Annotated in this window: 61 protein-coding genes, 4 tRNA genes, 1 pseudogene and 1 riboswitch (2 of these 67 running past the window's edge); of the genes and pseudogenes, 26 read left to right on the top strand and 40 right to left on the bottom strand. The window is 68.9% G+C overall.

Going from position 1 to position 54323, the window contains the following annotated elements; translation table 11 throughout:
* Nucleotides 1–290, top strand: partial view of a septation protein SepH gene (gene sepH / locus G6N49_RS28345; RefSeq protein ID WP_011561842.1) — the 3' portion only. It extends 550 nt beyond the left edge of the window; only the last 290 of its 840 coding nucleotides appear in the window; its start codon lies beyond the left edge, outside the window; it ends in the stop codon at nt 288–290.
* Here the strand turns inward: sepH and G6N49_RS28340 are convergent.
* The 3 genes from G6N49_RS28340 to G6N49_RS28330 are packed head-to-tail and all read right to left on the bottom strand — an operon-like array spanning nt 287 to nt 1853.
* Entirely contained in the window at nt 287–571 is a 285-nt protein-coding gene (locus tag G6N49_RS28340; protein WP_082947941.1) for a DUF2537 domain-containing protein, read from the bottom strand. The two genes, sepH and G6N49_RS28340, sit on opposite strands and share 4 nt — an antisense overlap.
* A gap of 9 nt (nt 572–580) precedes the next feature.
* Nucleotides 581–1393, bottom strand: coding sequence for a TrmH family RNA methyltransferase (locus tag G6N49_RS28335; protein WP_083045025.1), 813 nt, complete (start codon nt 1391–1393; stop codon nt 581–583).
* A gap of 28 nt (nt 1394–1421) precedes the next feature.
* The gene (locus tag G6N49_RS28330) at nt 1422–1853 is read right to left on the bottom strand and encodes an Rv0880 family HTH-type transcriptional regulator (RefSeq protein WP_011561845.1); all 432 of its coding nucleotides are present in this window, start codon (nt 1851–1853) and stop codon (nt 1422–1424) included.
* An 89-nt stretch (nt 1854–1942) separates the two neighbouring features.
* On the opposite strand from G6N49_RS28330, the gene G6N49_RS28325 reads away from it, so the two are divergent.
* Nucleotides 1943–2209 carry a DUF2530 domain-containing protein gene (locus tag G6N49_RS28325; RefSeq protein WP_041309863.1) on the top strand — a complete coding sequence of 89 codons (267 nt, stop codon included), beginning with the start codon at nt 1943–1945 and terminating at the stop codon, nt 2207–2209.
* Nucleotides 2210–2242: 33 nt separating this feature from the next.
* Nucleotides 2243–2695 carry an SRPBCC family protein gene (locus G6N49_RS28320; RefSeq protein ID WP_011561847.1) on the top strand — a complete coding sequence of 151 codons (453 nt, stop codon included), beginning with the start codon at nt 2243–2245 and terminating at the stop codon, nt 2693–2695.
* A gap of 26 nt (nt 2696–2721) precedes the next feature.
* Here G6N49_RS28320 and G6N49_RS28315 read toward each other — a convergent pair whose 3' ends face one another.
* Complete coding sequence (locus G6N49_RS28315; protein WP_011561848.1) at nt 2722–3495, bottom strand: DUF3027 domain-containing protein; 774 nt, start codon at nt 3493–3495, stop codon at nt 2722–2724.
* Nucleotides 3496–3565: 70 nt separating this feature from the next.
* On the opposite strand from G6N49_RS28315, the gene G6N49_RS28310 reads away from it, so the two are divergent.
* Nucleotides 3566–5266 (top strand): MFS transporter, encoded by a 1701-nt coding sequence (locus tag G6N49_RS28310; protein ID WP_011857029.1) that lies wholly within the window; start codon nt 3566–3568, stop codon nt 5264–5266.
* Nucleotides 5263–5763, top strand: a complete 501-nt coding sequence (locus G6N49_RS28305) for a DUF2771 domain-containing protein (protein ID WP_011561850.1) — start codon at nt 5263–5265, stop codon at nt 5761–5763. Before G6N49_RS28310 ends, G6N49_RS28305 begins: the two co-directional genes overlap by 4 nt.
* Here the strand turns inward: G6N49_RS28305 and G6N49_RS28300 are convergent.
* Nucleotides 5760–6764: a glutathione S-transferase family protein gene (locus G6N49_RS28300; protein ID WP_011561851.1), complete on the bottom strand. Its 1005-nt coding sequence runs from the start codon at nt 6762–6764 to the stop codon at nt 5760–5762. The two genes, G6N49_RS28305 and G6N49_RS28300, sit on opposite strands and share 4 nt — an antisense overlap.
* Before the next feature lie 99 nt (nt 6765–6863).
* Nucleotides 6864–7274 carry a cold-shock protein gene (locus G6N49_RS28295; RefSeq protein WP_011768371.1) on the bottom strand — a complete coding sequence of 137 codons (411 nt, stop codon included), beginning with the start codon at nt 7272–7274 and terminating at the stop codon, nt 6864–6866.
* 154 nt (nt 7275–7428) lie between these two features.
* Here G6N49_RS28295 and G6N49_RS28290 point away from each other — a divergent pair, with 154 nt between their 5' ends.
* From G6N49_RS28290 to G6N49_RS28275, 4 genes are all read left to right on the top strand, one after another.
* A complete protein-coding gene (locus G6N49_RS28290; RefSeq protein WP_011561853.1) occupies nt 7429–7833 on the top strand; it encodes a YccF domain-containing protein in 405 nt (134 codons plus the stop codon).
* Complete coding sequence (gene moaA, locus G6N49_RS28285; RefSeq protein WP_011561854.1) at nt 7830–8882, top strand: GTP 3',8-cyclase MoaA; 1053 nt, start codon at nt 7830–7832, stop codon at nt 8880–8882. The genes G6N49_RS28290 and moaA overlap by 4 nt, the downstream gene beginning before the upstream one ends.
* A 1-nt stretch (nt 8883) precedes the next feature.
* Complete coding sequence (locus tag G6N49_RS28280; protein WP_011561855.1) at nt 8884–9150, top strand: MoaD/ThiS family protein; 267 nt, start codon at nt 8884–8886, stop codon at nt 9148–9150.
* 217 nt (nt 9151–9367) lie between these two features.
* Nucleotides 9368–9572: riboswitch (cyclic di-AMP (ydaO/yuaA leader) on the top strand.
* Nucleotides 9573–9581: 9 nt separating this feature from the next.
* Entirely contained in the window at nt 9582–10877 is a 1296-nt protein-coding gene (locus G6N49_RS28275; RefSeq protein WP_011857030.1) for a transglycosylase family protein, read from the top strand.
* A gap of 6 nt (nt 10878–10883) precedes the next feature.
* On the opposite strand, the gene G6N49_RS28270 is transcribed toward G6N49_RS28275, so the two are convergent.
* The 4 genes from G6N49_RS28270 to G6N49_RS28255 are packed head-to-tail and all read right to left on the bottom strand — an operon-like array spanning nt 10884 to nt 12465.
* On the bottom strand, nt 10884–11312 hold the full coding sequence (locus G6N49_RS28270) for a molybdenum cofactor biosynthesis protein MoaE (RefSeq protein WP_011561857.1): 429 nt from the start codon (nt 11310–11312) through the stop codon (nt 10884–10886).
* Nucleotides 11309–11791 carry a MogA/MoaB family molybdenum cofactor biosynthesis protein gene (locus G6N49_RS28265; protein WP_011561858.1) on the bottom strand — a complete coding sequence of 161 codons (483 nt, stop codon included), beginning with the start codon at nt 11789–11791 and terminating at the stop codon, nt 11309–11311. Before G6N49_RS28265 ends, G6N49_RS28270 begins: the two co-directional genes overlap by 4 nt.
* Nucleotides 11788–12273, bottom strand: a complete 486-nt coding sequence (gene moaC, locus G6N49_RS28260) for a cyclic pyranopterin monophosphate synthase MoaC (protein WP_011561859.1) — start codon at nt 12271–12273, stop codon at nt 11788–11790. Before moaC ends, G6N49_RS28265 begins: the two co-directional genes overlap by 4 nt.
* Entirely contained in the window at nt 12274–12465 is a 192-nt protein-coding gene (locus tag G6N49_RS28255) for a hypothetical protein (RefSeq protein WP_179967809.1), read from the bottom strand.
* A gap of 65 nt (nt 12466–12530) precedes the next feature.
* Between G6N49_RS28255 and G6N49_RS28250 the strand changes: the two genes are divergently transcribed.
* Together G6N49_RS28250 and G6N49_RS28245 are read left to right on the top strand one after the other, a co-directional pair.
* Nucleotides 12531–14825: a helicase-associated domain-containing protein gene (locus tag G6N49_RS28250; protein WP_064871856.1), complete on the top strand. Its 2295-nt coding sequence runs from the start codon at nt 12531–12533 to the stop codon at nt 14823–14825.
* A gap of 97 nt (nt 14826–14922) precedes the next feature.
* Nucleotides 14923–16572 carry a DNA repair helicase XPB gene (locus G6N49_RS28245; RefSeq protein WP_011561862.1) on the top strand — a complete coding sequence of 550 codons (1650 nt, stop codon included), beginning with the start codon at nt 14923–14925 and terminating at the stop codon, nt 16570–16572.
* Between the two features lie 13 nt (nt 16573–16585).
* On the opposite strand, the gene eat is transcribed toward G6N49_RS28245, so the two are convergent.
* Nucleotides 16586–17989, bottom strand: coding sequence for an ethanolamine permease (gene eat, locus G6N49_RS28240; RefSeq protein WP_011561863.1), 1404 nt, complete (start codon nt 17987–17989; stop codon nt 16586–16588).
* Between the two features lie 114 nt (nt 17990–18103).
* Between eat and G6N49_RS28235 the strand changes: the two genes are divergently transcribed.
* Nucleotides 18104–18682 (top strand): hypothetical protein, encoded by a 579-nt coding sequence (locus tag G6N49_RS28235; RefSeq protein WP_064871858.1) that lies wholly within the window; start codon nt 18104–18106, stop codon nt 18680–18682.
* Between the two features lie 9 nt (nt 18683–18691).
* On the opposite strand, the gene G6N49_RS28230 is transcribed toward G6N49_RS28235, so the two are convergent.
* The gene (locus G6N49_RS28230; RefSeq protein ID WP_011561865.1) at nt 18692–19036 is read right to left on the bottom strand and encodes a cupin domain-containing protein; all 345 of its coding nucleotides are present in this window, start codon (nt 19034–19036) and stop codon (nt 18692–18694) included.
* A gap of 32 nt (nt 19037–19068) precedes the next feature.
* Complete coding sequence (locus tag G6N49_RS28225) at nt 19069–20058, bottom strand: LLM class F420-dependent oxidoreductase (protein ID WP_064871860.1); 990 nt, start codon at nt 20056–20058, stop codon at nt 19069–19071.
* Nucleotides 20059–20138: 80 nt separating this feature from the next.
* Between G6N49_RS28225 and G6N49_RS28220 the strand changes: the two genes are divergently transcribed.
* A complete protein-coding gene (locus tag G6N49_RS28220; RefSeq protein ID WP_011857034.1) occupies nt 20139–20564 on the top strand; it encodes a pyridoxamine 5'-phosphate oxidase family protein in 426 nt (141 codons plus the stop codon).
* A gap of 6 nt (nt 20565–20570) precedes the next feature.
* Here G6N49_RS28220 and G6N49_RS28215 read toward each other — a convergent pair whose 3' ends face one another.
* From G6N49_RS28215 to G6N49_RS28195, 5 genes are all read right to left on the bottom strand, one after another.
* Complete coding sequence (locus tag G6N49_RS28215; RefSeq protein ID WP_064871862.1) at nt 20571–22085, bottom strand: class I adenylate-forming enzyme family protein; 1515 nt, start codon at nt 22083–22085, stop codon at nt 20571–20573.
* 47 nt (nt 22086–22132) lie between these two features.
* Nucleotides 22133–24280, bottom strand: coding sequence for a 3-hydroxyacyl-CoA dehydrogenase NAD-binding domain-containing protein (locus G6N49_RS28210; protein ID WP_011857036.1), 2148 nt, complete (start codon nt 24278–24280; stop codon nt 22133–22135).
* Between the two features lie 7 nt (nt 24281–24287).
* The gene (locus G6N49_RS28205) at nt 24288–25499 is read right to left on the bottom strand and encodes an acetyl-CoA C-acetyltransferase (RefSeq protein WP_011857037.1); all 1212 of its coding nucleotides are present in this window, start codon (nt 25497–25499) and stop codon (nt 24288–24290) included.
* 64 nt (nt 25500–25563) lie between these two features.
* Complete coding sequence (locus tag G6N49_RS28200; protein WP_011857038.1) at nt 25564–26670, bottom strand: alkene reductase; 1107 nt, start codon at nt 26668–26670, stop codon at nt 25564–25566.
* Between the two features lie 37 nt (nt 26671–26707).
* On the bottom strand, nt 26708–27421 hold the full coding sequence (locus G6N49_RS28195) for an SDR family NAD(P)-dependent oxidoreductase (protein WP_083044836.1): 714 nt from the start codon (nt 27419–27421) through the stop codon (nt 26708–26710).
* A 107-nt stretch (nt 27422–27528) separates the two neighbouring features.
* On the opposite strand from G6N49_RS28195, the gene G6N49_RS28190 reads away from it, so the two are divergent.
* The gene (locus tag G6N49_RS28190; RefSeq protein WP_011561873.1) at nt 27529–28128 is read left to right on the top strand and encodes a TetR/AcrR family transcriptional regulator; all 600 of its coding nucleotides are present in this window, start codon (nt 27529–27531) and stop codon (nt 28126–28128) included.
* Between the two features lie 9 nt (nt 28129–28137).
* Nucleotides 28138–29307: a pyridoxal phosphate-dependent aminotransferase gene (locus G6N49_RS28185; RefSeq protein ID WP_011857040.1), complete on the top strand. Its 1170-nt coding sequence runs from the start codon at nt 28138–28140 to the stop codon at nt 29305–29307.
* A 3-nt stretch (nt 29308–29310) separates the two neighbouring features.
* On the opposite strand, the gene G6N49_RS28180 is transcribed toward G6N49_RS28185, so the two are convergent.
* The 4 genes from G6N49_RS28180 to G6N49_RS28165 are packed head-to-tail and all read right to left on the bottom strand — an operon-like array spanning nt 29311 to nt 31189.
* Nucleotides 29311–29754 (bottom strand): SRPBCC family protein, encoded by a 444-nt coding sequence (locus G6N49_RS28180; protein WP_011857041.1) that lies wholly within the window; start codon nt 29752–29754, stop codon nt 29311–29313.
* Between the two features lie 59 nt (nt 29755–29813).
* Nucleotides 29814–30254: an SRPBCC family protein gene (locus G6N49_RS28175; protein ID WP_011561876.1), complete on the bottom strand. Its 441-nt coding sequence runs from the start codon at nt 30252–30254 to the stop codon at nt 29814–29816.
* Nucleotides 30255–30260: 6 nt separating this feature from the next.
* Nucleotides 30261–30707, bottom strand: coding sequence for an SRPBCC family protein (locus G6N49_RS28170; RefSeq protein WP_083044837.1), 447 nt, complete (start codon nt 30705–30707; stop codon nt 30261–30263).
* 35 nt (nt 30708–30742) lie between these two features.
* Entirely contained in the window at nt 30743–31189 is a 447-nt protein-coding gene (locus tag G6N49_RS28165) for an SRPBCC family protein (RefSeq protein ID WP_011857042.1), read from the bottom strand.
* 36 nt (nt 31190–31225) lie between these two features.
* On the opposite strand from G6N49_RS28165, the gene G6N49_RS28160 reads away from it, so the two are divergent.
* Both G6N49_RS28160 and G6N49_RS29255 read left to right on the top strand, forming a co-directional pair.
* On the top strand, nt 31226–31573 hold the full coding sequence (locus G6N49_RS28160) for a UBP-type zinc finger domain-containing protein (RefSeq protein WP_011561879.1): 348 nt from the start codon (nt 31226–31228) through the stop codon (nt 31571–31573).
* A 42-nt stretch (nt 31574–31615) separates the two neighbouring features.
* Complete coding sequence (locus G6N49_RS29255; RefSeq protein ID WP_165607510.1) at nt 31616–31771, top strand: hypothetical protein; 156 nt, start codon at nt 31616–31618, stop codon at nt 31769–31771.
* On the opposite strand, the gene G6N49_RS28155 is transcribed toward G6N49_RS29255, so the two are convergent.
* Complete coding sequence (locus G6N49_RS28155) at nt 31768–32754, bottom strand: NAD-dependent epimerase/dehydratase family protein (RefSeq protein WP_011857043.1); 987 nt, start codon at nt 32752–32754, stop codon at nt 31768–31770. The two genes, G6N49_RS29255 and G6N49_RS28155, sit on opposite strands and share 4 nt — an antisense overlap.
* 94 nt (nt 32755–32848) lie before the next feature.
* Between G6N49_RS28155 and G6N49_RS28150 the strand changes: the two genes are divergently transcribed.
* Entirely contained in the window at nt 32849–34213 is a 1365-nt protein-coding gene (locus G6N49_RS28150; RefSeq protein WP_083044838.1) for a WS/DGAT/MGAT family O-acyltransferase, read from the top strand.
* 4 nt (nt 34214–34217) lie between these two features.
* On the opposite strand, the gene G6N49_RS28145 is transcribed toward G6N49_RS28150, so the two are convergent.
* The 6 genes from G6N49_RS28145 to G6N49_RS28120 all read right to left on the bottom strand — a co-directional run bounded on the left by G6N49_RS28145 (nt 34218) and on the right by G6N49_RS28120 (nt 37410).
* Nucleotides 34218–35780 (bottom strand): phytoene desaturase family protein, encoded by a 1563-nt coding sequence (locus tag G6N49_RS28145; protein ID WP_083044839.1) that lies wholly within the window; start codon nt 35778–35780, stop codon nt 34218–34220.
* A 31-nt stretch (nt 35781–35811) separates the two neighbouring features.
* A complete protein-coding gene (locus G6N49_RS28140; protein WP_011561883.1) occupies nt 35812–36408 on the bottom strand; it encodes a TetR/AcrR family transcriptional regulator in 597 nt (198 codons plus the stop codon).
* A gap of 26 nt (nt 36409–36434) precedes the next feature.
* Complete coding sequence (locus G6N49_RS28135) at nt 36435–37055, bottom strand: TetR/AcrR family transcriptional regulator (protein WP_179967808.1); 621 nt, start codon at nt 37053–37055, stop codon at nt 36435–36437.
* 53 nt (nt 37056–37108) lie between these two features.
* A tRNA-Phe gene (locus G6N49_RS28130) sits at nt 37109–37185 on the bottom strand.
* A 42-nt stretch (nt 37186–37227) separates the two neighbouring features.
* Nucleotides 37228–37304, bottom strand: a tRNA-Asp gene (locus tag G6N49_RS28125).
* Between the two features lie 33 nt (nt 37305–37337).
* Nucleotides 37338–37410, bottom strand: a tRNA-Glu gene (locus G6N49_RS28120).
* A 120-nt stretch (nt 37411–37530) separates the two neighbouring features.
* On the opposite strand from G6N49_RS28120, the gene G6N49_RS28115 reads away from it, so the two are divergent.
* A tRNA-Lys gene (locus tag G6N49_RS28115) sits at nt 37531–37606 on the top strand.
* A gap of 13 nt (nt 37607–37619) precedes the next feature.
* Here G6N49_RS28115 and G6N49_RS28110 read toward each other — a convergent pair.
* Both G6N49_RS28110 and G6N49_RS28105 read right to left on the bottom strand, forming a co-directional pair.
* Nucleotides 37620–37985: a group I truncated hemoglobin gene (locus G6N49_RS28110; protein WP_083044841.1), complete on the bottom strand. Its 366-nt coding sequence runs from the start codon at nt 37983–37985 to the stop codon at nt 37620–37622.
* 84 nt (nt 37986–38069) lie between these two features.
* A complete protein-coding gene (locus G6N49_RS28105) occupies nt 38070–39074 on the bottom strand; it encodes an oxygenase MpaB family protein (protein ID WP_011768373.1) in 1005 nt (334 codons plus the stop codon).
* A gap of 72 nt (nt 39075–39146) precedes the next feature.
* Between G6N49_RS28105 and G6N49_RS28100 the strand changes: the two genes are divergently transcribed.
* From G6N49_RS28100 to phoU, 5 genes are all read left to right on the top strand, one after another.
* On the top strand, nt 39147–39731 hold the full coding sequence (locus tag G6N49_RS28100; RefSeq protein WP_011561887.1) for a TetR/AcrR family transcriptional regulator: 585 nt from the start codon (nt 39147–39149) through the stop codon (nt 39729–39731).
* Between the two features lie 213 nt (nt 39732–39944).
* Nucleotides 39945–40940, top strand: coding sequence for an acyl-ACP desaturase (locus G6N49_RS28095; protein ID WP_083044842.1), 996 nt, complete (start codon nt 39945–39947; stop codon nt 40938–40940).
* A 32-nt stretch (nt 40941–40972) separates the two neighbouring features.
* The gene (gene dusB, locus G6N49_RS28090) at nt 40973–42106 is read left to right on the top strand and encodes a tRNA dihydrouridine synthase DusB (RefSeq protein WP_041309868.1); all 1134 of its coding nucleotides are present in this window, start codon (nt 40973–40975) and stop codon (nt 42104–42106) included.
* Nucleotides 42107–42307: 201 nt separating this feature from the next.
* Complete coding sequence (locus tag G6N49_RS28085) at nt 42308–44413, top strand: LCP family protein (protein ID WP_011857049.1); 2106 nt, start codon at nt 42308–42310, stop codon at nt 44411–44413.
* Nucleotides 44414–44503: 90 nt separating this feature from the next.
* Nucleotides 44504–45172, top strand: a complete 669-nt coding sequence (gene phoU / locus G6N49_RS28080) for a phosphate signaling complex protein PhoU (protein ID WP_011561891.1) — start codon at nt 44504–44506, stop codon at nt 45170–45172.
* Between the two features lie 39 nt (nt 45173–45211).
* Here phoU and G6N49_RS28075 read toward each other — a convergent pair whose 3' ends face one another.
* From G6N49_RS28075 to pstS, 5 genes are read right to left on the bottom strand one after another with little or no spacing between them, the layout of a single operon-like run.
* Nucleotides 45212–45955: a response regulator transcription factor gene (locus tag G6N49_RS28075; protein WP_083044843.1), complete on the bottom strand. Its 744-nt coding sequence runs from the start codon at nt 45953–45955 to the stop codon at nt 45212–45214.
* A 17-nt stretch (nt 45956–45972) separates the two neighbouring features.
* Nucleotides 45973–46749 (bottom strand): phosphate ABC transporter ATP-binding protein PstB, encoded by a 777-nt coding sequence (gene pstB, locus G6N49_RS28070; RefSeq protein ID WP_011561893.1) that lies wholly within the window; start codon nt 46747–46749, stop codon nt 45973–45975.
* A 7-nt stretch (nt 46750–46756) separates the two neighbouring features.
* A complete protein-coding gene (pstA, locus tag G6N49_RS28065) occupies nt 46757–47659 on the bottom strand; it encodes a phosphate ABC transporter permease PstA (protein ID WP_011561894.1) in 903 nt (300 codons plus the stop codon).
* Nucleotides 47656–48705, bottom strand: a complete 1050-nt coding sequence (pstC, locus tag G6N49_RS28060; RefSeq protein WP_011561895.1) for a phosphate ABC transporter permease subunit PstC — start codon at nt 48703–48705, stop codon at nt 47656–47658. The genes pstA and pstC overlap by 4 nt, the downstream gene beginning before the upstream one ends.
* 14 nt (nt 48706–48719) lie before the next feature.
* Nucleotides 48720–49859 (bottom strand): phosphate ABC transporter substrate-binding protein PstS, encoded by a 1140-nt coding sequence (pstS, locus tag G6N49_RS28055; protein ID WP_011561896.1) that lies wholly within the window; start codon nt 49857–49859, stop codon nt 48720–48722.
* Nucleotides 49860–50081: 222 nt separating this feature from the next.
* Here pstS and G6N49_RS28050 point away from each other — a divergent pair, with 222 nt between their 5' ends.
* Both G6N49_RS28050 and G6N49_RS28045 read left to right on the top strand, forming a co-directional pair.
* Nucleotides 50082–50768: an arsenate reductase/protein-tyrosine-phosphatase family protein gene (locus G6N49_RS28050; RefSeq protein WP_083044844.1), complete on the top strand. Its 687-nt coding sequence runs from the start codon at nt 50082–50084 to the stop codon at nt 50766–50768.
* Nucleotides 50769–50773: 5 nt separating this feature from the next.
* Complete coding sequence (locus G6N49_RS28045; protein WP_083044845.1) at nt 50774–51427, top strand: arsenate reductase ArsC; 654 nt, start codon at nt 50774–50776, stop codon at nt 51425–51427.
* 28 nt (nt 51428–51455) lie between these two features.
* Here the strand turns inward: G6N49_RS28045 and arsB are convergent.
* The 4 genes and pseudogenes from arsB to G6N49_RS28025 all read right to left on the bottom strand — a co-directional run.
* Nucleotides 51456–52523, bottom strand: a pseudogene (gene arsB / locus G6N49_RS28040) (ACR3 family arsenite efflux transporter); the annotation flags it as partial.
* Nucleotides 52520–52897 carry an ArsR/SmtB family transcription factor gene (locus G6N49_RS28035; protein ID WP_011561900.1) on the bottom strand — a complete coding sequence of 126 codons (378 nt, stop codon included), beginning with the start codon at nt 52895–52897 and terminating at the stop codon, nt 52520–52522. The gene G6N49_RS28035 and the pseudogene arsB, both read right to left, overlap by 4 nt.
* Before the next feature lie 47 nt (nt 52898–52944).
* On the bottom strand, nt 52945–53847 hold the full coding sequence (mshD, locus tag G6N49_RS28030) for a mycothiol synthase (RefSeq protein ID WP_083044847.1): 903 nt from the start codon (nt 53845–53847) through the stop codon (nt 52945–52947).
* Nucleotides 53844–54323: the 3' portion of a winged helix-turn-helix transcriptional regulator gene (locus G6N49_RS28025; RefSeq protein ID WP_011561902.1), read on the bottom strand. 294 nt of this gene lie beyond the right edge of the window; the window shows 480 of its 774 coding nt (coding positions 295–774); its start codon lies beyond the right edge, outside the window; it ends in the stop codon at nt 53844–53846. The genes mshD and G6N49_RS28025 overlap by 4 nt, the downstream gene beginning before the upstream one ends.

Here is a 54323-nt window from a genome sequence, read left to right as displayed (position 1 = left end):
CCGCGTTCGACGAGGCGGCTCACCAGCTGATCGACCCCGATTTCAGCCGTCCGCTGCGCCCGGTGGCACCCCTCGCCCAGCTCGACTTCGACGCTCCCGTCGCCGCACCGCCGGCCCCCGCCCCGCTGCCGGAGCCCGAGCCGGAACCGGAGCCCGCTCCCGAGCCCGCGGCCGGCCCGGAACCAGAGGCCCCCAAGCCGGCGAAGCCGCGTAAGGGCAAGGCCCGGCCGACGGTTCCCGGGTGGGAGGACGTGCTGCTCGGCGTCCGCTCCAGCGGTGGGCAGCGCTAGCTCGGCGTCGTCCCACTGAGGGTCATCGCAAGCAGCGCGGTCCAGCCCGCGGCCACCCCGACGGCCGCCCCGAATGCGAACCACCGCCACACCGGCCGGTTCCGCCACCCCCACACCGTCGGCGCCAGCCCGCCGACGGCGACCATGTTCAGGCCGACCGCCAGCAGTGGATGCACCCGCAGCAGCCCGAGGCTCAGCACGATGACGGCCGTGGCGATCACCGCCGCGACTCCGGCGGCCACTGTCAAACCCGTTCCCCACGGAGTGGATTCGTCGGTCACCGGGTCAATCTAGCCGGATCGGACCCGTTCGTAGAACGCCAGCGCGGCAGCGGTCGCGACGTTGAGCGAATCGGTGCCCCGCGACATCGGGATGCGCACCCGCCGGTCGCTGGCCCGCATCACCCGCTCGGTCAGGCCCGGTCCCTCCGCGCCGACGAGGAAGGCGACCTTCTCGCCGGCCAGCGCCGTCATCGCCGTGGCCAGGGTGTCGGCGGCGGGGTCCGGTGTCATCGCCAGCAACTGAAACCCCTTGTCGCGCAACGTGTTCAGCTCATCCGGCCACGCGGCTGCGCGGGCGAACGGCACCAGCAGCGCATGGCCCATCGACACCCGCACCGCCCGCCGGTAGAGCGGGTCGGCACATCCGGCCCCGAAGATCACCGCGTCGACGCCGAGGCCCGCGGCGTTGCGGAAGATCGACCCGAGGTTCTCGTGGTCGTTGACACCTTCGAGCACCGCCACGGTGCGGGCGCCGTCGAGCGCGTCGGCCACGCTGATCTCCGGCGGCCGCGACGCCGACGCCAGTACACCCCTATTCAGGTGGAAGCCGACGACCTCGGCCATCACCTCGGCGTCGGCGCGGTAGAACGGGGCGTCGACGGCGTCGAGGTCGGTACCGAGTTCGGTGAGCCGGCGGTCGGTGCCGAGCAGCGCGCGCGGGGTGAACCGCGAGGCCACCATGCGCTGCACCACCAGCACACCCTCGGCGATCACCAAACCCTTGCCGCTGGGCAGATCGGGTCTGCGGTCGATGCTGTTGAGGTCCCGGAAGTCGTCGAGGCGCGGATCGGCGGGGTCGTCGACGTCGATGACGCTCGTCAACGCCCCACTCTCCGCACGGCGGCGAAGCTTACGCGCTCGCCTCGACCATCGCCGACATCAGGTCGGCGGCCATCAACAACGTCTTGCGCTGCTCCGGTTCCAGGCTGGCGAGCCGGCGCTGCAGCCACTCCTGGCTGGCCCGCTTCTCCGCCTCCACCAGATCGGCCCCGGCCGGTGACACCGACACCAGCACCTGCCGCCCGTCGACCGGGTGTGCGTTGCGCGAGACGAGACCCATCTCGGCCAGCGATGCGATCACACGAGTCATCGACGGAGGGCGCACCCGTTCCCGCACAGCTAACGCGCCCGGAGTCATGGCACCCTCCTTGGCCAGCGTCGACAGAGCAGACAATTGCGACAGCGAAATCGGCGATTCAGCACGCCGGAAACGCAATTGACGTGCCAGCCGCACTACGGCGAGAGACAAATCGCTGGCCAGCCGGGACTCGAGGTCGATCACGAAGCAAATCCTACATAGCGCCGCTAAAAGCCGCGAGCAAACCGATAACCCTGGTTACGCACCATTTTCGATGGACTAGGTTGGCATTGATGGCCGACGAACCCACCTCCGAGAGCGAATCGCCGCAGCCGCCGCCGCTGCCGGCGGGCCTGCTCGATCCGCGACCCGTCATCGCCGTGATCGCCGGGGTGTGGCTCGTCGCCACCGTGCTCGCGTTCACCGTCTCCACGCTGCACGAATGGCGCCCGTTCACGATCGCCGGGCTGGGCATCGGGGTTTTTGGCACTTCGATCTTCCTGTGGCAACGTCACGCCGTACGCCGCGGCGCCCGCGGCGCCCAGAGTGGGCTTCGCTGAAGGCCTGCTCACCGCCCGACCACAGGAGGACGAATGGCCGCACCGTTGCTGCACGCAGAGATCGAGATCGACGCCCCGGTGGCCACGGTCTGGTCGTTGGTCTCCGACCTCAGCCGGATGCCGCAGTGGAGCCCGCAGTGCCGGGTGATGAAGCCGCTCGGCCCGGTGCGGCCGGGCACCAAGACGATCAACCTCAACCGGCGCAACCGCTTGGTCTGGCCGACCACCTGCACCATCACCGAGGTCGTCCCGGAGAAGAAGGTGGCGTTCCGCGTCGACGCAAACAAGACGGTGTGGAGTTACGAACTCGAGCCGACCGCCACCGGCACCCGGTTGGTCGAGACCCGCAACGCCGAGAACGGCGTCACGGCGGTGTCGAACATGGCGGTCAACAAGCTGATGGGCGGGGTTCCGAGCTTCGAAGAGGAACTCGTCGCGGGGATGAACGAATCACTGGCCAAGATCAAGGCCGCCGCGGAGAGTTAGTCAGTCGCCGCCGCGGGAGCGGCGAATCAGTCCTTGTCGGCGAGGTCGATCACGCCGTCGTCGTACGGGTCGTAGAGCGGCGACCCGGTGAGCTGCGGCGCCGGGGTGTCCGAGTGCGCACCGCAGCCGTACTCGGAGTCGACCACGTGCCCGTCGGCCGACATCTCGTTGGCGCACACGCCGAACATGACCCCGAGCGAGCCGGACAGCGGCAGGTAGAACCCGCAGTCGCGGCACACCCGCTTCGTCGAGCGGGCCATGGCCGACCCCGGGCCGAAATCGCCGTCGTGCCAGCGCTGGGCGGCGTCGATGCGCCCCCACCGGCTCAGCACCTGCCTGCGGCCAAGCCCCACTTCTGCGGCGGTCTCGTCGATCTGCGGATCACCGGAGGCGACGTGGCCGGGCACCAGCCGGGGATCCTCGCGCGGTGGCGCGAGCAGGTCGCCGGGGCCGAGGTCGCCCGGACGCACCCGGTCCTGCCAGGGCACCCACTTGGGGGCCAGCAGCGCCGTCGGGCCGGGAACCAGCACCAATTCGCTGATGGTGGCCTGTTCGGCGCCGGGATACGCGGCGACGACGACGGCCCACTGCCAGCCCCGGTAGCCGGGCATGTCGGCCAGGAACCGGTGGGTGGCCGACGTCGGATCCTCGAACGAAGCGCCGAGGTACTCCCCGATCGTGTCGGGTCCGCTGAACTCGGCGAGCGCGGCGCGCGCCTGGTCCACGGCGCCCATCAGCACTGCTTCGAGATCGGCAGGGCGTTGGGCCACGTCGGCGGCGGTGTCGGTCAGGCTGTCCATCGCATCCCATAGTGCCGCAGAGCGATACCGGAAAGCCACACCGGTCGGCTGTCAACCGTCAGTCGGTGCCATGGTGGACAATCGTGGCGTGGCCGGCGGACGCGATGAGAGTGACGGGGATCCCGAGGATTTCCGACGCGACGCCCGGTACTACCCGCCCCGGCCGCCCGCGGGCCACGACCACCCCGGCATGGCGAACTACCCCAGCGACGGCGGTACCTACCGGCGTCCACGCAGGCAGCCGACGCCGAGCGCGAACCGCTGGCTGCCGCCGCTGGACGAGCCGACGCCCTCGGGGTACCAGTACGACCCACCGCCCGGTGTGGGTGCGGGCGCAGGGCGGGTCACCGTCACCCGCGCCGCGGCGCAGCGCAGCCGCGAGATGGGGTCGAAGATGTACGGCCTGGTGCACCGGGCCGCGACCGCCGACGGGGCGGACAAGTCCGGGCTGACGGCGCTCACCTGGCCGGTGGTGGCCAACTTCGCCGTCGACGCCGCCATGGCGGTGGCGTTGGCGAACACGTTGTTCTTCGCCGCCGCGAGCGGGGAGAGCAAGAGCAAGGTCGCGCTGTACCTGCTGATCACGATCGCGCCGTTCGCGGTGATCGCACCGCTCATCGGCCCGGCGCTCGACCGCCTGCAACATGGCCGCCGCGTCGCGTTGGCCGCCTCGTTCCTGGCGCGCACGGCGCTGGTGGTGCTGCTGATCGCGAACTACGACGGCGAGACGGGCAGCTACCAGTCGTGGGTGCTCTACCCGTGCGCGCTCGGGATGATGGTGCTGTCGAAATCGTTCTCGGTGCTGCGCAGCGCCGTCACCCCGCGGGTGCTGCCCCCGAGCATCGACCTGGTGCGGGTGAATTCCCGGCTCACGACGTTCGGCCTGTTGGGTGGCACCGTGGTCGGTGGCGCGTTCGCCGCCGGGGCGGAGTATCTGCTCAACCTTTTCCACCTGCCCGGTGCGCTGTACGTGATCGTCGCTGCGACCATCGCGGGCGCGGCGCTGTCGATGCACATCCCGAAATGGGTCGAGGTCACCGCGGGTGAGGTGCCGGCGACATTGAGTTATCACGGCGGCAGCGGCGGTCTGCGACGTGAGCGGCCGTCCGAGCGGTCCGGCAAGGCGCGCCAGCCGCTGGGCCGTAACACCATCACCGCGCTGTGGGGCAACTGCACGATCAAGGTGATGGTCGGGTTCCTGTTCCTCTACCCGGCGTTCGTGGCGAAGTCGCACGACGCCACCGGCTGGGAGCAGCTGCGCATCCTCGGCCTGATCGGCGCCGCGGCCGCCGTCGGCAACTTCGTCGGCAACATGACCGCCGCGCGGCTCGAACTGGGCCACCCGGCGCGGCTGGTCGTACGCGCGGCCACCGCGGTGACCGCCGTCGCGCTGCTGACCGCGGTCACCGGGAACCTGCTGGTGGCAGCGGTGGCCACGCTGATCACCTCCGGCGCCAGCGCGATCGCCAAGGCGTCGCTGGATGCGTCGCTTCAGGACGACCTGCCCGAGGAGTCCAGGGCCTCGGCGTTCGGCCGTTCGGAGTCACTGCTGCAGCTGGCGTGGGTCGCCGGCGGCGCCACCGGGGTGCTCATCTACACCGACCTGTGGATCGGCTTCACTACGATCACCGCCGTGCTGATTCTCGGTCTGGCCCAGACGGTCGTGAGCTACCGCGGCGAATCGCTGATTCCGGGCTTGGGTGGCAACCGCCCGGTGCTGGCCGAACAGGAAGGCCGTCGCTCCGACGCCGCCGGGGTGGGTTACGAGTGAAACGCGTAGTGGCCGTGCTGGCGGCCGTCGCGGTGCTGGCGACTGCGGCCACGGCGTTCATGGTGTGGCGGCTGACCCGCGACCACGACCCGGACCTGCCGGAGATCAGCGCCTTCACCCACGGCGAGTTGACCCGCGTCGGACCTTTCCAGTACTGCGACGTCATCGATCCCACCGACTGCATGCCGGCCGGGCAGCAGGGTGAACTCGCCGTCACCGAGCGCGACCCGGTTCAGCTGTCGGTCCCGTCGGCGATCGCCGAGGCGCCCTGGCGGCTGCTTCGGGTGTACGAGGATCCCGTCGACACCACCGCATCGGTGTTCCGGCCCGACACCCGGCTGGCGGTCACCATCCCGACCGTCGATCCGCAGCGCGGCCGGCTCACCGGGATCGCCGTGCAGCTGCTCACGCTGGTGCAGAACGAGGCCGGGGAGGTCTTCGAGATCCCGCACGCGGAGTGGTCGGTCCGGATGGTCTGGGATCAGGGCGGACCCTAGAGCGGAGTGTGCCCGGCGGCCACCCGCTCCCCCTCGCGGGCCGGACCCGGCGGTGTCCCGTCACCGAAGGGCCTGCCGCCCAACGCTTCCCGGCCGTGTGAGGTCAGCCAGTTGGCCAGGTCGGGACCCTTGGGCACCACCTGCGTCGGGTTGATGTCGGAATGGACGATGTAGTAGTGCTGTTTGATCTGCACGAAGTCGACGGTGTCACCGAAGCCGGGCGTCTGGAACAGATCCCGGGCGTAACCCCACAGCGCGGGCATCTCCGAGAGCTTGGCGCGATTGCACTTGAAATGCCCGTGGTAGACGGGATCGAAGCGGGCCAGCGTGGTGAACAACCGGACGTCGGCCTCGGTGATGGTGTCGCCGACCAGGTAGCGCTGTCCGGCCAACCGGTCCTCGAGCCAGTCCAGCGCGGTGAACAGCCGGTCGTAGGCCTTCTCGTACGCGCGTTGTGACCCGGCGAACCCGCAGCGGTAGACGCCGTTGTTGACCTCGGTGTAGATGCGCTGGGCCACCTCGTCGATCTCGTCGCGGTGTTTCTCCGGGTAGAGGTCGGGGGCGCCGTCGCGGTGGTGGGCGGTCCACTCCGTGGAGAAGTCGAGCGTGATCTGCGGGAAGTCGTTCGTCACGACCTGACCCGTCGACACCTCGACGACCGCGGGCACCGTGATGCCCTTCGGGTAGTCGGTGAACCGCTTGAAATAGGCGTCCTGCAGGCGCGGGATCTTCAGCACGGGGTCCACGCCGTCGGGGTCCAGGTCGAAGGTCCAGCTGCGCTCGTCGTGCGTGGGTCCGCAGAAGCCGATGGACAGCGCGTCCTCGAGGCCGAGCAGTCGGCGGACGATGATCGTGCGGTTGGCCCACGGGCAGGCCCGCGCGACGATCAGCCGGTAGCGCCCGGGTTCGACGGGATAGCCGTCGCGGCCGTCGGCGGTGATCCGATCGGTGATGTAGTCGGTGTCGCGGTTGAATTCGCCTCCGCTTGCGACGTAGCTCATGTCCCGAGCATGCCCGGTTTCGCCGAACGTGAAGCCACTGCGAAGAATCCGTCGGATTTTCGCCAGGAGTTCACGTTCGGCGCGGGCGCCGGTGAAGGATCAGGCGTCGAGTTCGCGGGCGACGGCCTTGACGACCTCCGACACCCGGCGTGCGACCTTGCGGTCGGGGTAGCGGCCCTTCTGCAGGTCGGGCTGGATCGCACTCTCGAGCAGGGTGATGAGGTCACCGATCATGCCGTGCAGTTCGTCGGGGGTGTGCTTGTGCTCGGGGCGCTCGGCCTCCCGACGGGTCTTGCTCAGGCTCGGCGGCGGATCGATCAGGGTGAGGCTCAGCGCCTGCGGCCCGCGCCGTCCGGCCGCCACGCCGAACTCGACGCGCTGGCCCGCCTTGAGTCCCTCGACACCCGCGGGCAGCGCCGAGGACCGGACGTACACGTCCTCGCCGTCCTCCTGGGACAGAAAGCCGAAGCCCTTTTCGGCGTCGTACCACTTCACCCTGCCGGTCGGCACTTTGGTCACCTGCTCGTCGTCTCGCACTGACATAAGGAAAGCGTCCCGCTTGCGCCGGGACGCGTCGAGGCCGATCCTACTCGGACTCGCCCGGCGACTTCACACCCTTATCGGTAGGCTTTGTGCCACCGCTGAAGGAAGAAGTGCGCCCGATATGCGAGTCCTACTGAACATCATCTGGTTGATTTTCGGCGGCCTGTGGCTTGCGCTGGGGTACGCGGTGGCGGGAATCCTCTGCTTCGTCCTGATCATCACCATCCCGTTCGGATTCGCCGCCTTCCGGATCGCGTCCTACGCGCTGTGGCCGTTCGGCCGCACCATCGTCGAGAAGCCGGGCCCTCGTCCCGGCGCGCTCATCGGCAATGTCATCTGGGTGCTGTTGTTCGGCATCTGGCTGGCCATCGGCCACCTAGTCAGCGCGGCGGCGATGGCCATCACGATCATCGGCATTCCGCTCGCGCTGGCCAACCTCAAGCTCATCCCGGTCTCGCTGGTGCCGCTCGGCAAAGAGATCGTGCCGGTCGACCCGCCCGTACCCGCCATGCGAGCCGCCGCATGACGGTGACCCCACTCGGTGTCCCCACCATCTCGCGTCCGGCGGCAGGCATGCCCACCACCGGACCGCTGGTCGACACCTTCGGCCGCATCGCCACCGACCTGCGGGTGTCGCTGACCGACCGCTGCAATCTGCGCTGCACCTACTGCATGCCCGCCGAAGGCCTCGACTGGCTGCCGGGTGAGCAGCTGCTGAGCGCCGACGAACTGATCCGGCTGCTGCGTATCGCGGTCACCCGCCTCGGCATCACCAACGTGCGCTTCACCGGCGGTGAACCGCTGGTGGTGCGGCACCTCGAGGACGTGGTGGCGGCCACGGGCGCGCTGCGCCCCCGCCCGGAGATGGCGATGACCACCAACGGGATCGGGCTGGCCAAGCGGGCGCGGGCCCTCAAGGCCGCCGGGCTCGACCGGGTCAACGTCTCGCTCGACAGCGTCGACGCCGCCCACTTCGCGCGCATCACCCGCCGCGACCGGCTGGGTGACGTGCTCGCCGGGCTGGCCGCCGCCAAGGAGGCCGGGCTGACGCCGGTCAAGGTCAACGCCGTCCTCGATCCCGACACCGGTCTCGACGACGCGGTCTCGCTGCTGCGGTACTGCCTCGACCACGGCTATCAGCTGCGCATCATCGAGCAGATGCCGCTCGACGCCGAACACCAGTGGCAGCGCGGCCGCTCACTCGAGGCCGCCGGCATCCTCGCCGCCCTGCGCGCGCACTTCACCCTGGTCCCCGACTCCAAACCGCGGGGTTCGGCTCCGGCACAGCTGTGGCGGGTCGACGGCGGGACGGCGACGGTCGGGGTGATCGCGTCGGTCTCCGAGGCGTTCTGCGCGGCGTGTGACCGCACCCGGCTCACCGCCGACGGTCAGGTGCGTAACTGTCTGTTCGCCCGCGAGGAGAGCGATCTGCGCCGGCTGCTGCGTGGCGGCGCCGACGACGACGCGATCGAGCAGGCCTGGCGCGCCGCGATGTGGACGAAGGCTGCAGGTCACGGCATCAACGATCCAGGCTTCGAACAGCCGTCGCGGCCGATGAGTGCGATCGGGGGCTGACGTGTCGACCACCACGACGGTGCGCGTCGCGGTCCGGTACTTCGCCGCCGCCCGGGCCGCCGCCGGCACCGAATCAGAGGATCTGACCGTCCCCGCGGGCACGACGGTGCAGGCGCTCGTCGACGAATTATCTTCGCGCAGCGCGGAACTGGGCCGAGTTTTGGCGCGGTGCTCGTACCTCTGCGACGGCGTGGCCGTACGGGATACGACGATGGCGTTGGCGAACGCGCAGACGCTTGATGTGCTTCCCCCGTTCGCCGGCGGATAAGCGTGATTTGCGTCACATAACGAATTGGTCACAAGCTGGCTATAGCCCAGATCACGGGCGGAAACACCTGCGAAAACGACGGGCCAACCTGCACCTTTAGAGCCCTTTTAAGATTTGCTGTGGCGGAAAACGCCGAGGTCGGGAAAAGGTGACGGGTGCGCGGTGAGCGGTTACCGTTCAGTCCCAGGTCAGACGACCCTGATCAACTGACCCGCCCCGCCCGATAGCGCCGAGCTCCATCCGTCGACGCGGGGGACCACGAACCACCTGGATGGAGGCGGGGGACCCACCGGTCCACCGAAGGACCTGGGGCCGCCAGCGGCCCCTTGGGGTGAAGCCGAGACCGGGCAACCGGAATCGGCCGGGTGACCTCTCCCACCCGAACCCGACAGCTGACCTCGCGGGCGCCGACGAGAGGACCTATCGCACTTATGAGTGGACGGCATCGCAAGCCCACGAATTCAACCGTCAGTGTCGCCAAGATCGCCTTCACCGGTGCTGTGATCGGTGGCGGGAGCATCGCCCTTGCCGGCCATGCCGGCGCCGCCACCGACAGCGAATGGGATCAGGTCGCCGCGTGTGAATCCAGCGGCAACTGGGCGATCAACACCGGCAACGGCTACCACGGCGGCCTTCAGTTCTCGCCCAGCACCTGGGCCGGACACGGCGGCGGCGAATTCGCCCCCGCCGCCTACATGGCCACCAAGGAAGAGCAGATCGCCGTCGCCGAGCGCGTGCTCGCCAGCCAGGGCAAGGGCGCATGGCCCTCCTGCGGCGGCCCGCTGTCCGGCGCGACGCCGCGCAACGTCGTCGACCAGCCGATCGATCCGGCCCCGCTGAACGGCATCCTGCCGCCTCCGCCGCCGATCGATCCGTTCGCACCGCCTCCGCCGCCGCCCGCACCGTTCGACGCGCTGGCCGCACCCGCACCCGCGCCGCTGCCTCCCGAGGCCATGCCGCCGGCACCGGTGCCGCCGCCACCCGCACCGATCGATGCGATGGCCGCACCCGCACCGGTTCCGCCGCCCGCCGCTCCGCTGGACGCGCCGCTGCCGCCTCCGCCCGCCCCGGTGGATCCCGCGGCGTGGGCCGCCCCGGCCCCGGCGCCGGTGGGCGCACCGCTGCCCCCGCCCGCCGACGTCCCCCTGCCGCCGGCCCCGCCGGTCGACAGTGCCGTCGCCGCGGCCGCCGCGAACTGGGACACCATCGCCGCTCCGGCACCGGATCAGCCGCAGCCGCAGAACTGGTCGCTCGGCGTGCCCGCGCCACTGCAGCCCGCTCCCGCGCCCCCGGCGCCGGCTCCCGCGCCCGCCCCGGCCCCCGCGCCCGTCGCCGCCCCGGCGCCGGATCCGCTGGCCCCGCTCAACGCGGTCGACATCCCGCAGCCGGTGTTCGACGCCGCCAACCAGGCCGCCAGCGGTCAGATCCCGGCGGTGCCCGCGGGCCTGCCCGCCGAGATGCCGCACCTGGCCAGCCCGCAGAACCTGCCTCCGGGTACGACGGTCGATCCCGCGCAGGTGCCCGGGCAGAGCCCGAACGTCACCTACCTCAAGGAGATCTGGCACGCGATCCAGACCCAGGAGATCTCGGGTGCGGATGCGCTGCTGGCGCTGACCCAGCGGCCGCTGACCACCCCCGACACCCCGGGTGGGCCGCCGCCGAACCTTCCTGTCGCCCCGGCCCCGGCCCCGGCGCCCGCGCCGGCTCCGGTCCTGCCGCCCGCCTGAGTCGGGTCAGGCCGAGTTCACCCACTCGTCGGAGCCGTCACCGAAGAACTGGTGCTTCCACACCGGTATCCGGTCCTTGACGGCGTCGACGAGCCGGGAACAGGTGTCGAACGCCGCCCTGCGATGGTCCGCTGCCACAGCGGCCACCAGGGCGGCGTCGCCTATTTCGAGGGGTCCCACGCGGTGGCTGACGGCGATCGCGCGCACACCGTCGGACTCCGCGGCGATCTCGGCGGCGACCTCCGCGAGGACCTGCGCGGCGCTGGGATGCGCGGAGTATTCGAGGCGGGCCACCCCGCGCCCGCCGTCGTGGTCGCGGACCACACCGGCGAAACTGACGACGGCCCCGGCGGATTCGTGGGACACGAGGTCTTCGTGCTCGGTCAGGTCGATCGGGTCCTCGGTCACGGCGGCACGGTGCACGACGGCGGTCATCGCGGATGGTCCTTTCCGGCGAGCTGGTCCAGGGCGTGGTCGAGCACGTCGGCGAGCACCGACAGTCCGTCCCTGACGCCGCCGGGCGAGCCGGGCAGGTTCACCACGAGCGTGCGTCCGGCCACGCCGCAGATCCCGCGCGACAGCACGGCGGTCGGCACCTTCGGCAGCCCCGCCCGCCGGATGGCCTCGGCCAGGCCGGGCAGTTCGTAGTCGACGACGGCCGCGGTGGCCTGCGGGGTGGCGTCGGTGGGCGAGATGCCGGTGCCGCCGGAGGTGATCACCACGTCGACGCCGTCGGCCACCGCCGCGCGCAGGGCCGCTTCGACGGGGTCGCCGTCGGGCACCACGACCGGATCGGGAGTGTCGACGCCACGGCCGGTCAACCACTCGACGATCGGGGGTCCGGTCCGGTCCTCGTAGACCGCTGCGGCGGCCCGGGTGGAGGCGATGACGACGCGGCCGGTGCGGCCGGTCACGGCCGCGTCCAGGTGCCGGTCTTGCCGCCCTCTTTACGAAGCACCGCGATGTCGTCGATGCGGGCGGCGGGGTCGACGGCCTTGATCATGTCGTAGACGGTCAGCGCGGCCACGCTCACCGCCGTCAGCGCTTCCATCTCCACCCCGGTGCGGTCGGTGGTCCGCACGGTCGCGGTGACGCGGACGTGGCTCTCGCCGATCTCGAAGTCGACGTCCACACCGGTCAGCGCGAGCTGATGGCACAGCGGGATCAGATCGCTGGTGCGTTTGGCGGCCATGATGCCGGCGACCCGCGCGGTCGCCAGCGCGTCGCCCTTGGGCAGCCCGCCGGACGCGATCAGCGCGACCACGTCGGGGCGGGTGTGCAGCGTGCCCGCCGCGACGGCGGTGCGTTTGGTGACGTCCTTACCGCTGACGTCGACCATGTGCGCCGCGCCGGACTCGTCGACGTGCGAAAGCCCGTGCTGCGAGCTCGCGGCCACTTACCTGTTGACGACGGTGACGGGATGCAGGTACGGCAGCTCGTCGGCTGGCAGCGGGAAGGTCAGGTCGCCGAACGGCGAGAGGGCGCCGACGCGGTCGGTGGCGAGTTCGCTCACGGCGTGCTCGTCACCGTCGAGGTGGGTGGGCCACCCCGGGTCGACGTACTGCTTCTTCGATTTCTTGTCAGCCACGCCCACATTGTGGCAAACGGCTCGGCGGATGGCGAGGTCGGGCGGCTGCTTTACGCTGGTCAGCAATGACAGCACACACTCCGCCCACGGGCAGGAGCGAAGCGACTCGGGGGACCACCGGTGTCCCTCTGGGCGCCTGGTTGGCCCAACTACCCGACGAGCGGCTGATCCGGCTGCTCGAGTTGCGCCCTGACCTCACCCAGCCGCCGCCGGGCACCATCGCCGCGCTGGCCGCACGGGCGACGTCACGACAGTCGGTCAAGGCCGCCACCGACGGCCTCGATTTCCTGCGGTTGGCCGTGCTCGATGCGCTGCTGGTGCTGCACGCCGACACCACCGCGGTGCCGTTGACCAAGTTGTTCGAGCTGATCGGGGGGCGCGCGGACGAGGGTGCGATCGTCGTCGCGGTCGACGATCTGCGCGCGCGGGCTCTGGTGTGGGGTGACGACGACCAGGTGCGCGTCGCGGCCGAGGCGGCGTCCGGGCTGCCGTGGTATCCGGGTCAGGCGGTCGTGGAGACGGCCGAGCACGGCGCCGACGACATCGCGGAGAAGCTGGCCGGACTCGACACCGCACAGCGTGAGCTGCTCGAGCGGCTCCTCGAGGGGTCCCCGGTCGGCCGCACGCGGGATGCGGCGCCCGGAACGCCGGCCGACCGTCCGGTGCAGCGCCTGCTGGCGGCGGGGCTGCTGCGCCAGGTCGACGACGACACCGTGATCCTGCCCCGTCTCGTCGGCCAGGTGCTGCGCGGCGAGGCGCCCGGACCGACGGAGCTGAACCCACCCGATCCCGTCACGACCTCGACGAAACCGTCCGACGTCGACGCCGTCGCGGCCGGCGCGGCGATCGACGTGCTGCGTGAGGTCGACGTGGTGCTCGAGGCGCTCTCGGCGGCCCCGGTGCCGGAACTGCGCAGCGGCGGCCTCGGGGTGCGCGACCTCAAACGCCTCGTGAAGGCCACGGGGATCGACGAGCGACGGCTGGGGCTGATCCTGGAGGTCGCGTTGGGGGCGGGCCTCATCGCGGCCGGGATGCCCGAACCGGATCCGGGCGACGGGACCAGCACGTTCTGGGCGCCGACGGTGGCGGCCGATCGGTTCATCGAGTCACCGACTGCGGTGCGCTGGCACCTTCTGGCCTCGACGTGGCTCGACCTGCCGGCCAGGCCGGGGCTCACCGGCAGCCGGGGACCCGACGGCAAACCGTATGCGTCGCTGTCGGATGCGCTGTACTCGACGGCGGCTCCGCTGGACCGCCGGCTGCTGCTGGCGGTGCTGGCCGACCTGCCCGCAGGTTCGGGGGTCGACGCGGCGTCGGCCTCTCGGGCGATGATCTGGCGCAGGCCGCGCTGGGCGGTCCGGCTGCAGCCCGAACCGGTCGGCGGTCTGCTCACCGAGGCGCACGCACTCGGCATGGTGGGCCGCGGCGCGATCGCGACACCCACCCGCAGGCTGCTCGCCGGTGAACCGCCCGAGGACGTCGTGGCGGCCAAGGCCAAGGTGCTGCCCGCCCCCATCGACCATTTCCTGGTTCAGGCCGACCTGACCGTCGTCGTCCCCGGCCCGCTCGAACGCGACCTCGCCGAGCAGCTGGCGGCCGTCGCGGCGGTGGAGTCCGCGGGCGCGGCGATGGTGTACCGGGTCAGTGAGGCGTCGATCCGCCGTGCGCTCGACACCGGCAAGACCGCCAGCGAATTGCACTCGTTCTTCGGGCGGCATTCGAAAACCCCTGTGCCGCAGGGGTTGACATATCTGATCGACGACGTCGCGCGCCGTCACGGCCAGCTCCGGGTCGGTATGGCGGCGTCGTTCGTGCGGTGCGAGGATCCGGCGCTGCTGGCCCAGGCCGTCGCCGCACCGGCCACCGGCGCGGTGGAACTGCGGTTGTTGGCGCCGACGGTGGCGGTGTCGCAGGCGCCGATCGCCGACGTGCTCGCCGCGCTGCGCAACGCCGGGCTCGCCCCGGCGGCCGAGGATTCGTCCGGCGCGATCGTCGACATCCGCTCCCGCGGTGCCCGGGTGCCGGCACCGGGCCGGCGACGGGTCTTCCGCCCCGCGCCCACCCCGACCGGCCAGACGCTCGGTGCGATCGTCGCGGTGCTGCGCAAGGTCGCCGCCGCCCCGTCCAGGAACATGCGGCTCGATCCGGGCGTTGCGATAACGCAGTTGCAGGAAGCGGCGCTACAGCAGACTTCGGTGGTGATCGGCTACGTGGACCCGGCCGGGGTGGCCACGCAGCGGGTGGTGGCCCCCGTCAACGTCCGCGGCGGCCAGTTGACCGCCTACGATCCGGCATCCGGGCGGGTGCGCGAATTCGCGATTCACCGCGTTACCTCGGTGGTGTCGGCCGAGAACGAATAATGGAGCGATGAGCTCCAGGGGAGAAGCATGACCGACCAGCGAGAAGCGAAGCGGGATCGCGCATGACCGACCAGCGAGAAGCGAAGCGGGATCGCGCATGACCGACGGCCCTTTGATCGTGCAGTCCGACAAGACGGTGCTGCTCGAGGTCGACCACGAACAGGCGCAGGCCGCCCGCGCGGCGATCGCCCCGTTCGCCGAACTGGAGCGCGCACCGGAGCACATCCACACCTACCGCATCACCCCGCTGGCGCTGTGGAACGCCCGCGCCGCAGGTCACGACGCCGAGCAGGTGGTCGATGCGCTGGTGTCGTTCTCCCGCTACGCCGTCCCGCAACCCCTGCTGGTCGACATCGTCGACACCATGGCCCGCTACGGCCGGCTGCAGCTGGTGAAGAGCCCGGTGCACGGGCTGGTGCTGGTCAGCCTCGACCGCGCGGTGCTCGAAGAGGTGCTCCGCAACAAGAAGATCGCCCCGATGCTGGGCGCCCGCATCGACGACGACACGGTGATCGTGCACGCCAGCGAGCGCGGCCGGGTCAAGCAGATGCTGCTCAAGATCGGCTGGCCGGCCGAGGACCTCGCCGGCTACGTCGACGGTGAGCGACACCCGATCGATCTGCTGCAGGACGGTTGGCAGCTGCGCGACTACCAGGAGATGGCCGCCGATTCGTTCTGGTCGGGCGGCTCCGGTGTGGTGGTGCTGCCGTGTGGTGCGGGCAAGACGCTGGTGGGCGCAGCTGCGATGGCCAAGGCCGGCGCCACCACGCTCATCCTCGTCACCAACACCGTCGCGGGCCGGCAGTGGAAACGCGAACTGGTCGCGCGCACATCGCTGACGGAGGACGAGATCGGCGAGTACTCCGGGGAGAAGAAGGAGATCCGGCCGGTCACGATCGCCACCTATCAGGTGATCACGCGGCGCACCAAGGGTGAGTACCGCCACCTCGAACTGTTCGACAGCCGCGACTGGGGGCTGATCATCTACGACGAGGTGCACCTGCTGCCCGCACCGGTCTTCCGGATGACCGCGGACCTGCAGTCGCGCCGACGGCTCGGGCTGACCGCCACGCTGATCCGCGAGGACGGCCGCGAGGGCGACGTGTTCAGCCTGATCGGGCCGAAGCGCTACGACGCGCCGTGGAAGGACATCGAGGCCCAGGGCTGGATCGCACCGGCCGAATGCATCGAGGTGCGGGTGACGATGACCGACAACGAGCGGATGCTCTACGCCGTCGCCGAACCGGAGGAGCGCTACAAGCTGTGCTCGACGGTGCACACCAAGATCGCGGTGGTGCGCTCGATCCTGGAACGCCACAAGGGTGAGCAGACGCTGGTGATCGGCGCCTATCTCGACCAGCTGGAGGAGTTGGGGCAGGAACTGGACGCCCCGGTGATCCAGGGGTCGACGAAGAACGCGGAGCGCGAGCTGCTGTTCGACCAGTTCCGCCGTGGTGAGATCTCGACGCTGGTGGTCTCGAAGGTCGCGAACTTCTCCATCGATCTACCGGAAGCCTCTGTGGCCGTTCAGGTCTCGGGCACCTTCGGCTCGCGGCAGGAAGAAGCGCAACGGCTGGGCCGGCTGCTGCGGCCCAAACACGACGGCGGCGGTGCGGTGTTCTACTCGGTGGTCTCGCGCGACAGCCTCGACGCCGAATACGCCGCGCACCGGCAGCGGTTCCTCGCCGAGCAGGGCTACGGCTACGTCATCAAGGACGCCGACGATCTGTTGGGACCCGCGATCTAGACACCCGTCCTGATCAAAGGATGTCCTTCTCCGCATCGGCCAGCGCGGCGAATTCCTCGTCGGGCGAGTTGGCCACCAGGTGGTGGCGGCTGTAGAGGCCGAAGTAGGCCATGAACGCGGCGAACACCACCAGGCACCAGGTGGCCGCGGTGCTGTCCACGAGGAAGGTCGCTACCACCGCGAGGGCGGCGATGACGAGTGCGAAACCGGTGGTGACGACGCCGCCCGGCGTGCGGTACGGCCGGGGCATGTCCGGTTCGCGTACCCGCAGCGCGATGTGGCTGACCATCATCAGCACGTAGGACAGCGCGGCGCCGAACACCGCCATGTTGAGCAGCATGGCGCCCTGCCCGGTCAACGACAGGATGAAGCCGATGATCCCGGGCACCACCAGGGCCAGCGTCGGCGCCTTGCGCGAGTTGACCACCGACAGCCGCCTGGGCAGATACCCCGCGCGGGACAGCGCGAACAGCTGACGCGAGTAGGCGTAGATGATCGAGAAGAAGCTCGCGACCAACCCGGCCAGGCCGATGTAGTTGACCACCTTCGACGTCGTCGTGTCGCCGAGCGCCTCCACAAGCGGGTTGCCCGAGGCGCTGATCAGCTCCGCCCCGCCGGAGCCGGCCGCCAGCACCAGCACGGTGCTGCCGGTCACCAACAGCACGCCCATCGCGGCGAGGATTCCCCGCGGGACGTTGCGGGACGGGTCCTTGGCCTCCTCGGCGGCCAACGGCACGCCTTCGATGGCGAGGAAGAACCAGATCGCGAACGGTACGGCCGCCCAGATCCCCAGGTAGCCGAACGGCAGGAACGACGACGCGCCCGCCGCGTCGGTGGGTGCGATGTCGGTGAGGTTCGCGGCGTCGAAGCGGCCGACCGCCCCGATGGCGAAGACGATCAGGCCGGCCAGCGCGATCGCCGTGATGACGAACATGACCTTGAGCGCCTCACCGACGCCGCTGAGATGGATCCCGATGAACAGCAGGTACACCGCCAGGTACACCCACCAGCCGTCGGTGATACCGAACAACCCGAGCGATTCGACGTAGGCGCCGATGAATGTGGCGATGGCGGCCGGGGCGATCGCGTACTCGATGAGAATGGCTGTACCCGTGGCGAATCCGCCCCACGGTCCGAGCGCGCGGCGGGCGAAGGTGTAGCCGCCGCCCGCGGCAGGCAGCGCCGAGGACATCTCGGCCATCCCCAACACCATCGCCAGGTACATGCCGGCGATGATCACGCCCGCGATCAGCAGCCCACCGAAGCCGCCCTCGGCGAGCCCGAAGTTCCATCCCGAGTAGTCGCCGGAGATCACGTATCCGACACCGAGACCGGCAAGGAGGAGCCAGCCGGCAGTGCCCTGCTTGAGTGTCCGTTTGGCCAGGTAGTCGCTGGATTCGCTGTGCGTGGTGTCCACCCGCAGATGCTAGACCGTGCACCGACGCCGTATCAGCGGTTTCGCGTCGGGCCGGCCCGGCGATCTGACCGCTCAGGCAACGGTGGCGGCCCGAACACGCTAGGGTCGACACCCGTGACCGGACGACCGCGCACCCGTGCCGCCGCGCCCACCCACAGAGCCAGGCTGGCGCTCGCCGGTGCGGCCGTCGGCCTCGGCGCTCTGTGGCTGGCGGGTCCCGCCGCCGCACAACCCGACGCACCGCCGGCCCCCGTTCCTGGGCCGCCCGCAGTCGTCGCCGCCGGCGATCCCGCTCCCCCGCCGGCACCGCCGCCGGTCGGGCCGCCGCCGGTGCCGCAGGTGCAGAACCAGCAGTACGGCTCGGGTGACGGGCCGCTCGGCTTCCTGCGCGACGCCTGGCACCAGGCCCAGAACCCGTACGGGATGGGGATGCCGGACCAGATGCCGGCGTACACCCCGCCGCCGCCTGGTGCCGGTCCCCCGCCACCGCTCCCCCCGGGATACACGTCGTTCACCGCGCCGGAGTCCTCGACGCCCGCGCTGGCACCGGACCCCGCTGTCGCCGGTCCGCCGCTGCCGGAGGGTTACTACCCGCTCGACGGGCCGCCGCCGCCCGGGTATTTCGATCCGCCGCCGCCCCCGGCGCCCGGCCCGCCGCCCGCGCCGCCGAAGATCATCGCCGGGCAGCCCTGAGCCGACCGCTCAGGCGTATGGGCCCACCGACTGGAGGACGGTCAGCAACACCACCGAGTCCTCGAGTGCGGCCAGATCGTGGCGGGTTTTCGGGATGACGATGAGATCGCCGGCCGAGCCCTCCCAATGTGACGTACCGTCACCCAACCGCACACGGCCGGTCACGACGTAGAGCGTCGCCTCCTCGGGCGCGTCGTGCTCGTCGAGTCCGTTGCCGCCGGTCAGCGCGATCAGCGTCTGCCGCAGTGAGTGCTCGTGTCCGCCGTAGACGGTGCGGGCGCTGCGGCCGCTGTTGTGCGAACGGGCGAGTTCGAGTTGTTCACGGGCAAGCGCGGTGAGAGAGATCTTCTCCATGTTCTGGATGTTCCCACTTCCTGTCTGGGCAATCACCGCAGCGCGGGAATCACCTTCTGTTCGAACATTTCGATACCCGACCGGTCGTAGGCCGCTTCGGGGAAATAAAGGATGGCGTACTCGCAGCCGAGGTCGCGCATGCGCGTCAACTTCTCGATGACCTGTTCCGGTGTCCCGCTGGCCGACTCGGGCGCCGTCGCGGTCGACAGCATCGCGTCGACGGCTTTCTTGTCGGCCACCGCGACCTGCCGTTCGCGCACCCGCTCGACCCGCGCGGCGACGTCGTCTTCGGAGTCACCGATCACGGCGTTGACGTTGGCCGAGCGCACGATGGCGTCGAAGTCGGTGCCCACCTCGCGGCAGTGTGCGGCCAGCACGTCCGACTTGTGTTGGAAGCCCTCCGGTTCGGAGGTGAAGTTGGTGTACTGCGCGTACTTGGCGGCGATGCGCAATGTGACCTTCTCGCCCCCGCCGGCGATCCACAGCGGAATACCGTTGTCCTGCAGCGGCTTCGGTTGCACGATCGCATCGGTGATCTGATAGTGCTTACCGTCGAGGGTGGCCCGCCCGTCCCGCCAGGCGTCCCGCATGATCTGCACGCCCTCGTCCAGCCTGCCCAGCCGGGCACCGGCGGACGGGAAACCGTAACCATAAGCGCGCCATTCGTGTTCGTACCAGCCGCCGCCGATGCCCATCTGCACCCGGCCGCCGGAGATGACGTCGACGGTGGCCGCGACCTTCGCCAGGTAGGCGGGGTTGCGGTAGCTCATCGCCGTGCACATCTGGCCGAGTTTGATGCGTGAGGTGGTCGCCGCGTAGGCGGCCATCAGCGACCACGCCTCGTGGGTGGCCTCGTCGGTCGGCACCGGGACGGTGTGGAAGTGGTCATAGACCCACAGCGAGTCCCATGCGGTGCCGTCGGCGTAGGTGGCCAGGTCGGACATCACCCGCCAATGCTCGTCGACCGGTATGCCGACCAGATCGAGCCGCCAACCCTGCGGGATGAACAGTCCAAAGCGCATGCCCCAGACTGTAGCCCCGACCCGCAAAGATCTCCGCAGACTTGCGGCAGGCGTCGGTGGTCGTCATTACCCTCGCGAACATGGCCCTCTCGAAGAACGACCGCGAACAGTTCCTCGCCGAACCACATGTCGCCGCGCTCTCGGTGTCCGCCGGACCGGACCGCGGTCCCCTGACCGTGCCGGTCTGGTACCAGTACTCCCCCGGCGGTCAGCCGTGGGTGCTGACCGGCGCCGGCTCCCGCAAACACCGGCTGATCGAAGCGGCCGGCCATTTCTCGCTCATGGTCGAACGCATCGAACCGTCCGTGCGCTATGTCGCCGTCGACGGCCCGGTCAGCCGCATCGAACCCGGCACCGATGAGCACCTCGTCGAGGTCGCCACCCGCTATCTGCCTCCCGCGGCGGTCGAGCCCTATCTGGAGATGGCCCGCCGCGAGCACGGTGAGAGCGTGGTGATCCACCTCGACCCGCGGCACTGGTTGTCGTCGGACCTCGGATCGTTCTGACCGCGGCTACGTGTCCACCCGGGCGGCGTCGTAGAGCGCGGCCACGTCGGGTAGCCGCACTTTGAGCGACGGGGTGCGCGGCAGTTCGTCGACGGTCACGACCGCGACGGGCACGTGGTGGACGGGCAGCGCGGCGCGTACCCACTCCCGCAGTTCCTCCGATCCCGGGACCGGTTGCCCGCGTGCGGGTTCCACCGCGGCGAACGGCACCTGACCCAACCGGTCGTCGGGAACGCCGACCACGCACGCGTCGCGCACCGACGGATGGCCGAGAAGCACCTGCCGCACCGTCTCGGGCAGAATCTTGAACCCGCCCCGGATGATCGCGCCGTCGGCGCGTCCGTGCAGCGTGACGAACCCGTCGTCGTCCATCGACGCGATGTCGGTGGTGCGGATCCAGTCCGGCGAGAGCACCTCGATGCGGGCTTCGAGCACCCCGCGCGCACCGGTGGGCACCGCGACGCCGGTGTCCGGGTCGACTATGCGCACCTCGGTGTCCGGCAGTGCCCGCCCCACGCTGTCGCGTTTGGCCGGGCCGAACTGCTCGACCATCTCCGGGGTCCACGCGCACACCGAACCGGCGAATTCCGTTGCGCCGTAGGCCAGCCGGACCGGGATGTCGAAGCGCTGCTCGAACTCGTCGCGAGTCGCCGGATCGAGCGGACCGGATGCGCTGATGAGGAACTGCAGCGACGCCAGATCCTCGGGTGACACGTCGGCGTCCAGCAGCATCCGCACCACCGCCGGTTGAACCCCGGCCCGGGGGATTCGGTGGGTCCGTACCGCCCGCACCCAGTCGTCCACGCTGAAGCGTTCCAGCAGCACGATCCGCTTACCGGTGGCGAAACCGGCGATCAGTTGGCAGACCCCGATGCCCCCGAACGGCCAGTAGGACAGTTCCGGCGGATCGGTCGGCTCGGCGAACAGCCCGCCCGTCACGCTGAACACGGTGCGGTCGAGCACCGCCTCGTCGATGGCCTGCCGCTTCGGCGGACCTGTGGTGCCGGAGGTGAGTATCGACAACCCCGCCGACGGGGAGGCGGTTACGGCGGATCCTCGCCGCGCCGTCACGACCCGGGGCTCCTGCTCCGAGATCGCCACTCCGGCAAGGCCACAGCGTGTGGCCGCGGCGAGAACCGGCGCCGTCCAGTCCTGCGCGTCGGCGACGACGGCGGCTGGGCGCAGCTGTTCGATGTCGCGGGCGATCGCCTCCGGCGACTGGAACGAGTAGATCATCGAGACCCAGCGCCCGCCGGCGAGCGACCCGGCGATCGCGGCGGCGTGCGGCAGACGGTTGCGGACCACCAGACCGATCGGCGCGTGCGCGTCGATGCCGGCGTCCCGCAGTGCGGTGTCGACCGCGGCGGCGTAACCGGTCACCTCGTCGCCGGTGTGCCAGCGGCCCTCGAACTCGATGCACGGCCGGTCGCCGTAGCTGGTGAAGCCTGCCGCAAAGGTCTCGGTAAAGCTCACGGTGGCCAGGTTAACGCGGCAGTCGCCGCTCCTGCCGAGCAGACGCAAAAGTGCCCAAAACCCGGAGGTTTTGGGCACTTTTGCGTCTGGTCGCGCTACTTGGTGAGCGAGTCCGGCGGGGTGAACCGGTCGCCGTAACGCTCGGCCAGCTCACGGGCGCGGGCCACGAAGGCCTCCTTGCCCGTCCCGAGCGCACCTTCGTATCCGACGATGTACTGCGCCGAACCACCGGTGTACGGCGGATAGCCGATGCCCATGATCGAGCCGATGTTGGCGTCGGCGGTCGAGGTGAGCACACCCTCGTCGAGGCACTTCTGCGTCTCGATCGCCTCGGCGAACAGCATGCGGTCGATCATGTCCTGCAGCGGGATGTCCGCGCTTCCAACACCGAACGTCTCCCGCAGGCCCGGCCACAGACCGGTCCGCTTCCCGTCGACGTACTCGTAGAAGCCGGCACCCTTGAGGCGGCTGGGCCGGCCGATCTCGATCATCTTGTTGACGACGGCCTCGGCCGGGTGCGGATCGTGCGTGCCGCCCGCGGCCTCGGTGGCCTTGCGGGTCTCGGTCGCGATCTTCTGCATCAGCTCGAGGTTGAGCTCGTCGGACAGCTGCAGCGGCGGCGCCGGGTAACCGGCCATGCTGCCTGCCCTCTCGATGCTCGCCGGCTCGACACCCTCACCGAGCATGGCCAGCGCCTCGTTGACGAAAGTGCCGATGACGCGGCTGGTGAAGAAGCCGCGGCTGTCGTTGACCACGATCGGCGTCTTGCCGATGGCCAGCGTGTAGTCGAACACACGGGCCAGCGCCTCGTCGGAGGTCTTCTCGCCCTTGATGATCTCGACCAGCGGCATCTTGTCGACCGGGGAGAAGAAGTGGATGCCGATGAAGTCCTCCTGGCGCTTCACACCGGTCGCCAGACCGGTGATCGGCAGCGTGGAGGTGTTCGAGCCGAGCAGTGCGTTGGGCTCGACGATGTCCTCGATCTCCTGGAACACCTTGTGCTTGAGTTCCTGGTTCTCGAAGACGGCCTCGATGACGAAGTCGACGCCCTTGAGGTCGGCCGGGTCGGCCGCCGGGGTGATGCGGGCCAGCAGCGCGTCGGACTTCTCCTTGGTGGTGCGGCCGCGCTCGAGGGCCTTGGCCTCGATCTTCTCGCTGTAGGCCTTACCCTTCTGGGCGTTCTCCAGCGACACGTCCTTGAGCACCACGTCGTAGCCGGCCTTGGCCGAGACGTAGGCGATGCCCGCACCCATCATGCCGGCGCCGAGCACGCCGATCTTCTTGATGTCCTGCTTGGCGATGCCGTCGGGACGCGAGCCGCCGCCGTTGATGGTCTGCAGGTCCAGGAAGAACGCCTGGATCATGTTCTTGGCGACCTGACCGGTGACCAGCGAGACGAAGTAGCGGCTCTCGATGCGGCTGGCCGAGTCGAAGTCGACCTGGGCACCCTCGACCGCGGCGTCGAGGATGGCGCGCGGCGCCGGCATCGGCGCACCCTTGAGCTGCTTCTTGAGCAGGGCCGGGAACGACGGCAGGATGCTCGCCAGGCCGGGGCTGCTCGGCGTGCCGCCGGGCATCTTGTAGCCCTTGACATCCCACGGCTGGGTGTGCGCCTCGGGGTTGGCCTTGATCCATGCCTTCGCGGCGGGGACCAGTTCCTCGACGCTGCCGACCAACTCGTCGACCAGACCGGTGTCCTTGGCCTTGCCGGGCTTGAAGCGCGTGCCCTGGCTCAGTACCTCCATGAACGCCTTCTGGATACCGAACATGCGCACGGTGCGGGTGACACCGCCGCCGCCGGGCAGCAGACCGAGCGTGACCTCGGGCAGGCCGATGACGCTGCCCTTGACGTCGGCGGCGATGCGGTGGTGACACGCCAGCGCGATCTCCAGGCCACCGCCGAGGGCGGCACCGTTGATGGCGGCCACGACCGGCTTGCCGAGCGTCTCGAGCTTGCGCAGGTCGGCCTTGATCGACTCGACGTTCTCGAAGACCGCGGCCGCGTCGTCCGGACCGGTGTTGATCATGCTCTTGAGGTCACCGCCGGCGAAGAAGGTCTTCTTCGCGCTGGTGATGACGACGCCGGTGATCGAATCCTTCTCCGCCACAAGACGTTCGACGGCGTTGTGCATCGATTCCTTGTAGTGGTCGTTCATCACGTTGGCCGAACCGGTCGGATCGTCCAGCGTGAGGGTCACGATGCCGTCGGAGTCCTGCTCCCACTTGATGGTGTTCTCAGCCATTTCTTCCTCAGACTCGCTCGATGATGGTGGCCACGCCCATGCCGCCGCCCACGCACAGCGTGATCAGCGCGCGCCGGGCACCCCGGCGCTCGAGCTCGTCGACCATGGTTCCGGTGATCATCGCGCCGGTGGCACCCAGCGGGTGGCCGAACGCGATCGCACCGCCGTTGACGTTCAGTTTCTCGTCGGGGATGTTGAGGTCCTTCTGGAACTTCAGCACCACCGAGGCGAACGCCTCGTTCAGCTCGAACAGGTCGATGTCGTCGACGGTCAGACCGGCGCGGTCGAGCACCTTCTTCGTCGCCGGCGTCGGGCCGGTGAGCATGATGACCGGATCGGCGCCGCTGGTGGCGGTCGCGACGATGCGGGCGCGCGGGGTCAGATTCTGAGCCTTCCCTGCACTTTCAGAGCCGACGAGCACCAAGGCGGCGCCGTCGACGATGCCCGAGCTGTTGCCGCCGGTGTGGACGTGGTTGATCTTCTCGACGTAGTGGTACTTCTGCAGCGCCACGTCGTCGAAGCCGCCCATCGCGCCGACGCCGTCGAACGCGGTCTTGAGCTTGCCGAGGCTCTCCACGGTCGAGCCGGGACGCATGTGCTCGTCGTGGTCGAGGATGACCAGGCCGTTCTGGTCGCGCACCGGCACGACCGACTTGGCGAAGTAGCCGCCCGACCATGCCGCGGCGGCGCGCTCCTGCGAACGCGCGGCATAGGCGTCGACGTCCTCACGGGAGAAGCCCTCGATCGTGGCGATCAGGTCGGCCCCGATGCCCTGCGGCACGAAGCCGATGCGGTAGTTGGTCTCCGGGTCCGCGGCCCAGGCGCCGCCGTCAGAACCCATCGGCACGCGGCTCATCGACTCGACGCCACCGGCGAGCACCAGGTCGTCCCAGCCGGAGCGCACCTTCTGTGCGGCGATGTTGACGGCCTCGAGCCCCGAGGCGCAGAAGCGGTTGAGCTGCACACCGCCGGTGGTGTCGGGCAGTCCGGCGGCCAGCACCGCGGTGCGGGCGATGTCGCCGCCCTGATCGCCGACCGGCGACACGACGCCCAGGACGACGTCGCTGATCAGCGTCTCGTCCAGGTCGGGAAAACGGTTGCGCAGTTCGTCGATCAGGCCGGTGACGAGGTTCAGCGGTTTGACCTCGTGCAGCGAACCGTTGCGTTGCTTGCCGCGAGGCGTGCGGATCGCCTCGTAGATGAAGGCTTCTTCAGACATAGCCGGAGCGTAACAGTCCAAACCAACCTGTTGGTTGGCCGGTCACCCCTCTCGGCGACGGCGCTCAGGCGGACTCTCGGGTCTCCAACTCGGCCAGCGTCGGGTAGTCGATATAGCCGACCGGCCCGGGCGAATAGAAGGTCGCGACGTCGGGTTCGTTCAGTTCGGCGCCGACGACGAGGCGCTCGATCAGATCCGGATTCGCCAGGAACGCCCGCCCGACGGCGACCGCGCTGACCGCACCCCACTGCGCGAAGCTCTCCAACTGGCAGAAGTCGGTGTCGGTCTCGCGGCCGGTGTTGAGCACGAGCACTCCCGGCCACAGCGCCCGGATCACCCCGAACGTCGTGTGCGTCGGGTCGATCAGCACATGCAGGTAGGCGATGCCCAGCGGCGCGATGCGGTCGAGCAATGCCTCGTAGACCGCGATCGGCTCGTCCTCCCGCACGTCACCGGCGCCGTTCCCGGGTGAGATGCGCAGCCCGACGCGGCCGGCGCCGATCTCGTCGGCCACGGCCTCGACCACTTCGGCGGTCAGCCGCGCCCGGTTGTCGGCCGATCCGCCGTACGCGTCGGTGCGGCGGTTGACCACGTCGGAGGCGAACTGGTGCAGCAGGTAGCCGTTGGCCCCGTGGATCTCCACGCCGTCCATCCCGGCGTCGACGGCTCGGCGTGCGGCGGTCCGGAAGTCCGCGACGATCCGCGGGATGTCCTCGACCTCGAGCGCCCGCGGCACCACCAGCGGCTTCTTTCCGCCGGGCGTGTGCGCGGTCAGGTCCGCGGCCACCGCCGACGGCGCGACGGGATGCACGCCGCTGATGTCGGGGTGACCCATCCGGCCGACGTGCCACAACTGCATGAAGATGCGGCCACCCTCGGCGTGCACGGCCGACGCGATCCGCGCCCACTTCTCCTGGTGGCGGTCGGTGTAGATGCCGGGGGTGTTCAGATAGGCGCCGTTGGCGCTCTGCGACACCGCGGTGGCCTCGGTGATGACGATGCCGGCCGACGCCCGTTGCGCGTAGTACTGCGCGGCGAGGTAGGACGGCGTGCCGTCGGCCTGCGCGCGGGATCTGGTCAGCGGCGCCATGAAGACGCGGTTGGGCGCGAACGCCTCGCCCACCTGCAGCGGGGTCAGCAGGGTCGCGTCGTCATCGAATGTGAAAGCCACGTGGGGTCACGACGCCGTACGCCCCGGATTCATTCCCTCACAGGGTGAACGCGCGCGGCGGGCCGGCCAGCGAGGCCTTCGCCTCGACCGCCAGCGGGTCCAGGATCTCGACGTCGCCGTCTTCCAGCCCGTCGAGCGCCAGGCGGACCAGTTCGGCGGGGTCGAGCACGATGTCTTCGGGAAGCCGGATCCCGTTGCGTTCGGCGAAATCGAGCAGTGTCCGGGTGCCGACGAGTCCGGGCACCAGAGCGGCGACGAGTGTTCCCTGGCCGGCGAGTTCGATGCGGACGCCGTTGGTCAGACCCCATTGCGCCGACTTCGCCGCGGCATACGCGGTGTTGCCCGCCACGGTGTTCCACGCCGCGGCAGACAGCACGTTGAGGATGGCGCCGCCGCCGTTACGGGCGAGGATCGGTGCGAACGCCCGGATCATCGCCAGCGTGCCGTAGTAGTTCGAGTCCATCGTCGAACGGATCGCACGCAGATCCCCGGTGACCAGGTTCCCGCCCGCGGTGTCGGCGGCATTGTTGATCAGCAGGTCGACATCGCCGGCTCGTTCGGCGACCTCTTCGACCGACGCCTGGTCGGTGATGTCGAGCCGAAGCACCTCGGCGCCGGCCACGTCGACGAGTTCGGGGCGCCGTGCGGTCGCGTAGACCTTGGCACCTCGCTGGAGCAGCTGGGCGGCGAAGTGATGACCGATACCGCGATTCGCGCCGGTGACCACGGCGGTGGCGCCATGCAGTTCCATGTGTCTCCCAATCGTTTTCACGCCTCAAAGAAAATGACCCTGTGGTCACCTTGCTCTTCGAAGGTTGCCACAAGATGACCGACCGGTCAACTTGGTAGCCTCGGGTCGTGACCACCGCTCGCCCGCTGCGCGCCGACGCGGCCCGCAACCGCGAGCTGCTTCTCGCGGCGGCCGAGGAGGAATTCGCCGAGCGCGGCCTGGACGCCTCGGTCGCCGACATCGCCCGGCGTGCCGGCATCGCGAAGGGCACGGTGTTCCGCCACTTCGCCACGAAGGAAGACCTGATCGCGTCCATCGTCAGCGCGCACATCGCGGCACTCGCCGCGGCGGCCCGCGGTCTGGCCGACGCGGCCGACCCGGGTGCGGCGCTCCTGGAGTTCCTCACCGTCGCCGCCGACCAGCGTCAACAGCGCGACCTGACGTTCCTGCAGTCGGCCAGTGACGACGATCCGCGGGTCATCGAGGTCCGTGACGAGCTGCACGCCGCGCTCGAAACGCTGGTCGGACGGGCTCGCGACGCCGGCGCCATCCGCTCGGACATCACCGAGACCGACGTGTTCCTGTTGATGTGCGCACCTATCCACGTCGTCGAGAACCTCGCTGCGCCAACCCCGTTGCTGTGGCAGCGCTACCTCGCGATCATCTTCGACGGGTTGCGACCCGAGGGCGCCCATCCCCTGCCGCAACCGGCGCCGAACCTGCCCTAGGCTCGGACCATGACGGTGTCCAGACTGCGGCCGTACGCGGTGACGGTGTTCGCCGAGATGTCGGCGCTCGCCGCGCGGATCGGCGCGGTGAACCTCGGACAGGGATTCCCCGACGAGGACGGTCCGGCGTCGATGCTCGAGGTAGCCCGGCAGGCGATCGCCGACGGCGTGAACCAGTACCCGCCCGGCCTGGGCATCGCGCCGCTGCGGGAAGCCATTGCCGCGCAACGTAAACGGGTCCACGGCGTCGACTACGACCCCGACACCGAGGTGCTGGTGACCAACGGCGCCACCGAGGCCATCGCCGCGGCGGTACTCGGTCTCGTCGAACCGGGGTCCGAGGTGCTGCTCGTCGAACCGTTCTACGACTCCTACTCCCCGGTGCTCGCGATGGCGGGCTGTCACCGCGTCGCGGTGCCGATGGTCGAGCACGGCCGCGGCTTCGCGATCGACGTCGACGGTCTGCGCGGGGCGATCACTCCGCGCACCAGCGCGCTGATCGTCAACAGCCCGCACAACCCGACCGGCATGGTGGCCTCCGACGAGGAACTCACCGCGATCACCGAACTGGCCGTCGAACACGACCTGCTGGTCATCACCGACGAGGTCTACGAACACCTGGTGTTCGACGGATACGAACACCGCCCGCTGGCCGCCTATCCGGGGATGTCCGGGCGGACCGTCACCATCTCGAGTGCGGCCAAGATGTTCAACGTCACCGGCTGGAAAATCGGATGGGCCTGCGGCGCGGCGGATCTCATAGCCGGCGTGCGCGCGGCCAAACAGTACCTCACCTATGTCGGGGGCGCGCCGTTCCAGCCGGCGGTGGCCCACGCCCTCGATCACGAGGACGCCTGGGTGGCCGCGCTGCGCGACTCCTTCCAGAACAAGCGTGACCGGCTCGGTTCGGCGCTGGCCGAGTTGGGTTTCGCGGTGCACGACAGCGCGGGCACCTACTTCCTGTGCGCCGACCCGCGGCCGCTGGGCTACGACGACAGCACGACCTTCTGCGCGGACCTCCCCGAGCGCGCGGGTGTCGCGGCGATCCCCATGTCGGCGTTCTGCGACCCGCACTCACCGCACACCGACCGGTGGAATCACCTGGTGCGTTTCGCCTTCTGCAAGCGCGACGACACCCTGGACGAAGCGATCAGACGGTTGCAGGTGCTGCGCCGGTAGCGCTCACTCGGCGTGGGTCTTGGCCATGACGCGCGCCCGCAGACCCTCCGTCGCCGAGTGCAGCACGATCTTCTTCGCCCGTTTGACGAGGAACTGCGGGATCGGCGCGGACGGGTCGACGATGATGTCGAACCGCACGCGGGTCCGGTCGCCCTCCGGGGTCAGGTTGTACTCGACGTGCTGTCCGCGCTGCTGGAAGGTGTCCTCGGCGTCCCACACCACCCAGTGCCTGCCCCAGTGGTACTCGAGGATCTCGTTGTCGGTGATGCCCATCAGCCGCAGCGTGGCCTTGACCCGGCGCGGCCTGCCGTCGGGGTGGCGGTCGAGCACGGTGACCTTCCTGTACACCGAGGACCACGCCGGCAGCGCCTCGATGTCGGCGAGCACGTCGAGGATGGCCTCCGGTGACGCATCGAAGACCACTTCACGTGACGCGCGAACGGCCATGAGACCAAATGTAGTGACCTGTTCGGCACTGGCGGCGGGTTCAGCCGAAGTCGCGGAGCTCAGCCGCCCTTGACCTTCAGCACCCGCTTGCGCAGGCCGTCGGTGGCCGTCTCCATCAGGCCTTTGGCACCCTTCTTGACGACGAATCCCGGCAGCGGCACCGTCGGGTCGACGGTGAGCTCGAACCGCACCTTCGTGCGGTCACCGTCCGGTGTCAGGAAGTACCGACCATCCTGTGCGCGTTGTTGTTTCGAGCTCACCAGGGTCCAGCTCACCCCGTCGTCGTGAACGGTGTAGTCGAGCACCTGCTCGTCGCTGATCCCGACGATCTTGACGACCTGCCTGGAGCGTTTGGGGCGGCCCTCGTCGTCGCGTTCGAGGATCTCCACCTTCTGGTGCGCCGACGACCACTCCGTCAGCGACTCGAGGTCGTACAGGACTTCCATGATGTCGTCGGGGCTGGCTTCGATGACTACTTCGCGCGATTCGGTGATGGCCATGGAGGGCTAGTTGCCACCCTTGGCGACCTTCAAAACCTGTTTCCGCAAGCCGTCGGTCGCAGTCTCCATCGCACCCTTCATCGCCCGCTTGAGGACGAACCCGGGCAGCGGCACCGACAGGTCGACCTTGATGTCGAAACGGACCTTGGTCTTCTCGCCGTCCGGGGTCAGGGTGTACGACGCGTCCTGCGCCTTCAGCTGGCCGGCGCTGACCAACGTCCAGCTGACCTTGCTGTCGGTCCAGGTGTACTCGATCACCTCCTCGTCGGTGATGCCTGCGGATTTGACCTTCATCTTGACCTGGCGCGGCCTGCCGTCGGCATAGGTGTCGAGGATCTCAGCGCTCTGGTACTGCGGCGACCAGGAGGGGGTGGCTTCGACGTCGGCGATGACGTCGAGGATCTGGGCCGGGGTTGCTTCGATGACCACTTCGCGCGAATCGCTGACTGCCATGCGCTGACCTTAGCGACCGAGTCGGCGCCGCGGGATCACTTGGCGCGCTTGCGCACCTCGAGCACCCGTTTGCGCAGTCCGTGCGTGGCGGTGTCGATGACACCCTTCGCGGCGCGCCGGGACAGAAAGCCCGGCAGCGGCATGATCGGGTCGACGGTCACCTCGAAGCGCACCCGGGTCCGGTCGCCTTCGGGGATGAGCCGGTAGCGGGCGTCCTGGGAGCGCTGATAGGTGGAGCTCAGCAGCGTCCAGCCGTAACCGTCGTCGTAGTAGCTGAGCGCGATCTCCTGGACGTCGGTGATGCCGACCGTGGTCACCGTGGCGCGGCTGCGTGTCGGCCTGCCGTGCTCGTCACGGTCGAGCACCACCGAACTCCGGTGCGCCGGCGACCACTCGGGCAGCGCCTCGAGATCCAGCATCACGAGCAGGATTTCGTCTACCGGGGCCTCGATCACGACCTCGCGGGATTCACGAATGGCCACAGCGACGACCCTACGCCGCGCGTAGGCTCGCCGGGTATGACCGATGCGATCGACCCCGCCGCACCGCCGAGCGGAAGCGGGTGCGTCGAGTGTGAGGCCAACGACGGATGGTGGGTACACCTGCGCCGCTGTGCGGCGTGCGGGCACATCGGTTGTTGCGACGACTCCCTCGCACGCCATGCGTCGGCGCACTGGAGCCAGACGGGTCACCCGATCATCCGGTCGTTCGAACCGGGCGAGGATTGGTTCTGGAACTACGAGACCGGCACTTATTACGACGGTCCGGTGCTGGCCGATCCGCAGAGCCACCCGGCCGATCAACCGGCCCCGGGCCCGCGGGATCGGGTGCCGCCGGACTGGGTGGCGCAGTTACGCGCCCGGTGAGCCGGTCGTTTCCCGCGCGCACCGGCCGGGTACCCGGGCCCGGTGACCGACGATCCGAAGACCACGCAGTCCGACAAGGGACCCGACAACGCGAAGGACGACGTCATCAGCGACCCGGCCGAAGGCGCCGATGACCGCGTCGACTGGTCGAGCGAGGGTGGCGCCACCCCGAGCGGACCCGCCGACACCGGCGACTAGTGGAAGGCTTTCGCCAACGACGAAAGCGCCTCGGCGCCACTGTATCTCGGTGTCCATCCGAGTTGCTCCCTGGCTTTTCCGGTGTCCATCACCACGGAGGTGCGGCCGGCGTGCAACCACTCCAGCAGCGACGGCACGAACGGCAGCCGCGCCACGACCTCCGAGGTGGCCACCGCCGCCAGCCTCGGCACCCGCACCGGCCGGGCGCCCAGCGCCTCGGCGACATCGGACATCGACAGCACCCCGTCGCCGGCGATGTTGTAGGCCCCGGGCGGCGCGGAGGTGGTCGTGACCGCGAGGACGATGGCCGACGCGACGTCGTCGTGGTGCACCAGTTGCAGCGGTGTGCCCGGGTCGGGGAACGGTGGCTTGAGCAACGGCAGCGCCTGCGTCACCCGGCGCACCGCGCCGGGCAGTTGATTCCACGGCATGACCTCTGCGAGCGCCGGGGCCTTCGGACCCACCACGATGCACGGCCGCAGCACGTACACCTCGAGTGCGGACCCCTCGGTGGCGTCGGCGAGGGCGGCCTCGCATGCCGCCTTCTGTTCGGAGTAGTAGTGCTCGGCCGAACCGCGCGCGGGCACGTCCTCGGTGATCGGCACCGGGTTGTCGGAGTGGTACCCGTACGCGGCGACCGACGAGGTGTAGACGAGTCGGCGCGGCCGCGACGCGGCGACCGTCGCCTCGAACACGTTGCGGGTGCCGGCCAGGTTGACGCGGGCGCTCTCCTCTCGCGAACCCATGATGACGAAGGCCAGGTGCACCACCACGTCCGCGTCGGCGACGAGCGCGTCCACCGCCTCGCGGTCGAGGATGTCGCCCCGCCGGTACGTCGTCTTGGTCCAGCCCCGCCCCGCGGGGTCGAACGGGCGCCGGGCCATCCCGATGATCTCTCCGACGTCGGGATGGTCCTCGAGGGCCTCGATGACCGAGATCCCGATGTCCCCGGTGGGACCGGTGACGGCGACGCTCAGTGACATCTCCGAGAAGTTCCCTGTCCTCGACCGGCAAAACGTTGCCCGGGCCCCGCAGTGGGCATACAAAGGAGATCCACGAACCCCGAAGGGACCCGCGATGAAGCTGATCTCGCCGACCGATTCGATGTTCTTGCTCGTCGAGTCGCGGGAGCATCCCATGCATGTCGGCGGGCTGCAGTTGTTCGAACCGCCGGACGGCATCTCGGGTGCGGACTTCCTGCGCGAGATCCACCAGGCGATGGTGGAGCAGACCGATTTCCAGGAGACGTTCCGCAAGCATCCGGGCACGGTGCTCGGCGGGGTCGCCAACCTCGCCTGGGCCGTCGACGAGGACGTCGACCTGGACTACCACCTGCGCCGGTCGGCGCTGCCGTCGCCGGGACGGGTGCGCGAGCTGCTGGAGCTGACGTCGCGGCTGCACGGCACGCTGCTCGACCGGCACCGCCCCCTGTGGGAGGCCCACCTGGTCGAAGGGCTCAGCGACGGACGCTTCGCGGTGTACGTGAAGTTCCACCATGCCCTCATCGACGGGGTGTCGGCGCTCAAGCTGACCCAGCGCACGCTGTCGACCGATCCGGAAGACCCGGAGGTCCGGGTGCCGTGGAACCTGCCGCCGAAGCGGCGCACCCGCGAACCGGAGTCGAAGTCGCTGCTGCGCAGCGTCACCGACCGCGTGGGTTCGGTTGCCGCGCTTGCCCCTTCGACGTTCGGCCTGGCGCGTGCGGCGTTGCTCGAGCAACAACTCCAGCTGCCGTTCGGTGCGCCGAAGACGATGTTCAACGTCCCGATCGGCGGCGCCCGCCGGGTGGCGGCGCAGTCGTGGCCGCTGGAGCGCATCCGCTCGGTCAAACGGGCCACCGGCGCGACGGTCAACGACGTCATCCTCGCGATGTGCGCCGGTGCGCTGCGGTTCTACCTCACCGAACAGAACGCGCTCCCGGCTGCGCCGCTCATCGCGATGGTGCCGGTGAGCCTGCGCACCGAGGCGGAGGCCGACTCGGGCGGGAACATGACCGGCGTCGTGCTGTGCAACCTCGCCACCGACGACGACGATCCGGCCCGCCGCCTCGACACCATCAGCCTGTCGATGCGCAGGAACAAGCAGGTGTTCTCCCAGTTGCCGCGGGTGCAGCAGCTGGCGCTGTCGGCGTCGATGATCGCGCCCCTGGGCCTCGGGGCGGTGCCCGGCTTCGTCTCGACCGCTCCCCCGCCGTTCAACATCGTGATCTCCAATGTGCCGGGCAACCAGGAGCCGATGTACTGGCGCGGCGCCCGCCTCGACGGGAACTACCCGTTCTCCATCGCCCTCGACGGCCAGGCGCTCAACATCACGATGGCCAACAACGGGGACAACCTGGACTTCGGGCTGGTCGGCGCCCGCGGCAGCGTGCCTCACCTGCAGCGGCTGCTCGGCCACCTCGAGGATTCGCTCAAGGAACTCGAGGTCGCCGTCGGGGTGTGAGGGCTCAGCCCAGGTCGGTCAGCGCCTGACGCGCGGCGTTGTAGCCGGGGATGAACGTGATGCCCGGCCCGCCGTGGCATCCGGCACTGGCCAGGTAGAGGCCGTCGACCGGAAGCGGTTGATCCACATACCCTTTCGGGCCGGGCCGGTTCGGGCCCATCTGCTCGGGGTGGATCAGGCCATGGCAGTAGTCGCCGCCCGGCGCCCCGAACATCGTCCCCATGTGGCGTGGGGTGAACGTGGTGTGCCGGGTGATGAGGTCGGCGAAATCCGGTGCGATGCGGGTGATCTTCTCGATCACCCGCCGGCCCATCTCGGTCTTCATCTCCCCGTAGCGGGCGTGGTCGGTCTCGACGGGGAACCACAGCGCGAACGCCGACGCGGCGTGCTTACCGGGCGGCGCGAGCGTGGGATCGTGCGCCGAGGGGATCTGCAGCGCGATCGCGGGGTCGGCCGGCACCACACCGCGCCGGCAGTCCTCCCACTGGCTCTGCAGCTCCTCCGGCGTGCTGAACAGCCCAATGGCCGCCTGCATCTCGGGATCGTTGAGCATCTCGTACGGTGCGGCGAAGGTGGGGGCGGCGTCCAGCGCGAAGTGCATCTGCAGATAGCTGCCCCGGTGGTCGATGCGTGCGAAGCGGTCACGGAGGTCGGCGGTTACGGCGTCGGGGTCGAGCAGTGCGGTCACGGTGAGGTCGGGGGCGACGGCCGAGACGACCGTGTGCGCGGTGAGCGTTGTCCCGTCCTCGAGCGCGACACCGGAGACGCGCCCGTCGGCGACCGCGATCCGCGCGACCTTGCTGCGCAGCCGGACCTCTCCGCCGGCCTCGGTGAACAGGCGGCACAGGTGGTCGGTGAGGGCGCCGATCCCGCCGCGCAGTTTCTTCATCAGCGCGGCGTTCTCGTCCGGCACGGCCAGGCCGAAGGCCAGCGCCGCCGCACTGCCCGGCGTCGCGGGCCCGCGGTAGGTGGTGTTGACGGCGAGGAACGCCAGCATGCCGCGCAGCGCGCCGTGTTTCTCACGGTCGGGCAGATAGCGGTCCAGTACGTCGCTGACCGACCCGAACAGCATGTCGGTGATCGCGGCGCGTTCGAACGGGGTTGCGGCACAGGCGTACATCTCGTCGAGCGATCTGGGCGGGCGCTCGGCGTCGAACCGGCCGAGAGCCCGCGTCGGCCCCTGACTCCACGCCATCAGACCGGCCATCCCGGCGACGGCGTCGGCGCCGTGCACCTCGTCGAGGTGGGTCAGCATCCGCATCGGATCGGTGTAGTAGACGACCGGGGCGTCGCCGACGCCGCGCAGCGACACCGACATCACCTCGAGGTCGACGGTGGGCAGTTCGTCGAGGCCGAGTTCGCGGCTGACCGTCGCCGACGTCGGGAACTGCAGGGAGCCGGCGATCTCGAAGCGGTACCCGTCGAACAGTTCGACGGTCGAGGCCATCCCGCCGGCGTACCGCTTGGCCTCCAGGCAGACGGTGCGCAGTCCTGACCGCTGCAGAAGGGCCGCCGCGGTGAGCCCGTTGTGCCCGGCGCCGATGACGACCACGTCGAAGTCCGGCATGGACCGAGGCTGTCACCGGCCCGAAGTTTTGTCAATATTGACGAAACTCGAGGCTCTCGAGTGCGGTGCGGCAGAGCCTGGACAGCTCCGGGAGCGAGCGCGGGTCGTCTTCCATCCACATCTCCATCGCCCCGAAGACCGCGGCGGCAATGCAACGGGCCATGACCGTCGCCCGCAACCGCTCGTCGCTGCCGGCCGCCGGTGCGCGGTCGCGGGTCAGATGCTCCTCGACCGCCTCGGCGAAGTCGGCCTCGACCTGGCGGATGTGCCGGACGATGCGGCCCTGGTCGAGTTCTTCGGCGCGCAGGGCGGCGATCTTGGTCACCGCGTCGGCGTCGTAGGGAAATTCGAGGATCGCCGAATGCACCGACTCGATGATCGACTCGTCGGGTGACCGGCCCGCGAGGGCGGCCCGGAACCACTGCAGGCCGGCGTCGTAGTCGGCGAACAGCAGATCGTGTTTGGACGTGAAGTGCCGGTAGAAGGTGCGCAGTGAGACCCCGGCGTCGGCGGCGATCTGCTCGGCCGAGGTGTCCTCGACGCCCTGGGCGAGGAACCGCACGAGCGCGGCCTGACGTAGGGCCTCTCGGGTGCGTTCGCTGCGCGCGGTCTGCGCGGGCCGGACCATGCCCGTAAGGTACCCGGCCCGCCCGATCAGACCCTGTGGGTGCCGTCGGGCCGCAGCAGCGCGATCGAGGCGGCGACGGCCTCGTCGGTGATGTCGCTCATCCGGCCGCCGTCCTCGACGGTGATGGCGGTCAGTTCGCGCAGACCGCCGAGCAACATGACCACCCGCGGACGTGAGACCGGCCCGATGCCCGCGGAGTGGAATTCGTCGGTGTCCCCGAGTGCCTGCACCATGCCGATGAAGTTCTCCATCACCCCGCGCTGCAGATCGTGGGCCGCGGCCCCGAGGGCCGGCAGGTCGCGGGTGGCGCTCAACATCAACGCCGAGCGCGCCTCCGCCGAGGAGATCCACGCCTCGATGGCCTGCCGCACCTGCGCCTGCCACGGCGAGTGCGGGTCGACGGCGGCGGAGATCTGCTGGACCTGACCCGCGTAGGCCTCGGCGAGCAGGGCCAGAAAACAGGCTTCGCGACTGTCGAAGTTCTCGTAGAACGTGCGCCGCGACGTGCGGGCGCGCCGCACGATGTCGGCGACGGTGGTCTTCTGGTAGCCGTCCTCGGCGATGGACTCCTCGAGCGCGTCGAGGAGACGCTGGCGGAAGTTGTTCCTGTCCTCCACCGCGCTGGGCACCTCGGTCGTCACGCTCATCAGCGAGCATCGTACGGCCGCGCCGGCAGAGACATTGGATGAAACCACTGTCATGGTGGCCAGGGCCGGGATCGAACCGGCGACCTTCCGCTTTTCAGGCGGACGCTCGTACCAACTGAGCTACCTGGCCGGAAGGCACCGGCCCGTTGCGAACCTCAATGCCTCGCCGTGATGGCGACCCTGACGGGACTCGAACCCGCGACCTCCGCCGTGACAGGGCGGCGCGCTAACCAACTGCGCCACAGGGCCAAACTGTGTGACTCCGAACAGATGAGTCACGTGTACCCCCTACGGGATTCGAACCCGCGCTACCGCCTTGAAAGGGCGGCGTCCTAGGCCGCTAGACGAAGGGGGCCAAGCCGAATCTCTCCGGGGTACTCGCAACGTTTCCGTTGGGAGCTTCGATAGCTTAGGACACCGGTACCTCAAACCCAAAACCAGGGTCGGCACGCGACGCAGTATTGTGGTGCACCGCGCCCCTATAGCTCAGTTGGTAGAGCTACGGACTTTTAATCCGCAGGTCCCAGGTTCGAGCCCTGGTGGGGGCACCACACCATCGCCCGCTCACGCGGTGCGCGCGGTGGCGATCTCGTCGGCAAGTGGGGCGACCGCCCCGATGATCTGCCCGACAAGAGCTTCCGGCACACCGGCCGCGTGCAGCGCGTCGGCGAGATGGCCGGCCACCAGGTTGAAATGGTGCATGGTGATGCCGCGGCCCTGATGGACCTGCCGCATCGGCGCACCGGTGTACGGCTCCGGCCCACCGAGCGCGGCGGCGAAGAACTCCACCTGCCTCCCCTTGAGCCGGGCCATGTTGGTGCCCGTGAAGAACCCGCTCAGCTGTTCGTCGGCCAGCACACGGCCGTAGAAGTCCTCGACGACGCCCTCGAGTGCCTCGGCGCCGCCGATCTGCTCGTAGATCGTGGTCATACACCGAGGAAAGGCGGCCACCGTTGCGTGACCGTTGCGCCGCCGTACCGGCAGCGCTAACAACGCCTCACATGGCCGGGGCGATCAGACCTTCGGGCTGTAGTGCATGGGGCTGTCGCGGTACTCGACCGGCGGCAGGTTGCGCGCCGGGGTGTGCACGATCGGATGGTCGGCAGGCAGCCGCCCGGCCTCGCGGTCCCAGCCGGAGCGGGCACGCGGGTGGTAGCGCCTGCGCTCGGGCAGCATCTTGAACGTCAGGTTGACCACACGGCCGAACAGCCGGTGCAACCACTCGTCGCGTCGCGACCAGCTGTAGCCCATCAGTTCCCGCACCGGCGGGTCGTACAGGCCCACGGTCACCCAGACCGCGAACGGTCCGAGCACCTTGAGGTTCAGCCTCCACATCCAGTCCGGAATCCATTGCAGCGACGGATGTTTCGGCATGGTCGACAGGTCGAGCACTTCGCGCGCCGCCCAGTTGTTCTCCAACACGTTGCGGCACATGTGGTCCCAATACGCCTGGAACTCCTCCCACGTCTCCGGCACCGGGCGCATGCTCATCCCGTACATCCGGTACCAGGTGATGTGCTCATCGAACAGCTGACGCTTCTCGTCCTCGGTGAGGCCGTCGCCGAAGCGCTCGGCGGTCAGGATCGTGCCCATGAAGAACGTGGAGTGCGCCCAGTAGAAGACGTCGGGGTTCAGCGCGCTGTAGCGGCGCCCCTGATCGTCGACGCCCTTGATGCCGATGTGATAGTCGCGCACCTCCGCGCCGGTCTGCGGCGCGCGGTCCCCGTCGAACACCACCCCGCCGATCGGATACAGCGAGCGCAGCAGCCGCGGCATCCGCTCCATGAAGAAGATCGAGTGCTCCTGCACGGCGGCGCCGAGTTGGGGATGCATGTTCTGCATCGAGCCGGCCCACGGACCCTGGAGCAGGCCGCGCCAGTCACCGAACAGCTTCCAGGTCAGCGAATCGGGTCCCAGCGGCGGTGGGCCGTCGTAACCACCCGATGTCACCGGACATCCACTGGCCACAGGGGCGGATTCGGTGGCCGCGTCGGGTACCGCAGAAGTATCTTGACTCACTGGTGCACTTTCCTGTCGGCGTCAGTGACAAACTTTGACTACAGTCGTTGTCACAACGAGCTTAGGAGCTACGTGTCTTCCGGTCAACGACGCGGACGCTGGTCCGGGGTCCCCCTGCAGGACCGCCAGGCGCTGCGCCGCGACGAACTCGTCACCGCGGGCGTCAAGCTGCTCGGCGGCGAGGGCGGCCCGGCGCTGACCGTGCGGGCCGTCTGCCGCGAGGCCGGCCTGACCGAACGCTACTTCTACGAGAGCTTCGTCGACCGCGACGAATTCGTCCGCGCCGCCTACGACGACGTCTGCTCGCGGGCGATGTCGGCCCTGATGACCGCCGAGACGCCGCGCGACGCCGTCGAACGGTTCGTGAAGTTGATGGTCGACGACCCGACGCGGGGTCGGGTCCTGCTGCTGGCGCCCGCCTCCGAGCCGGTGCTCACCCAGTCGGGCGCGGCGTGGATGCCCAACTTCATCGAGCTGGTGCAGCACAAGCTCACCCGCATCACCGATCCGGCCATCCAGGCGATGGTCGCCACCGGGCTGATCGGCGCGCTGACCGCGCTTTTCACCGCCTACCTCGACGGCAGGCTCAGCGCCACCCGCGAACAGTTCATCGACTACTGCGTCGACATGCTGCTCAGCCGGGTCGCCAGCCACTGACGCCGCGGCATGGCCGCCGGCGATCGGGGGTACCCCGATGGGACATCGCCTGAGCCCGAAATGCGGGCCTGGACGCTCGAATGCAGTGCTGGTGACCCGCGTGACACTCGTCCACCCAAACTTGATGTCACCGACGTACACAGATACTCTGACTGCAACCAACGGGCACAGATAACGCCGACGGGCTCCCGCACGCGAGGAGGACAACGGGACATGCACGAAAACCTGACCGACCTGCACCTGCTTCACGAGCTGGAGCCGGTCGTCGAGAAGCTGCTCAACCGGCACCTGACCATGCGCAAGGACTGGAACCCGCACGACTTCATCCCGTGGTCGGACGGCAAGAACTACTACGCCCTCGGCGGCCAGGACTGGGATCCCGAGCAGTCGAAGCTGTCCGAGGTCGCCCAGACCGCGATGGTGCAGAACCTGCTCACCGAGGACAACCTGCCCTCGTATCACCGCGAGATCGCGATGAACATGAGCATGGACGGCGCGTGGGGCCAGTGGGTCAACCGCTGGACCGCCGAGGAGAACCGGCACGGCATCGCGCTGCGCGACTACCTCGTCGTCACCCGCGCGGTCGACCCCGTCCAGCTCGAGGAACTGCGCGTCGAGCAGATGACCCGTGGCTTCTCTCCCGGCCAGAACCAGCAGGGCGACCTCTTCGCCGAGAGCCTGTTCGACTCGGTCATCTACGTGACCTTCCAGGAACTCGCCACCCGCGTCTCGCACCGCAACACCGGCAAGGCCTGTCAGGATCCGGTCGCCGACCAGCTCCTGCAGCGGGTGTCGGCCGACGAGAACCTGCACATGATCTTCTACCGCGACGTGTCCGAGGCCGGCTTCGACATCGCGCCCGACCAGGCCATGCACTCGCTGCACCGGGTGCTGCGCAACTTCAAGATGCCCGGCTACACCGTGCCGGAGTTCCGCCGCAAGGCCGTGATCATCGCCGTCGGCGGTGTCTACGATCCGCGGATCCACCTCGACGACGTGGTGATGCCGGTGCTCAAGAAGTGGCGCATCTTCGAGCGCGAGGACTTCACCGGTGAGGCCGCCCGCATGCGCGACGACCTCGGCGTGCTGGTCGAGGAACTCAAGGAGGCCTGCGAGAAGTTCGAGACGGCCAAGCAGAAGCGTCTCGAACGCGAAGCCAAGATGGCCGAGAAGAAGACCGGAAAGGTCCTCGCGTCATCAGCGTCGTAGCACCTCCCGCCGATACGGCCCGGTCTGCAGCCCTGCGGATCGGGCCGCTGGCATTGCCGAGCCCCGTGGTGCTGGCCCCGATGGCCGGGGTGACCAACGTCGCCTTCCGCACCCTGTGCCGTGAGCTCGAGGTGGCCAGGGCCGGCACCGTCAGCGGCCTGTACGTGTGCGAGATGGTGACCGCCCGGGCGCTGGTCGAACGCCACCCGGTCACCATGCACATGACCGCGTTCGCATCCGACGAGTCACCCCGATCGCTGCAGCTCTACACCGTCGACCCGGCCACCACCTATGCGGCGGCGAAGATGATCGCCGACGAGAACATGGCCGACCACATCGACATGAACTTCGGCTGCCCGGTGCCCAAGGTGACCAAGCGCGGCGGCGGCGCCGCGTTGCCCTACAAGCGGAAACTGTTCGGGCAGATTGTGCGCGCCGCAGTCACCGCCACAGAGGGCACGGACATCCCCGTCACGGTGAAGTTCCGGATCGGTATCGACGACGCCCACCACACCCATTTGGACGCCGGCCGCATCGCCGCCGAGGAGGGTGCGGCCGCGGTCGCCCTGCACGCCCGCACGGCGGCGCAGCGCTACTCCGGCACCGCCGACTGGGACCAGATCGCCGCGCTCAAGGCGCACGTGACGGCCGTCCCGGTCCTGGGCAACGGCGACATCTTCGACGCCGACGACGCGCTGGCGATGATGGCGGCCACCGGGTGCGACGGTGTCGTGATCGGGCGCGGCTGCCTCGGACGGCCGTGGCTGTTCGCCGAACTGTCGGCCAAGTTCACCGGCCGCCCCCTGCCGGTACCGCCCACACTCGGCGAGGTGGCCGACATCATCCGCAGGCACGGCGAACTGCTCACCGACCACTTCGGCGAGGACAAGGCCATGCGCGACATCCGCAAACACATCGCGTGGTACCTGCACGGATTCCCCGCCGGATCGGATCTGCGCCGGGCGCTCGCGCTGGTCAAGACGCGCGCAGAACTCTCCGAACTGCTCGCCCGGCTCGACCCCGACGTGCCGTTCCCACCGGCGGCGACCGGCCCGCGCGGACGGCAGGGGTCCGCCGCTTCGGTGTCCCTGCCGGAGGGCTGGCTGACCGATCCGGACGACTGCACGGTGCCGGCGGGTGCAGACGTCATGCACTCCGGAGGCTGACCGGTCGTCATACCGAGACGTTCTCGAGACGTTCTCCGGCTGGATGCCTCACAGGATCGCTCAGTACGATGTGGGTTCAATTGCAGCCCGGCTCCGGTGGCGGAGTTCCCGAGGCGCTGCTACAAGACAGAGTGATCGCTTAGAAGAGGACGAGCACCGCGTGCGTTCGCGCGTGCACCACGCAAAGTCGGAGGCCGGTTGATGAGTGACGGCGACAGCCCTGGAGCTGGTGCCACACCCGACCCTCGGCGTCCCGACGAGCCGAGGTCCGACTGGGACAACCAATGGCTTACCCGATCCGGGCGGCGATCAGCGGGTGCCGCGCCGTGGGAGCGCAGTGAACCGCTCAAACGTCGGCAGTCCGAACCGGAAGCCGACGAGACGGAGGAACCCGAGGAGTCCGGGCCCGATGAGTCCGGAGGCAGCCACACCGCTGGTGTGGTCACCGTCGCCGACCTGATCGCCAAACTCAACGGCGACGGCAGCGCCCCGGCGGAGCTGACACCGAAACGCCGGCGCGCCGAGCCAGAACCGGAGCCACCCGCCCCGGAGACGGAGATCATCGAGGCGATCCGCGAACCCGTCCGTGAACCGGCCGATCCGGACCGCCAGGACACCGAGATCATCCCCGCCGCGACCAGCGCCTATGCCGCCGACCTGCCCGTCCTGGCCGAGGATCCGGGTGACCGGGTGCCGCCGTACCGGGTCGGGGACGGCGGCACCGTCGTCGCCGAGGACGAACCGCACCGGCGCCGCCGGATCATCCTGGCCGGACGCGCCGCGGCCGCGCTGCTGGCGGTGCTCGCGCTGGTGCTCACCGGCGGCGCCTGGCAGTGGCAGACGTCGAAGAACGGCCTCATGAACAGGGTGTCGGCGCTGGACCAGGAGAGCCGCGACATCGTCGATCCGAACGCACAGTTCGGCGACGAGAACTTCCTGATCGTCGGTGTGGACAGTCGCATCGGCGAGAACAGCGGCATGGGCGCGGGGACCACCGACGACGCCGCCGGCGCCAGGTCGGATACCGTGATGCTGGTCAATATCCCGGCCAACCGGAAACGCGTGGTGGCGGTGTCCTTCCCCCGCGACCTGTCCATCGATCCCATGGAGTGCGAGCCCTGGAACCCGGAGACCGGTGCCTACGGCCCGATCACCGACCCGGAGTCGCCGATGTACGGGCGCGAAACGGTCTACACCGAGTACAAACTCAACTCGGCGTACGCGGTCGGCGGGCCGAAGTGCCTGGTCAAGGTCGTGCAGAAGCTCTCGGGCCTGTCGGTGAACCGGTTCATGGCCGTCGACTTCGCCGGGTTCTCCAAGATGGTCGACGCCCTGGGCGGTGTCGAGGTCTGCAGCACCGAACCGCTGGAGGACTACGAACTCGGCACGGTGCTGCCGACCGCCGGACGCCAGATGGTCGACGGGCACACCGCGCTCAACTACGTCCGCGCCCGCCAGGTCACCACCGAGATCAACGGCGACTACGGCCGCATCAAGCGCCAGCAGCGGTTCCTGTCGTCGCTGCTGCGTTCGCTGATCTCCAAGGAGGTCTTCTTCTCGCTGTCGAAGCTCAACAACGTGGTCAACATGTTCATCGACGACAGCTACGTCGACAACATCGACACCCGTGACCTGGTGACGCTGGGCCAGTCGATCCAGGGCGTCACCGCGGGACGGATCAGCTTCGTCACCGTGCCGACCACCGGCTACGCCGACGAGTACGGCAACGAGACTCCCCGCACCGACGACATGCGTGCGCTGTTCACCGCGATCATCAACGACGATCCGCTGCCCGGGGAGAAGAACCCCGACAACACGCCCGTCCCGGGCACCCCGGAGTCGACGACGGCGGATCCCGAGGTCGCGGCGACCGAGTCCGGCGGTGCCGAACTGGTCAACGCCGTCACCACCGAACCGCAGGACGTCACCGTGCAGGTGTCGAACTCCACCGGACAGACCGGTCTGGGTGCGACGACCGCCGAGGAACTGCAGCAGTACGGCTTCAACGTCACGACCCCGGACGACTACCCGAGTGCGCTGACCGAGACGACGGTGTTCTTCTCCCCCGGTAACGAGCAGGCCGCGGCCACCGTTGCGTCGTCGTTCGCCAACCCGACCATCGAGCGGGTCAGCGGTATGGGTGACATCGTCCAGGTCGTGCTCGGCAACGACTACAACGCCGTCGCCGCGCCCACACCCAGCGGCTCACCGGTCCAGGTGAACGTGTTGCACGACACCGGCAGCACACCCGCCCCGCTGCCGGAGGATCTCAACGTCACCAACGCCGCCGACACCACCTGCGAGTGACCCGCTCCTCGGCGTTTCGGCAGGTGGCATTCACCTTCAGTTCACCCGCGGCTCCGTGACGGCGCACCGTCCTACCTCTAGGCTGGACACATGCGGACCGCGTACCACGAGCAACTAGGGGCTCTCACCGATCAGCTCGGGGAGATGTGTGGCCTGGCCGGCGGAGCGATGGAACGCGCGACCCAGGCACTGCTGCAAGCCGATCTGGTGCTCGCCGAACAAGTGATCTCCGACCACGATCAGATCGCCACGATGAGCGCACGGGCCGAGGAGGCCGCGTTCGTCCTGCTGGCGCTGCAGGCGCCCGTCGCGGGCGATCTGCGCGCCGTGGTCAGCTCCATCCAGATCGTCGCCGACGTGGACCGGATGGGCGCGTTGGCGCTGCACGTCGCCAAGATCGCCCGCCGCCGTCATCCGCAGCACGTGCTGCCCGAAGAGGTCAACGGCTATTTCGCCGAGATGGGCCGCGTCGCAGTGGAACTCGGCAACGCCGCACAGGAGGTGCTGGAGACCCGCGACCCCGAGAAGGCGGCCCGCATCCAGGAGGAAGACGATGCGATGGACGATCTGCACCGTCACCTGTTCACCGTGTTGATGGACCGGGAGTGGAAGCACGGCGTGACCGCGGCCGTCGACGTGACGCTGCTGAGCCGGTTCTACGAGCGCTTCGCCGACCATGCCGTCGAGGTGGCGCGCCGGGTCATCTTCCAGGTCACCGGTGCGTACCCGACCGAAGAGGTCATCCCGACACCACGCTGAGCCGCCTTCCCGCGCGAGCGGGAGAACTCGCCGGCCGCCCTACGTGTAGATGGACGGCGCGAGCCGGTATCCCGCGCCGCGGATGGTGCGGATGAACTCACCGTGTTGGGGATCGTGCCCGAGTTTCTCCCGGAGCCGGCGTACGTGGACCGCGACGGTGTTGGTGTCGGCGGGATGTCCCCAGACCGCCCGGCTGATCTCGTCGCTGCTGGCGACCCGACCGTGGCGTTCGATCAGGTAGACGAGCAATTCGAGTTCGCGCTGGGTCAACTGCACGTCGCGCCCCCGCACCCTGGTCTCGTACCCGTCCCGGTTCACCTCGATCGGGCCCGCCGCGTACCGGGCACCTGTCGGCTCCGGCCGGTGAGCGGCGCTGCGCGCGAACGGCGCGATCGCGGCGACGTCGTAGGGGCGCACGATCAACGCCGACGCCCCCGAGGTCAGCGCCTGCCGGGTGCCGTCATCGGCGGTGGTCGAGCCGATCAGGATGGGTAGGTCCCACCTGCTGCGTACCGCAGCGGTGATCCGGGCCGCGTCGACGGTGCGGGTGCGCGCGGCGAGCACCAGCACATCCGGCGGGTTCACCCCGATCGCCAGGAGCGCTTCGACGCCGTCGTCGCACCATGTTGTCTCGATGCCGACCGCGGCCGCGCCATTCATCAGCCGCCCGGCGATGTCGGCGTCCGGGTCGACCAGCATCAGGGTCCCCCACACCGGCGGCACGGCCGGCCGGCGCTCACTCACGCCGGACGGCGGGTCGGTGCGCCTCACCTCGAGCGTCACCCGCGACCACCCACACGTCAGCCGAAGCGGCCCGAGATGTAGTCCTCCGTGGCCTTCTGCGTCGGATTGGAGAAGATCTTCTCCGTGTCGTCGACCTCGACGAGCCTGCCGGGCTTACCGGTCGCCTCGAGGTTGAAGAACGCGGTCTGGTCGCTCACCCGCGCGGCCTGCTGCATGTTGTGGGTGACGATGACGATGGTGTAGTCCTGCTTGAGCTCGTCGATGAGATCCTCGATCGCGAGCGTGGAGATCGGGTCGAGCGCCGAGCAGGGTTCGTCCATCAGCAGCACATCCGGCTGAACCGCGATGGCACGGGCGATGCACAGACGCTGCTGCTGACCACCCGACAGGCCGCCACCGGGCTGGTCGAGGCGGTCCTTGACCTCTTTCCACAGGTTGGCGCCTTTGAGGGATTGCTCGGCGACCTCGTCGAGGGTCTTCCTGTTGCGCACACCCTGCAACTTGAGACCGGCGACCACGTTGTCGCGAATCGACATGGTGGGGAAGGGATTCGGGCGCTGGAAGACCATCCCGATGGTCTTGCGCACACTCACCGGGTCGATGCCCGGGCCGTAGATGTCCTCGCCGTCGAGCAGCACCGAGCCTTCGACGCGCGCGCCGGGGATGACCTCGTGCATGCGGTTGAGCGTGCGCAGCACTGTCGACTTGCCGCAACCGGAGGGACCGATGAAGGCGGTGACGCTGCGCGGCAGTACCGCGAGCCCGACATCGGCGACGGCGTGGAAGCTGCCGTAATAGATGTTGAGATCCTTGAGATCCAGCCGCTTGGCCATGAGGCTCCTAAACTCTGTTCCGCGTCAGGTATCGGTTGATGAATGCAGCACCGAGGTACAACGCCGCGATGATCAAGATCAGGGTCAGCGCGGCGCCCCAGACCCGCAGTGCGCCGGCCGATTCCGGGTTGACGAGTTCGGTGTAGATGAGCAGTGGCAGCGATGCCATGTTGCCTTCGAACGCGTCGAAGTTGATCGAGCGGCTGTAACCGACGAGCACGAGGACCGGAGCCGTCTCACCCATGACCCGGGCCAGCGCAAGCAGGATGCCGCTGATCATCCCGGGGAGTGCTGTGGGCACGACGACCCGCATGATGGTCTTCCACTTCGGAATCCCCAACGCATAGGACGCTTCCCGCAGTTCGTCGGGTACGAGCTTGAGCATCTCCTCGGTATTGCGCACCACGACGGGCAACATCAACAACACCAGGGCCAGTGACACGGCAAAGGCGCTCTGCTCGAAGCCCATCGTGGCGATCCACAATGCGAAGATGAAAAGCGCGGCCACGATTGAGGGCACACCGGCGAGGATGTCGACCATGAAGGTCGTCACCTTGGCGAACTTGCCCCGCCCGTACTCCACCAGGTAGACCGCGGCCATGACACCCAGCGGAACGGACAGCGCGGCGGCGATGAGGGCCTGGATAAGCGTGCCGTAGATCGCGTGATAAACCCCGCCGGCGAATTCCTCCGGGAGTACGCCGGCGAGCGAATGCGACCACCAGGTGGACGAGACGATCGCCCGGACACCTTTTGCGACAACGGTGTACAGCAGCCACACCAGCGGGATCATCGCGATGACGAACGACGCCGTGAACAACGTTGTCGCAATGCCGTTCTTGAGCTTGCGGCTGGTGCTGACCGGGTGGAAGGTCGGGACCTTCACCGGCTGGTCGAGTGTGGCCGTCATCCTCCGCTGACCCTTCCGCCTGCCGCTGCCCGGGCCAGCGCGTTGACCACGAAGGTCAGCGCGAACAGCACGAAGCCGGCGGCGATGTATGCGCCTGTCGGTAGCGGCGCGCTGAATTCCGCTGCTGCAGAGGCGATCTTTGACGCGAACGTGTAGCCACCGTCGAAGAGCGACCAGTGGCCGGCCTGCGCGGCAGTGCGCAGGATGATCAGGATTGCGATCGTCTCACCGAGTGCTCGGCCCAGGCCCAGCATCGACGCCGCGATCATGCCGCTGCGCCCGTAGGGGAAGACCGTCATGCGGACGACTTCCCACTTGGTGGCGCCCAGAGCCTGCGCGGCCTCCACATGACCACGGGGGGTGAGCGCGAAGACCTCGCGGGTGACCGACGTGATGATCGGCAGAATCATGACGGCGAGAACGATGCCCGCCGTGAAGATCGTTCCTCCGCCGGCGAGCGAGACGTTGCCCTCCGAGAACAGGAAGAACCAGCCGAGCTTGTCGTTGAGGAATGTCGCCACCGGGGTGAGCCACGGAGCCAGGACGAAAATGCCCCACAGACCGAAAACGATGGACGGCACCGCCGCCAGCAGATCGACCAGCATGCCGAACGGCCGCGCCAACCGCTTCGGTGCATAGTTCGTCAGGAACGCCGCGATGCCGATCGCGATGGGCACGGCGATCACCAGAGCGAACACCGAGCTGAGCACTGTGACCATGAACAGGTCACGGATGCCGAAGCGCAGGTTGTCCGAGTCGCTGGTGAGGAATTCCGTGCTGAAGAGGAAGTTGGCCTGGTTGGCCTGCAGCGACGGGATCGCCTTGACGATCAGGAAGAGCGCCATGAGGGCGATCGCGCCGATGATGGTGGCGCCCGCGGCGACGGCGATGGACTTGAAGACCTTGTCGCCCCAACGTCCGTCGCCCTGTTTCAACGCCGACCCCTTCCCGGATTTGGTGTCTCTTCCAGGAGTATTCCCGACGCCCTGTGGGCTCGTCGATTGCGCCGACGAGCCCACAGCGGTCGAATCTGGTGTGACAGCCATCAGTGGGTGACTACTCAGGCGGTGGCGTTGATGGCGTCGACGGCCTCGGTCAGCCGGGTCTTGAACGCCTCGGGAACCGGGATGTACCCGTTGTCCTCCAGACCCTGTTGGCCGTTGCCGAGCGCGGAGTGCATGAACGCCTTGACCGCGGTGGCGACCTCGGGATCGGGGTACTGCGAGCACACGATCTCGTACGCGGCGAGCATGATCGGGTACGAACCCGGCTCCGACGGCATGTAGAACGACGCGGTGTCGAGGACGAGGTCGTTGCCCTCACCCTTGAACTTCACGCCGTCGATGGCCTTGCCCGCGGTCTCGGTGTTCAGCTCGACCGGCTCCGGTCCCGCCGCGGTGATGATCTTGGCGATCGACAGGTTCTGCGCCTTGGCGAACGACCACTCGTTGTAGGTGATGGAACCGGGGGTGCTCGCGATGGCCGCCGAGGTGCCCTCGTTGCCCTTGGCGCCCTCGCCGACGCCGCCGGCGAACGACTTGCCCGCGCCCTTGCCCCATGCACCGTCCGACGCCGCGTCCAGGTACTTCTGGAAGTTGTCGGTGGTGCCCGATTCGTCGCTGCGGAAGATGACGTTGATCGGCTGCGCAGGCAGGGTGACACCCTGGTTCAGCGCCGCGATCTCGGGGGCGTCCCAGGTCTTGACGGTGCCGTTGAAGATCTTGCCGAGGGTCGGGCCGTCGAGGACCACGCCGTCGACGCCTTCGAGGTTGTAGGTGATGGCGATCGGGCCGAACACCGCGGGCAGGTTCCATGCGTCGCTACCGCCGCAGCGCTCCTTGGCCTTGTCGTACTCGCCCTTGTCGGCGCTCAGCGGGGAGTCGGAGCCGCCGAAGTCCGTTTGGCCGCCGAGGAATTCGGACACGCCCGCGCCCGAACCGCTGGAGGTGTAGTTCAGGGTGAAGCCGGGGCAGTCCTTCTCGTAGGCGTTGATGAAACGCGTCATCGCATTGGCCTGCGCCGACGAACCGCTCGCCTTGAGCGCTTCCTTGCCACCGCAGTCACCGGCGGCCGCAGAACCCGATTCACCCGAGCCCGAGCCCGACCCCGACGAGGTGTTGTTGTCGCTGCCACAGCCCGACAGCAGCAGGGCGCCGGCGGCCAGCAGGCCGAACGCAGCACCAGATCGTTTCGCCTTCACGAAGCTCCTTCTAGACATCACGGGTAGACGCCGGCGGCGTACCAGCGTTCGGTCACACACGCCGCGTCAAGCAGACCCATCGCCGCTCGGTTGTGAACCTATGGGGACGCCATGAATGCACTCCCTACGGATGGTGAACGGAAAATGAACCGCGTCTGCGCTTTGACTCCGACGGATTTTCGCGGTTGACGTCGAGCACATACCTCAGTGAATATTGAGTCAATGGTAATTGAGCAGGATGCCGTCCGGCGGCGCGCTGCCGTCCACGCCGCCCTCGCGGATCCCGGCCGGCTGACCATCGTCGACCGCCTTCGACTCGGGGATGCCTCGCCGTCGGAACTGCAGGTAGCGCTGGACATGCCGTCGAACCTGTTGGCACATCACCTCAAGGCGCTCGAGGGCGCCGGACTCATTAGGCGCGTCAAGTCGGAAGCCGACCGACGCCGGACGTACCTCAAGCTCGACCACGACGCCCTGGCGGCGATGGTTCCGGCCACCACGCGGACGGCCGACCGGGTGGTGTTCGTCTGCACTCGGAATTCGGCGCGCAGCCAGATGGCGGCCGCGATCTGGAACGGGCGCAGCCGGATCCCGGCGGCATCGGCCGGAACACACCCCGCCGACTCGATCCATCCCGGCGCGCTGGCCGCTGCCCGTCGCCACCGGGTGCCCATCGAACCGCAGACGCCCCGGCGTCTCGACGACGTCCTCGCCGACGGAGACCTGCTGATCGCGGTGTGCGACAACGCCCATGAGGAACTGCCACCCGAACTCGACCGCATCCACTGGTCGGTCGCCGACCCCGCACGCTCGCCGCAGCGGGATGCCTTCGACACCGCGCTGCGGGAACTGACTGACCGCGTCCAGCACTTCCTGACCGCCGCCCTGACACCGATCCGACAGGAATGAGCCCGATGTCCGACCACATGCGACCCAACCCGTCCCTCGACCAGAAGTTGGCCCTCCGAGTCGCGGGCACCCGACTCGAGGAGGAGTTCGCCGGCGTGTTCGACGCCGAGACCGTCGAGAGTTTCCTGCACTCCGCCTACCACCGGTTCGCCGGTCACGCGTCGGTCCCGAACTTCCTGCCGTTGCTCGCCGAGCGGTTCGCCCACCAACAGTTGCGAGCGCTCGCGAAGGTCGAAGGCAAGGGTCACGACGGCAAGCCCGTCGTGCTGTTCCTCTGCACGCACAACGCCGGGCGCTCACAGATGGCACTGGGATTCTTCACCCACCTCGCCGGCGACGCCGCGGTCGCGTGGTCAGGGGGTTCCGAGCCCGGCGACGAGATCAATCCGGCCGCGGTCGAGGCGATGGCTGAACGTGGTGTCGACATCTCCGGCGAATACCCGAAGCCGTGGACCGACGAGATCGTCCGAGCCGCCGACGTGGTGATCTCCATGGGCTGCGGTGACGCGTGCCCGGTCTTCCCGGGACGGCGCTACGAAGAATGGAAGCTCGACGATCCGGCCGGTATGGGAGTCGACGCGGTACGCCCCATCCGCGACGACATCGAACGCCGGGTTCGGGGACTGCTGGCCGAACTCGGGGTCACCGTCGAGGCGTGAACCTCGCGGTCACCCGAACAACACCGACCGGCCGGGAGAAGCGGCGGCGCAGGGCGAGTGAGACGTACACCAGGGCGACCAGGACGGGCACCTCGATGAGCGGACCGACGACGCCGGCGAGAGCCTGACCCGACGTGGCCCCGTAGGTGGCGATCGCGACGGCGATGGCGAGTTCGAAGTTGTTGCCCGCGGCGGTGAATGCCAGCGTGGTGGTGCGTTCGTATCCCAGCCCGAGGAGCGCGCCCAGCAGGTATCCGCCGCCCCACATGATCGCGAAGTACGCCAGCAGGGGTAGCGCGATCCGCACCACGTCGAGTGGCCGGTTGGTGATCTGATCCCCTTGCAGCGCAAAGAGAATGACGATGGTGAAGAGCAGACCATACAGCGCCCACGGCCCGACGGTGGGCAGGAACCTCGACTCGTACCAGTCGCGGCCCCTGGCCTTCTCACCGAATCGCCGGGACAGGTATCCGGCCAGCAGTGGAATCCCGAGGAAGATCAGCACGGACTTGGCGATGTCCCACGGGGACGTGGCGATGGTGGTCTGCTCCAACCCGATCCAGCCCGGCAGCACCGACAGGTAGAACCATCCGAGCACCGCGAACATCACGACCTGGAAGATGGAGTTCAGCGCGACCAGCACCGCCGCGGCTTCGCGGTCCCCGCAGGCGAGGTCGTTCCAGATGATCACCATGGCGATACACCGGGCGAGCCCGACGATGATCAGCCCGGTTCGGTACTCCGGCAGGTCGGGCAGCAGGAGCCAGGCGAGCGTGAACATGAGCGCGGGTCCGAGCACCCAGTTCAGGAGCAGCGAGCTCACGAGGAGTTTGCGGTCACCGGTGACGGTGTCGAGCCTGTCGTAGCGGACCTTGGCCAGCACCGGGTACATCATGATCAGCAGCCCGAGTGCAATGGGTAGCGAAACGCCGTCGACGGCAATGCTTTCCACCACGGTGTTCAGGCCGGGGACCCAGCGGCCGAGGAGCAGCCCCGCGGCCATCGCGATGCCGATCCACAGTGGCAGCAACCGGTCCAGCGTCGAGAGTTTGGCGACGACCTGAGGCGTCTCGGTGGACGCGACCGGCCGAGTCATGCGTTCGCCCCTGCTGTCGCGTCGAGGGTATCGATCGCGAACAGCATCGCAAGACTGCGCAGCGCCTCAGGGGCCACGGCGTAGTACACCCAGGACGCGCGGCGCTGGGAGGTCAGCAGGCCGGCGTCGCGCAGAACCTTCAGGTGGTGCGAGATGGTCGGCTGCTTGACGTCGATGCCGTCGGAGACGTCGCATACGCAGGCCTCGCCACCGGCGCGGCTGGCGATGGCGCTGAACAGGCGCAGGCGGACGGGGTCGGCGAGCGCCTTGAGCGTCGACGCCATCTGCGCGGCGGCATCCGGGGTCAGTGGCTCGCGCAGCAGCGGGGCGACATCACAGCGGTCCGCCGATTCCATGGGCGTCGAATTCGACATACATCGATATTGACGTTGATCAATGCAGAAGGCAAACCGGGGGCTTGTCAGTCGGCGACGGCGGCGTACGCGGCGTCGACCGAGGACACGTCGAATCCCAGTCGCCGATAGGTTTTCACCGCTGCGCCGTTGTCGGCTTCGACGTAGAGCATCACCGTCGGCTGCGGGGAGTTCGACAGCCGTTCGGCGAGATGGTGCAGTCCGGTCAGCGTGAGGGTGGCGCCCAGACCTCGACCCTGGGCCGCCGGGTCGACGCCGACGACATAGACCTCACCGAGGTCGGGCCCGTGGACCTTCGTCCAATGGAAGCCGAGGAGTTTCCCCGATGCATCGTCGAACGCCATGAACAACCCCGCCGGGTCGAACCACGCCTCGGCGCGCCGTTCGGCGATGTCGGCGTCGGTCCAGCCGCCCTGCTCCGGATGCCAGGCGAAGGCGGAGTTGTTGACCCGCAACAACTCTGGGTCGTCACCCGGTCCGGAATAGGTGGCCAGCCGAACACCGTCGGCCACCGTCACCGGCGGCAGATCGGTGAGCGGCCGACGCATCTGCAGCAGTTCACGCACCACCTGCAGACCGAGTGTCCGCGCGGTCGCCCGGGCGGCCTCGAGGTTGCCGTGCGCCCAGATCCGCGCCTGCGTGCCGCCTTCGGCGAGCCCGGCACGGGCCATGGCCGCCCCAGTGCCGCGCCGCCGGAAATCGGGGTGCACCACCAGTTCGGCCATCGGCGGTGCGGTGTCGGAGGCGGGCGCGAGGTTGAGGTAGCCGACGACCGCTCCGGCGTCGGGGTCGACGGCCAGCAGGTGTCGGGTCCGGTTGGCGGGAAGTTCCCGCAGCACCTGGTCACCCACGGGGGCGACCCCATCGTGGCGCGTCGCGGCGGCGACGACGTCGCGGATGCTGCCCTGTTCGTCGTCGGTGAGTGCGCTCCGCCAGTCGATCGACGTCACGGTGCGCGCAACGGGTCCGCCAGCGACGGCGGCACGCTGTCGGGCGTCTCGTAGTCGTCCTCGTCGTCGGAGAGTTCGGCCTCCGGCGCGGGCGGGCGGCCCCGGGCGGGCCGTACCGCCTTGTAGCCCACGTTGCGCACGGTGCCGATCAGCGATTCGTATTCGGGGCCGAGTTTGGCGCGCAGCCGTCGCACGTGCACGTCGACGGTGCGGGTGCCGCCGAAGAAGTCGTAACCCCACACCTCCTGCAGTAGCTGGGCGCGGGTGAACACCCGGCCGGCGTGCTGGGCGAGGTACTTCAGCAGTTCGAATTCCTTGTAGGTCAGGTCCAGCGGGCGGCCCCGCAGCCGGGCCGTGTAGGTGCCCTCGTCGATCACCAGCTCACCGAGGCTGATCTTGCCGGCGTTCTCCTGATTCGCGACGCCGCCGCGACGCCCGACCAGCAGTCGTAGGCGCGCGTCGATCTCGGCGGGCCC

Origin of the sequence: Mycolicibacterium monacense (genome assembly GCF_010731575.1) — a bacterium.
Taxonomy (GTDB): Bacteria; Actinomycetota; Actinomycetes; order Mycobacteriales; family Mycobacteriaceae; genus Mycobacterium; species Mycobacterium monacense.
Note: the sequence above shows the minus strand (reverse complement) of the source record. Positions and strands in the feature narration are given on the sequence as shown.

Excerpts from the sequence above, each read along its gene's own strand:
- G6N49_RS28325 (WP_041309863.1), top strand. The coding sequence starts at position 1,943 with ATGGCCGACGAACCCACCTCCGAGAGCGAATCGCCGCAGCCGCCGCCG.
- G6N49_RS28320 (WP_011561847.1), top strand. The coding sequence starts at position 2,243 with ATGGCCGCACCGTTGCTGCACGCAGAGATCGAGATCGACGCCCCGGTG.
- G6N49_RS28315 (WP_011561848.1), bottom strand. The coding sequence starts at position 3,495 with ATGGACAGCCTGACCGACACCGCCGCCGACGTGGCCCAACGCCCTGCC.
- G6N49_RS28310 (WP_011857029.1), top strand. The coding sequence starts at position 3,566 with ATGGTGGACAATCGTGGCGTGGCCGGCGGACGCGATGAGAGTGACGGG.
- G6N49_RS28300 (WP_011561851.1), bottom strand. The coding sequence starts at position 6,764 with ATGAGCTACGTCGCAAGCGGAGGCGAATTCAACCGCGACACCGACTAC.
- G6N49_RS28290 (WP_011561853.1), top strand. The coding sequence starts at position 7,429 with ATGCGAGTCCTACTGAACATCATCTGGTTGATTTTCGGCGGCCTGTGG.
- moaA (WP_011561854.1), top strand. The coding sequence starts at position 7,830 with ATGACGGTGACCCCACTCGGTGTCCCCACCATCTCGCGTCCGGCGGCA.
- G6N49_RS28275 (WP_011857030.1), top strand. The coding sequence starts at position 9,582 with ATGAGTGGACGGCATCGCAAGCCCACGAATTCAACCGTCAGTGTCGCC.
- G6N49_RS28270 (WP_011561857.1), bottom strand. The coding sequence starts at position 11,312 with ATGACCGCCGTCGTGCACCGTGCCGCCGTGACCGAGGACCCGATCGAC.
- G6N49_RS28250 (WP_064871856.1), top strand. The coding sequence starts at position 12,531 with ATGACAGCACACACTCCGCCCACGGGCAGGAGCGAAGCGACTCGGGGG.
- G6N49_RS28245 (WP_011561862.1), top strand. The coding sequence starts at position 14,923 with ATGACCGACGGCCCTTTGATCGTGCAGTCCGACAAGACGGTGCTGCTC.
- G6N49_RS28230 (WP_011561865.1), bottom strand. The coding sequence starts at position 19,036 with ATGGAGAAGATCTCTCTCACCGCGCTTGCCCGTGAACAACTCGAACTC.
- G6N49_RS28225 (WP_064871860.1), bottom strand. The coding sequence starts at position 20,058 with ATGCGCTTTGGACTGTTCATCCCGCAGGGTTGGCGGCTCGATCTGGTC.
- G6N49_RS28220 (WP_011857034.1), top strand. The coding sequence starts at position 20,139 with ATGGCCCTCTCGAAGAACGACCGCGAACAGTTCCTCGCCGAACCACAT.
- G6N49_RS28210 (WP_011857036.1), bottom strand. The coding sequence starts at position 24,280 with ATGGCTGAGAACACCATCAAGTGGGAGCAGGACTCCGACGGCATCGTG.
- G6N49_RS28205 (WP_011857037.1), bottom strand. The coding sequence starts at position 25,499 with ATGTCTGAAGAAGCCTTCATCTACGAGGCGATCCGCACGCCTCGCGGC.
- G6N49_RS28195 (WP_083044836.1), bottom strand. The coding sequence starts at position 27,421 with ATGGAACTGCATGGCGCCACCGCCGTGGTCACCGGCGCGAATCGCGGT.
- G6N49_RS28185 (WP_011857040.1), top strand. The coding sequence starts at position 28,138 with ATGACGGTGTCCAGACTGCGGCCGTACGCGGTGACGGTGTTCGCCGAG.
- G6N49_RS28180 (WP_011857041.1), bottom strand. The coding sequence starts at position 29,754 with ATGGCCGTTCGCGCGTCACGTGAAGTGGTCTTCGATGCGTCACCGGAG.
- G6N49_RS28175 (WP_011561876.1), bottom strand. The coding sequence starts at position 30,254 with ATGGCCATCACCGAATCGCGCGAAGTAGTCATCGAAGCCAGCCCCGAC.
- G6N49_RS28170 (WP_083044837.1), bottom strand. The coding sequence starts at position 30,707 with ATGGCAGTCAGCGATTCGCGCGAAGTGGTCATCGAAGCAACCCCGGCC.
- G6N49_RS28160 (WP_011561879.1), top strand. The coding sequence starts at position 31,226 with ATGACCGATGCGATCGACCCCGCCGCACCGCCGAGCGGAAGCGGGTGC.
- G6N49_RS28155 (WP_011857043.1), bottom strand. The coding sequence starts at position 32,754 with ATGTCACTGAGCGTCGCCGTCACCGGTCCCACCGGGGACATCGGGATC.
- G6N49_RS28150 (WP_083044838.1), top strand. The coding sequence starts at position 32,849 with ATGAAGCTGATCTCGCCGACCGATTCGATGTTCTTGCTCGTCGAGTCG.
- G6N49_RS28145 (WP_083044839.1), bottom strand. The coding sequence starts at position 35,780 with ATGCCGGACTTCGACGTGGTCGTCATCGGCGCCGGGCACAACGGGCTC.
- G6N49_RS28140 (WP_011561883.1), bottom strand. The coding sequence starts at position 36,408 with ATGGTCCGGCCCGCGCAGACCGCGCGCAGCGAACGCACCCGAGAGGCC.
- G6N49_RS28135 (WP_179967808.1), bottom strand. The coding sequence starts at position 37,055 with ATGAGCGTGACGACCGAGGTGCCCAGCGCGGTGGAGGACAGGAACAAC.
- G6N49_RS28110 (WP_083044841.1), bottom strand. The coding sequence starts at position 37,985 with ATGACCACGATCTACGAGCAGATCGGCGGCGCCGAGGCACTCGAGGGC.
- G6N49_RS28095 (WP_083044842.1), top strand. The coding sequence starts at position 39,945 with ATGCACGAAAACCTGACCGACCTGCACCTGCTTCACGAGCTGGAGCCG.
- G6N49_RS28085 (WP_011857049.1), top strand. The coding sequence starts at position 42,308 with ATGAGTGACGGCGACAGCCCTGGAGCTGGTGCCACACCCGACCCTCGG.
- phoU (WP_011561891.1), top strand. The coding sequence starts at position 44,504 with ATGCGGACCGCGTACCACGAGCAACTAGGGGCTCTCACCGATCAGCTC.
- pstB (WP_011561893.1), bottom strand. The coding sequence starts at position 46,749 with ATGGCCAAGCGGCTGGATCTCAAGGATCTCAACATCTATTACGGCAGC.
- pstA (WP_011561894.1), bottom strand. The coding sequence starts at position 47,659 with ATGACGGCCACACTCGACCAGCCGGTGAAGGTCCCGACCTTCCACCCG.
- pstC (WP_011561895.1), bottom strand. The coding sequence starts at position 48,705 with ATGGCTGTCACACCAGATTCGACCGCTGTGGGCTCGTCGGCGCAATCG.
- G6N49_RS28050 (WP_083044844.1), top strand. The coding sequence starts at position 50,082 with ATGGTAATTGAGCAGGATGCCGTCCGGCGGCGCGCTGCCGTCCACGCC.
- G6N49_RS28045 (WP_083044845.1), top strand. The coding sequence starts at position 50,774 with ATGTCCGACCACATGCGACCCAACCCGTCCCTCGACCAGAAGTTGGCC.
- G6N49_RS28035 (WP_011561900.1), bottom strand. The coding sequence starts at position 52,897 with ATGTCGAATTCGACGCCCATGGAATCGGCGGACCGCTGTGATGTCGCC.